The 57,671-nt window shown below is 36.8% G+C and carries 49 protein-coding genes, 1 riboswitch and 1 other annotated feature (1 of these 51 running past the window's edge); of the genes, 34 read left to right on the forward strand and 15 right to left on the reverse strand.

All coding sequences use genetic code 11. From position 1 onward, the window contains the following. The first annotated feature begins 138 nt into the window (after positions 1–138). Positions 139–402 (forward strand) — a binding site (T-box leader). 115 nt (positions 403–517) lie between these two features. After that, on the forward strand, positions 518–1,375 hold the full coding sequence (locus tag ACTXGU_RS07135) for an SAM hydrolase/SAM-dependent halogenase family protein (protein ID WP_443480812.1): 858 nt from the start codon (positions 518–520) through the stop codon (positions 1,373–1,375). Positions 1,376–1,434: 59 nt separating this feature from the next. Here the strand turns inward: ACTXGU_RS07135 and ACTXGU_RS07140 are convergent, their stop codons facing one another. Further along, positions 1,435–2,100, reverse strand: a complete 666-nt coding sequence (locus ACTXGU_RS07140; RefSeq protein WP_443480813.1) for an SIMPL domain-containing protein — start codon at positions 2,098–2,100, stop codon at positions 1,435–1,437. A gap of 181 nt (positions 2,101–2,281) precedes the next feature. Next, the gene (locus ACTXGU_RS07145) at positions 2,282–3,709 is read right to left on the reverse strand and encodes an NAD(P)-binding domain-containing protein (protein ID WP_443480814.1); all 1,428 of its coding nucleotides are present in this window, start codon (positions 3,707–3,709) and stop codon (positions 2,282–2,284) included. 774 nt (positions 3,710–4,483) lie between these two features. On the opposite strand from ACTXGU_RS07145, the gene ACTXGU_RS07150 reads away from it, so the two are divergent. Next, positions 4,484–4,915 carry a hypothetical protein gene (locus ACTXGU_RS07150; RefSeq protein ID WP_443480993.1) on the forward strand — a complete coding sequence of 144 codons (432 nt, stop codon included), beginning with the start codon at positions 4,484–4,486 and terminating at the stop codon, positions 4,913–4,915. Then, on the forward strand, positions 4,903–5,187 hold the full coding sequence (locus tag ACTXGU_RS07155) for a YxcD family protein (RefSeq protein ID WP_443480815.1): 285 nt from the start codon (positions 4,903–4,905) through the stop codon (positions 5,185–5,187). Before ACTXGU_RS07150 ends, ACTXGU_RS07155 begins: the two co-directional genes overlap by 13 nt. Positions 5,188–5,336: 149 nt before the next feature. Here the strand turns inward: ACTXGU_RS07155 and hmpA are convergent, their stop codons facing one another. Further along, the gene (gene hmpA, locus ACTXGU_RS07160; RefSeq protein WP_443480816.1) at positions 5,337–6,563 is read right to left on the reverse strand and encodes an NO-inducible flavohemoprotein; all 1,227 of its coding nucleotides are present in this window, start codon (positions 6,561–6,563) and stop codon (positions 5,337–5,339) included. Between the two features lie 183 nt (positions 6,564–6,746). On the opposite strand from hmpA, the gene ACTXGU_RS07165 reads away from it, so the two are divergent. Continuing rightward, entirely contained in the window at positions 6,747–7,184 is a 438-nt protein-coding gene (locus ACTXGU_RS07165) for an RrF2 family transcriptional regulator (protein WP_443480817.1), read from the forward strand. A gap of 254 nt (positions 7,185–7,438) precedes the next feature. On the opposite strand, the gene ACTXGU_RS07170 is transcribed toward ACTXGU_RS07165, so the two are convergent. After that, entirely contained in the window at positions 7,439–8,476 is a 1,038-nt protein-coding gene (locus ACTXGU_RS07170; protein WP_443480818.1) for a PTS transporter subunit IIC, read from the reverse strand. A gap of 284 nt (positions 8,477–8,760) precedes the next feature. Between ACTXGU_RS07170 and ACTXGU_RS07175 the strand changes: the two genes are divergently transcribed. Further along, positions 8,761–9,165 carry a VOC family protein gene (locus ACTXGU_RS07175; RefSeq protein ID WP_443480819.1) on the forward strand — a complete coding sequence of 135 codons (405 nt, stop codon included), beginning with the start codon at positions 8,761–8,763 and terminating at the stop codon, positions 9,163–9,165. A gap of 729 nt (positions 9,166–9,894) precedes the next feature. Then, positions 9,895–11,103, forward strand: a complete 1,209-nt coding sequence (locus ACTXGU_RS07180) for an ATP-binding protein (RefSeq protein WP_443480820.1) — start codon at positions 9,895–9,897, stop codon at positions 11,101–11,103. A 103-nt stretch (positions 11,104–11,206) separates the two neighbouring features. Here ACTXGU_RS07180 and ACTXGU_RS07185 read toward each other — a convergent pair whose 3' ends face one another. The 4 genes from ACTXGU_RS07185 to ACTXGU_RS07200 all read right to left on the reverse strand — a co-directional run bounded on the left by ACTXGU_RS07185 (position 11,207) and on the right by ACTXGU_RS07200 (position 15,030). Then, entirely contained in the window at positions 11,207–12,214 is a 1,008-nt protein-coding gene (locus ACTXGU_RS07185; protein ID WP_443480821.1) for a FecCD family ABC transporter permease, read from the reverse strand. Continuing rightward, the gene (locus tag ACTXGU_RS07190) at positions 12,214–13,221 is read right to left on the reverse strand and encodes a FecCD family ABC transporter permease (RefSeq protein ID WP_443480822.1); all 1,008 of its coding nucleotides are present in this window, start codon (positions 13,219–13,221) and stop codon (positions 12,214–12,216) included. The genes ACTXGU_RS07185 and ACTXGU_RS07190 overlap by 1 nt, the downstream gene beginning before the upstream one ends. A gap of 92 nt (positions 13,222–13,313) precedes the next feature. Then, positions 13,314–14,234, reverse strand: coding sequence for an iron-hydroxamate ABC transporter substrate-binding protein (locus tag ACTXGU_RS07195; RefSeq protein WP_443480823.1), 921 nt, complete (start codon positions 14,232–14,234; stop codon positions 13,314–13,316). Further along, complete coding sequence (locus tag ACTXGU_RS07200) at positions 14,185–15,030, reverse strand: ABC transporter ATP-binding protein (RefSeq protein WP_443480824.1); 846 nt, start codon at positions 15,028–15,030, stop codon at positions 14,185–14,187. Before ACTXGU_RS07200 ends, ACTXGU_RS07195 begins: the two co-directional genes overlap by 50 nt. 384 nt (positions 15,031–15,414) lie before the next feature. Between ACTXGU_RS07200 and ACTXGU_RS07205 the strand changes: the two genes are divergently transcribed. The 13 genes from ACTXGU_RS07205 (at position 15,415) to ACTXGU_RS07265 (ending at position 28,490) form a co-directional block, all read left to right on the forward strand. Further along, positions 15,415–16,467: an NAD(P)/FAD-dependent oxidoreductase gene (locus ACTXGU_RS07205; protein WP_443480994.1), complete on the forward strand. Its 1,053-nt coding sequence runs from the start codon at positions 15,415–15,417 to the stop codon at positions 16,465–16,467. A gap of 423 nt (positions 16,468–16,890) precedes the next feature. Next, entirely contained in the window at positions 16,891–17,841 is a 951-nt protein-coding gene (locus tag ACTXGU_RS07210) for an ABC transporter substrate-binding protein (RefSeq protein ID WP_443480825.1), read from the forward strand. Positions 17,842–18,469: 628 nt separating this feature from the next. Then, positions 18,470–19,480, forward strand: coding sequence for a FecCD family ABC transporter permease (locus ACTXGU_RS07215; protein WP_443480826.1), 1,011 nt, complete (start codon positions 18,470–18,472; stop codon positions 19,478–19,480). Between the two features lie 3 nt (positions 19,481–19,483). Continuing rightward, complete coding sequence (locus ACTXGU_RS07220) at positions 19,484–20,494, forward strand: FecCD family ABC transporter permease (RefSeq protein ID WP_443480827.1); 1,011 nt, start codon at positions 19,484–19,486, stop codon at positions 20,492–20,494. Positions 20,495–20,925: 431 nt separating this feature from the next. After that, the gene (locus ACTXGU_RS07225) at positions 20,926–22,098 is read left to right on the forward strand and encodes an ABC transporter substrate-binding protein (protein WP_443480828.1); all 1,173 of its coding nucleotides are present in this window, start codon (positions 20,926–20,928) and stop codon (positions 22,096–22,098) included. A 120-nt stretch (positions 22,099–22,218) separates the two neighbouring features. Continuing rightward, positions 22,219–23,094 (forward strand): branched-chain amino acid ABC transporter permease, encoded by an 876-nt coding sequence (locus ACTXGU_RS07230; protein ID WP_443480829.1) that lies wholly within the window; start codon positions 22,219–22,221, stop codon positions 23,092–23,094. Positions 23,095–23,105: 11 nt separating this feature from the next. Then, on the forward strand, positions 23,106–24,047 hold the full coding sequence (locus ACTXGU_RS07235) for a branched-chain amino acid ABC transporter permease (RefSeq protein ID WP_443480830.1): 942 nt from the start codon (positions 23,106–23,108) through the stop codon (positions 24,045–24,047). Then, positions 24,034–24,816: an ABC transporter ATP-binding protein gene (locus ACTXGU_RS07240; RefSeq protein ID WP_443480831.1), complete on the forward strand. Its 783-nt coding sequence runs from the start codon at positions 24,034–24,036 to the stop codon at positions 24,814–24,816. The genes ACTXGU_RS07235 and ACTXGU_RS07240 overlap by 14 nt, the downstream gene beginning before the upstream one ends. After that, entirely contained in the window at positions 24,817–25,524 is a 708-nt protein-coding gene (locus ACTXGU_RS07245) for an ABC transporter ATP-binding protein (RefSeq protein ID WP_443480832.1), read from the forward strand. Between the two features lie 362 nt (positions 25,525–25,886). Continuing rightward, positions 25,887–26,105, forward strand: a complete 219-nt coding sequence (locus tag ACTXGU_RS07250) for a hypothetical protein (protein ID WP_443480833.1) — start codon at positions 25,887–25,889, stop codon at positions 26,103–26,105. 15 nt (positions 26,106–26,120) lie between these two features. Then, positions 26,121–26,432 (forward strand): spore coat protein, encoded by a 312-nt coding sequence (locus ACTXGU_RS07255; protein WP_443480834.1) that lies wholly within the window; start codon positions 26,121–26,123, stop codon positions 26,430–26,432. A gap of 399 nt (positions 26,433–26,831) precedes the next feature. Continuing rightward, positions 26,832–27,179: an MGMT family protein gene (locus ACTXGU_RS07260; RefSeq protein ID WP_443480835.1), complete on the forward strand. Its 348-nt coding sequence runs from the start codon at positions 26,832–26,834 to the stop codon at positions 27,177–27,179. A gap of 24 nt (positions 27,180–27,203) precedes the next feature. Further along, positions 27,204–28,490 (forward strand): Zn-dependent hydrolase, encoded by a 1,287-nt coding sequence (locus ACTXGU_RS07265; protein ID WP_443480995.1) that lies wholly within the window; start codon positions 27,204–27,206, stop codon positions 28,488–28,490. Positions 28,491–28,578: 88 nt separating this feature from the next. On the opposite strand, the gene ACTXGU_RS07270 is transcribed toward ACTXGU_RS07265, so the two are convergent. Both ACTXGU_RS07270 and ACTXGU_RS07275 read right to left on the reverse strand, forming a co-directional pair. Continuing rightward, on the reverse strand, positions 28,579–29,529 hold the full coding sequence (locus tag ACTXGU_RS07270) for an L-lactate dehydrogenase (protein WP_443480836.1): 951 nt from the start codon (positions 29,527–29,529) through the stop codon (positions 28,579–28,581). 32 nt (positions 29,530–29,561) lie between these two features. Further along, positions 29,562–31,178, reverse strand: a complete 1,617-nt coding sequence (locus tag ACTXGU_RS07275; protein ID WP_443480837.1) for a lactate permease LctP family transporter — start codon at positions 31,176–31,178, stop codon at positions 29,562–29,564. Between the two features lie 552 nt (positions 31,179–31,730). Then, a riboswitch (TPP riboswitch) is annotated at positions 31,731–31,828 on the forward strand. A 103-nt stretch (positions 31,829–31,931) separates the two neighbouring features. Here ACTXGU_RS07275 and tenA point away from each other — a divergent pair. From tenA to fni, 6 genes are all read left to right on the forward strand, one after another. Next, entirely contained in the window at positions 31,932–32,624 is a 693-nt protein-coding gene (gene tenA / locus ACTXGU_RS07280; protein WP_443480838.1) for a thiaminase II, read from the forward strand. Further along, positions 32,621–33,217, forward strand: a complete 597-nt coding sequence (locus ACTXGU_RS07285; protein ID WP_443480839.1) for an ECF transporter S component — start codon at positions 32,621–32,623, stop codon at positions 33,215–33,217. Before tenA ends, ACTXGU_RS07285 begins: the two co-directional genes overlap by 4 nt. Further along, positions 33,195–34,814 (forward strand): ABC transporter ATP-binding protein, encoded by a 1,620-nt coding sequence (locus ACTXGU_RS07290; protein ID WP_443480840.1) that lies wholly within the window; start codon positions 33,195–33,197, stop codon positions 34,812–34,814. Before ACTXGU_RS07285 ends, ACTXGU_RS07290 begins: the two co-directional genes overlap by 23 nt. Next, positions 34,777–35,514 carry an energy-coupling factor transporter transmembrane component T family protein gene (locus tag ACTXGU_RS07295; protein WP_443480841.1) on the forward strand — a complete coding sequence of 246 codons (738 nt, stop codon included), beginning with the start codon at positions 34,777–34,779 and terminating at the stop codon, positions 35,512–35,514. Before ACTXGU_RS07290 ends, ACTXGU_RS07295 begins: the two co-directional genes overlap by 38 nt. Before the next feature lie 404 nt (positions 35,515–35,918). Continuing rightward, on the forward strand, positions 35,919–37,241 hold the full coding sequence (locus tag ACTXGU_RS07300; RefSeq protein ID WP_443480842.1) for an MATE family efflux transporter: 1,323 nt from the start codon (positions 35,919–35,921) through the stop codon (positions 37,239–37,241). 340 nt (positions 37,242–37,581) lie between these two features. Continuing rightward, positions 37,582–38,610, forward strand: a complete 1,029-nt coding sequence (gene fni, locus ACTXGU_RS07305) for a type 2 isopentenyl-diphosphate Delta-isomerase (RefSeq protein WP_443480843.1) — start codon at positions 37,582–37,584, stop codon at positions 38,608–38,610. A 180-nt stretch (positions 38,611–38,790) separates the two neighbouring features. Here the strand turns inward: fni and ACTXGU_RS07310 are convergent, their stop codons facing one another. The 4 genes from ACTXGU_RS07310 to ACTXGU_RS07325 all read right to left on the reverse strand — a co-directional run bounded on the left by ACTXGU_RS07310 (position 38,791) and on the right by ACTXGU_RS07325 (position 43,679). Beyond that, positions 38,791–39,798 (reverse strand): FecCD family ABC transporter permease, encoded by a 1,008-nt coding sequence (locus ACTXGU_RS07310; RefSeq protein ID WP_443480844.1) that lies wholly within the window; start codon positions 39,796–39,798, stop codon positions 38,791–38,793. Between the two features lie 167 nt (positions 39,799–39,965). Next, complete coding sequence (locus ACTXGU_RS07315) at positions 39,966–40,964, reverse strand: FecCD family ABC transporter permease (protein ID WP_443480845.1); 999 nt, start codon at positions 40,962–40,964, stop codon at positions 39,966–39,968. 200 nt (positions 40,965–41,164) lie between these two features. Further along, complete coding sequence (locus tag ACTXGU_RS07320; RefSeq protein ID WP_443480846.1) at positions 41,165–42,115, reverse strand: ABC transporter substrate-binding protein; 951 nt, start codon at positions 42,113–42,115, stop codon at positions 41,165–41,167. Between the two features lie 199 nt (positions 42,116–42,314). Continuing rightward, a complete protein-coding gene (locus tag ACTXGU_RS07325) occupies positions 42,315–43,679 on the reverse strand; it encodes an MATE family efflux transporter (RefSeq protein ID WP_443480847.1) in 1,365 nt (454 codons plus the stop codon). A 353-nt stretch (positions 43,680–44,032) separates the two neighbouring features. Here ACTXGU_RS07325 and ACTXGU_RS07330 point away from each other — a divergent pair, with 353 nt between their 5' ends. Continuing rightward, positions 44,033–45,232, forward strand: a complete 1,200-nt coding sequence (locus ACTXGU_RS07330; RefSeq protein WP_443480848.1) for an MFS transporter — start codon at positions 44,033–44,035, stop codon at positions 45,230–45,232. Here ACTXGU_RS07330 and ACTXGU_RS07335 read toward each other — a convergent pair. Next, the gene (locus ACTXGU_RS07335) at positions 45,224–45,544 is read right to left on the reverse strand and encodes a hypothetical protein (RefSeq protein ID WP_443480849.1); all 321 of its coding nucleotides are present in this window, start codon (positions 45,542–45,544) and stop codon (positions 45,224–45,226) included. The two genes, ACTXGU_RS07330 and ACTXGU_RS07335, sit on opposite strands and share 9 nt — an antisense overlap. 1,060 nt (positions 45,545–46,604) lie before the next feature. Between ACTXGU_RS07335 and ACTXGU_RS07340 the strand changes: the two genes are divergently transcribed. The 8 genes from ACTXGU_RS07340 to ACTXGU_RS07375 all read left to right on the forward strand — a co-directional run. After that, complete coding sequence (locus ACTXGU_RS07340; protein WP_443480850.1) at positions 46,605–47,621, forward strand: PTS transporter subunit IIC; 1,017 nt, start codon at positions 46,605–46,607, stop codon at positions 47,619–47,621. 219 nt (positions 47,622–47,840) lie between these two features. Continuing rightward, the gene (locus ACTXGU_RS07345) at positions 47,841–49,325 is read left to right on the forward strand and encodes a helix-turn-helix domain-containing protein (RefSeq protein WP_443480851.1); all 1,485 of its coding nucleotides are present in this window, start codon (positions 47,841–47,843) and stop codon (positions 49,323–49,325) included. Positions 49,326–49,646: 321 nt separating this feature from the next. Beyond that, complete coding sequence (locus ACTXGU_RS07350) at positions 49,647–51,233, forward strand: BCCT family transporter (protein WP_443480852.1); 1,587 nt, start codon at positions 49,647–49,649, stop codon at positions 51,231–51,233. 11 nt (positions 51,234–51,244) lie between these two features. Continuing rightward, on the forward strand, positions 51,245–52,783 hold the full coding sequence (locus ACTXGU_RS07355; RefSeq protein ID WP_443480853.1) for an HAL/PAL/TAL family ammonia-lyase: 1,539 nt from the start codon (positions 51,245–51,247) through the stop codon (positions 52,781–52,783). Positions 52,784–52,930: 147 nt separating this feature from the next. Further along, positions 52,931–54,397 (forward strand): response regulator transcription factor, encoded by a 1,467-nt coding sequence (locus ACTXGU_RS07360; RefSeq protein ID WP_443480854.1) that lies wholly within the window; start codon positions 52,931–52,933, stop codon positions 54,395–54,397. Positions 54,398–54,547: 150 nt separating this feature from the next. Beyond that, complete coding sequence (gene hutU / locus ACTXGU_RS07365; RefSeq protein WP_443480855.1) at positions 54,548–56,209, forward strand: urocanate hydratase; 1,662 nt, start codon at positions 54,548–54,550, stop codon at positions 56,207–56,209. Between the two features lie 15 nt (positions 56,210–56,224). Beyond that, positions 56,225–57,505 carry an imidazolonepropionase gene (gene hutI, locus ACTXGU_RS07370; RefSeq protein ID WP_443480856.1) on the forward strand — a complete coding sequence of 427 codons (1,281 nt, stop codon included), beginning with the start codon at positions 56,225–56,227 and terminating at the stop codon, positions 57,503–57,505. Continuing rightward, positions 57,495–57,671: the 5' portion of a Zn-dependent hydrolase gene (locus ACTXGU_RS07375; RefSeq protein WP_443480857.1), read on the forward strand. It continues 1,086 nt past the right edge of the window; the window shows 177 of its 1,263 coding nt (coding positions 1–177); it begins with the start codon at positions 57,495–57,497; its stop codon lies off the right edge, out of view. Before hutI ends, ACTXGU_RS07375 begins: the two co-directional genes overlap by 11 nt.

A 57,671-nucleotide genomic window follows, 5' to 3' on the forward strand; every position in this document is an offset into this window, starting at 1 on the left:
GTGTTTCTACAAAACTTCTTTTTTTATTGACATAGAAAGAAAGACAGAGAGAATTAGTATTTGAAAAATCAGACAATTTTATATTGACACAATTATTAGTGCGTGGCATGATTAATGCAAAGATTTTTGGGAAAAATAAAAATGACGAAGAAAAGAAGAGTACACTCGAAATGAAACTTAACAGAGAGCCTGGATTGGTGAAAGCAGGCAGTGGATAGTAGAGTTGGAAGATGGTCTTGGAGTCGAGTGGTTGAATAAAGGGGTGTACCTTTTTTAGATCGCTACGGAAGCACCCGTTATTCGTGCAACAGTATGACGAGAAACAGCTTAAGTACTGGTAGAGGCATAAGCAGTGATGCTTATGTGAATTAAAGGTGGTAACGCGTATAATACGCCCTTTTACGAGTTTGATTATGGAAATTCGTAAGAGGGCGTTTTTTATTTATGGATAATAATGGTTAAACTATTGAGAATAGTATAAGATACAGCTTTAATTTTAAAGGAGTGTTTTTTTAAAATGAGTAACTATTTAGTATTGCAAACGGATTTTGGCCTTTCTGATGGAGCAGTGAGTGCTATGCATGGTGTTGCTTATACAGTAAGCAATGGGATAGTAGTCCAAGATTTAACACATGATATTCCGCCATATGATATTTGGGCAGCTTCGTATCGTTTGCTGCAGACGGTTTCCTATTGGCCAAAAGGAACAGTTTTTGTTTCGGTAGTGGACCCAGGAGTTGGCAGTGATCGCCGTAGCATCGTCTGTAAAACAAAATCTGGTCATTATATTATTACTCCCGATAATGGCACATTAACGCATATAGAACATTATCAAGGAATTGAGGAAGTAAGGGTGATAAATGAAGTAGTAAGCCGTCTGCCTCATTCTGAAGAAAGTCATACTTTCCATGGACGCGACATATATGCCTATAACGGTGCTAGATTAGCTTGCAAGGAAGTAAGTTTTACAGAATTAGGAGAAGTTGTTCCATGTGAAACAGTTGAAAAGTTGAAGATTGAGGATTCAGTAGCCAAAAATGGCATCATTGCCGGGAATATTGATGTATTAGATATACGATTTGGATCGCTTTGGACTAATATTCCTCTTGCGTTAGTAAAAGAAAATCAAATTGATCATGGAGATTATTTACAAGTATCCATATTTCATGGAACAAAAAAGGTTTATCAAAATATTGTTAAATTTTCTAAATCTTTCGCTGATGTGAATATTGGCGAACCGTTAGTATACGTAAACTCACTCGTAAACATCGGGGTTGCAGTCAATCAAGATTCCTTTTCTCGTTTATACAATATCGGAACAGGAATTGATTGGAAAATAGAGATTAGAAAAGCAGCAAAGGTTATTTTTGAATAGGTAATGTCAAAAGTTTTAAAAATGCATGCGGCATCATCACCACATGCATTTTTATTTTTTTACGAAAAGTAATAAAACTCCGCTTCTAATTTTGCTTCTATCGTTATCTGTCCTGGTTCAATAGTTGTAGATACCCCCCCTACAAGTTCCGAACTCGCGACCGTTTTATAAGGGCGGGGAACTGGTTCGGTTGATTTTTCGATGATTTTAACAGGGACGGGATCAAGGTTGACTCGCATGGATTTTGCCAATGTTTTTGCTTTTGATATCGCATCTTCAAGTGCTGTTTTTAACGCTTGTTTATAATAAATATCTTTATTTTTAACAGTAAATTTAATATCTGATACCCTATTTGCCCCATTTTGCACAGCCGTGTCAATCACTTCACCCGTTTGGTCCATGTTTTCAATTGTAACAGAAAGCATATGTGTTACCTGATACCCTTTAAATTGCTGTTTGCCATCTACATAGTCGTATTGAGGATAAATAGTATAGTCTATTGTTTGAATATCTTTCTGAGCAATGCCTAGCTGCAACAAAGATTGAATGACTTGTTGGATAATGCGTGCGTTTTCTTGTTGGGCAAGCTTAAGCTCTACATTCATTGTTACTACACCTAATTGAACCACAGCTATATTCGGTTCCAAGGAAAGAATGCTATTTCCAAACAATGTCATACTTCGTTTCATTGGGTTATTTGTTTCTCTAACAGGAGGATAATACATGTTTTTTCCTCACTTCCGTAATAAAATCACTACTATTTATTTCATGAGAAATTTCTGTGGATTATGTCTTTTTTTCTAAAAAAAGAACATGCTACAGTGATGTAATGTTACATGTTTTAATATGGTGGAACACAAAAAAACAAGACAAGTCAACGAGACTTGTCTTGTTCCCTATTTCTGTTTATGATTTTACTTCTTTCTTCGGCCATTCCCCAATAAATTCAGGAACATTATATTCAAAGAAGTCTTTTAAGTTTTGGTCGCGGTCGTCAAGGAATAGCTCATCCGCAACTGCTGATACAATTTTTGGTACTCCGTAGCGCATGCCGGAAAGGGCAGAAGCGGCTAGACCACAGCTGATTAAAGCAGAATAGTTAAAGGCGAATAGGCCGTGCAGAAGCTTTTTCCCTTCTTCTTTTCGACTTAAGAAAGCGAAGCCGGGACTTAAATATGGATGAGCATCAAGCATTGGATTTGATACCTCTTCAGGAGCTTCATAATAATCCGACCAGCGAGCAATATACTTTTCGACACGCTTTAGCTCAGGACGCAATCCTGGGTCTGTAAGCAATCCTGTGCTGATGATAAGAAAATCAAAAGTGAATTTTCCTTGTGGTGTAGTTACGACTGCACCATCGATTGTAGCTTCAACATCGAGCCATGGCGCACCTAAATGTAGATTAAATCCAGGCCATGAAGCTGCCCGATTAAACGTGTCATTTGTTGGTGGCTGATTATGTTTGAAAAAATGGGACATTGCTGCATACTTATCTGCATCAGACAATGCTGGAAAACGTTCAATCATTCCCGAAGCTTCCATTTGACGGATAGGATTGATACGTGGCATTTCTGTACGGCGAACAAATACATGTGCTTCGCCTACACCTTCTGATAGAGCGAAATTTGCATTATCATATGCCGACGCTCCGCCACCCAAAACAGCAACTTTTTTCCCTTTTAATTTTTCAAAATCAATAAATTCAGAGGTGTGCGCATACAGGCTGCGTGGTAATTTATCGGAAATCATTGGCGGTACATGCCATTCTCCGCCGCCTTGAATGCCAGTAGCTAAAATTACTTTGCGCGCAAGTATTGTATCAGATGGAGCCCCTGCTCCACCAATATGTAAACGATGAACTCCTTCTTCTGTTGGTTCAATGTCGTTTAGCTTGACTTCATTTATTACCGGCAGTTGAAGCACTTTACGATACCAGCGTAAATAGTTCATCCAATCGCCACGAGGGATTTTATCAACCTCTTCCCAACCTTCTGAACCAACTTGTGCTTCCCACCATGAACGGAATGTTAAAGAAGGGACACCAAGATCAATCGATGTTAATTGCTTAGGAGTACGCAATGTTACCATTCGTGCATATGTTTCCCAAGGTCCTTCTAATCCTTCCGTATTTTCATCTATGATAAGAATATTGGATACTCGCTCCTTTAATAGACCAAAAGCGATGCCAAGACCGCTTTGTCCACCACCGACAATGACGACATCGTATACATGGCCTTCAGGATGATGAAGAGGACGAACCCAATCTGGACCTCCAAAGTTAAGGTAGGCTAGATCATTTTTTACTCTTTCGTTTAATGCTTCTAAGCTCATAAAAATTCATTCCTTTCTTATGTTATTAATAAAATTCACCTTCATCTGTAATCATTGTTTGAAAAAATGAAAGTTATGTCTTAATTAATGAAGTAAAATAAATAGGTGGTAAAACTTATGTGAGGTTTTATAACATGACTTCCTTTCCCACATATTATCATTATTTTCGATTTTAGTGTATTGTTTAAACTATCTAAATTTTCACTTAATGATTGGTTATAAGCACTAGTTGCCTTTTTCAATCTGTTTTTAAGTTCGTTAGTTGACGTTAGCCTATTGTTATTATACAATGTTCTTGTACAATTATTTATATACTCCAAAGGGGAGTAGCTAACAGTTATGTCGTCAATACGTGATGGATCAATCACCGGCTTAACTGGCAACAAATATGTTGTTTGCGAGACCTTTGCCAATTAGGTAAAGGGATAAATATGTCTATTAATAACCTTTACCAATTAGTTGGTGAAGGTTTTTTGTTTTTATAAAGGAGGAGAAAAACAGAAGAACATTAAAATGATTTAGTAATAATTAAAAATGCTGTTTTCTCAAAGTTTTTTGTTTTTTACGTGAAAAAATGGGAGCAGAAGTACTCAGCAGACTGAATACACGTAGACTCCTGTGGGAATGCGAGAAAGACGAGACCCCACAGGAGCGTATGCGACGAGGAGGCTTGACGCTCGCCCACGGAAAGCGAAGTGTATTCGGGCTGCGAGTTTAAAAGCAACAATCTATACGAAAACAGCCTTAAAAAAACATAATGGAGGAATAGTAATGATGAAAAAATTATTTGCAGCATTTTTAACAGTAACACTTTTATTTTCACCTATTGGGAGTATGATTCAAGATCAAACAACAACAGTAGAAGCAAAATCATATAAGTCCGGGAAAAAGAGTTTTAATCAGTCTAATTCTAACACTAATACGAATTCATTTTTCCAAAAAAAGAAAACAAATAATACAAATACTACTACAAAAAACAATACGAAAAAAGGTTTCTTTTCTGGCGGATTCATGAGAGGCTTAATGGTTGGTGGAATTGCAGGATTATTATTTGGCAGTTTATTTGCCAATATGGGAGTATTAGGTTCAATATTAGGCTTCATTATTAACATGATTGCCATCGTGTTTGTTATTGGAGTAATCCGCAAAATCTTCTCATATTATAAAAATAAAAAAAGACAGGAAGCCAATGGATGGAGACATTAATTCCTGAACAAGACATCATCAATGCCATTTGTGTATATATTTCTCGGAAAAAGCAAGTGAGTCCGCAAGAAGTGGAAGTAGAATTAATGTACGATGATGATTATGGTTTTTCTGCAGAAGCATATGTCCATGACCGCAAGCAAATTTTAGTTACACAAAATATAATAGAAGCTTTGCGATTATGGATGGATGAGTATTTGCATATAGATCCGTATATTGGAATAAAGCTTGTGTTGGATGAGGAAGAGGGAATTATTGCTGTAACTCGTTAAATAGAAATAGGCTGGTCGACAATCTTTGTCAATCAGCCTATTTTAATTCATTTAGTTTCCGATTTCCGTCGAGTTTTTTCACTAGCGCTATGAACAGATGTATAATAAAATAAAACTAATAATTTTGTAAAAAAGAATTAGTGAGTTGATTAACTTTCGTTTTCTAAATTTACGGAAGGACCAAAAAATTCGTAATGAATATGGGAATCGTTAATACCTAATTCTTTTAAACTGGAAAGAATGCTGCGTAAAAATGGAACAGGTCCACATACAAAGTAGTTAGCATCTTTTTTTGTTATACTTGTTTGTAATAAGTCCGTATCAATAAACCCTTGCTTTTTGAAATGGTTATTTTGTTTATCTTCAGCAGTAGGGTTATCGTATACAAAAGATAAGTGGAAGTTCGTTAATTCTTTTTCCAATGTTGTTAATTCTTCTTTAAATGCCTGAACACTGCCGTTTCTTGAAGCGTGAATAAATTCTATTTCTTGATTTGGCTGTTTTTCAGCAATAGCATTTAGCATACTCATAAATGGAGTAATTCCTACACCACCGCTTATAAACACAACTTTTGAATGTTCGATCTTGTCGTTAAGAGTAAATTCACCGGCAGGAGCCGTAACTTCCAGTATATCTCCTATATTAATATTGTCATGAAGATAGTTCGATACTATCCCATTAGGCTGAGTTGCTTCTGCTTCTCTTTTTACAGAAATTCGGAAATGTTTTTTATTTGGTGCAGCAGACAGGCTATACTGACGGTTAAATAAATATTTCTCTCCAGGAATAGAAAGTCGGATTGAAATATATTGGCCAGGTTTAAATGAAGGTAAAGCAGTATTGTCTTCTGCTTCTAAATAAAAGGACGTAATACAATCACTTTCTTTTACTTTATCCATTACTTTAAAGTTTTTATAGTCGCTCCATCCATCTTTTTGGTCGGTGGCTTCTGTATACATTTCTTTTTCAATCGAAATAAAAACATCTGCAATGACACCATAAGCTTCAGTCCAAGCGTTAATGATTTCTTCTGTAGCGGCTTCTCCGAGAACTTCTTTTATTGATTGCAGAAGAAATTGTCCTACAATTGGATAATGTTCCGGTTTCACTGCTAAACTGCGGTGTTTATGGGCGATTTGTTTTATAACAGGAATAATGGTTTCAAGCTTATCTATATACTTAGCTGCTGCAAGTATCGTGTTTGCAAGGGCGGTTTGTTGTCTTCCTTGTTTTTGATTCGTATGATTAAAGATATTTAATAATTCTGGATGTGCTTCAAACATATTTTTGTAAAAAATAGTTGTAATTTGTGCTCCGTGCACTTCTAATACTGGAACGGTAGATTTAATAATTTCTATTGTTTTCTGTGATAGCATAATGAAAAGCCTCCTTTTTTATAGTAGTATATTAAATATATATTCTTAATACTAGAACGAATAAACAACAAAAGCAATATTTGAAATACATCTTTTAGAGTCTTATGTTAAAAAATTAACAAAGTGTTCACATTTACACTATGAAAAACGTAATAATTCTACATATGGATAGGAAGGATAAATATGAGACTAACTAGTTATACAGATTATTCACTTCGGGTATTAATCTATTTAGCAAATAATAATCAAGAGAAACTAGTCAATATAAAAGATATTGCGGAAATTTACGATATTTCCAAAAACCATTTAATGAAAATTATTTATAATTTAGGGAAAATGGGATATATCGAAACAATAAGAGGCAGAAATGGAGGAATGCGTTTAGCAATGAATCCAGCTGATATCAATATAGGAGAATTGGTGCGTAAAACCGAAGAAGATTTTCATATTGTAGAATGTTTTGAGGATCAAAACAAGTGTATTATTACGCCTGTATGTTCGTTAAAGCACATACTATATGAAGCGCTTCAGCAATTTTTAAAAGTTCTCGATCAATATACATTAGAAGACATTATACAAAACAATGTTCTACTAAAACAATATTTAGCATTAAAAGCTTAGGTTGTTATCTCAAAGTTTGTGTTGTTTTTTACGTAAATAAAAATGGGAGAAGAAGTACTCAGCAGACTGAATACACGTAGACTCCTGTGGGAATGCGAGAAAGACGAGACTTAAGCAGAGCGTATGCGACGAGGAGGCTCGACGCTCGCCCACGGAAAGCGAAGTGTATTCAGGCTGCGATTTTAAAAGCAACAATCTATACGAAAACAGCCAAAGCTTAAAAAAGCTGACTTTCAAAGTCAGCTTTTTTAAAATCAATCAAAATGCAGTTTATAATCGTCTGCTTTAATCATCTTTAGTTTTTTCGAAAATACATAAATAAGTACAACGTTTAAGATAAAAGGAAGAATAAAGAAAGTGCTTATCATAATAAGGATATTTTCGGTTGTCCAGCCGCCTTCAGCTAGGTGCATATAGTTTAGCGGCCCGACTAAACCAGATAATCCAAAACCGGCGCTGTATGGTGTACCTTGAATATTTAATAAACCTGCTAATGCTCCCAAACATGCTGCTGTAATAACCATAGGGATAATAATTTTTGGCTTCATGAAGAAGTTGCGCATTTGGATTTTTGGAGAACCAAGTACATGTGCTAATGCTGTTCCAAGTGCGTTGGCTTTATAACTGGCTATAGCTAGCCCGATGCCTGCTGCCACAATTCCTAGATTGGCAGCGCCAGATCCGATGCCTGATAGTGAAATTACGGTAGCAACTCCAACAGTTGAAATTGGCGATAAAATAATGATGCAGAATACAACAGAAATAATCATACCCATCACAACAGGCTGCAACGATGTGATGTTTGCAATACCTACTCCAATTATACCAGTAGTAGATTTGATATAAGGTAAGATTACGTAGCCAATCATTCCAGGAACTAAGATACTTAAAGTCGGCAGCAAAAGAATAGAATACTCCTTAAATCGATTCCCGATAAATTGCACAAATAGTACAGCTAAAGCTGCTGTAATCCCAGTATTAATAACAATTCCAATGCCATTTAACGCAAATAAACCGTCGGCAGTTTTCTGAATAGCCCCACTTCCGACCATTGCAGCAATCCCTACACTTGCTGTTTGAATAGATGGCAGCTTAAAAGTAACACCGACCATTACCCCAATCATAACCGGCAATAAGCTCATCACAATGGTTGTAATATCTAAAACATGTTGTAGAACTGGAAAAGAAGGTATTAATAACTTTAATAATTCACCTAATAATGCATTTGGTATTAACGAAACGACAATCCCTATACTCATGCCTGTCAATAATTTATGAAAAAATTCTTTCATGGTAAAAGTCCCCAATCGCTTTGATATTGGAGTTAATTATAGAAAAGATTCCGATAAGCGTCAATGAATTTTTTTTAACACTTCAACGCGAAGACGCAAAAACGTGTTGAAGAAGAATAATAAATTTCGGGAAAAGTAATCAATTAATGATAGTATAAAAGTAATAAAGTAGTTTGCTTTTTGCTGAAAATGGGCAAGTTTAAGAGGGGAGCTGTACATCCCGATTATTCTGGTTATTTGGAGAATCCAAAAAAACAGATAGAAAGATGAATGGAGGGAACAGTATGGAAAAATCAAGACAGAGGATTACACCGTTTTTCACGTTTAGTGGAAATGCAGAAGAGGCGATGAATTATTATATTTCTATTTTTCCAGATTCTAAATTGGTTTCTCTAACTCGTATTTCAAAGGAAGATCGAGGAGAAGAAGGGAAGCTTCTTAATGGAACATTTGAACTAATGGGACAGCAGTTTATGGTGCTGGATATGGAAAAAGAATATTGTCCAGCATTTACTTGGGCAGTATCATCATTAATTGAATGTAAAGATCAAAAAGAATTTGATCATTTATTTACGAATCTATCGGAAGAGGGAGTCGTGATGATGGGACCCGAACCAATTCTTCATTTTCGTCAAGTAGCATGGGTGACGGATAAGTTTGGAGTCACTTGGCAATTAATTTGGGAATAAGAGTGATAGGTAGCAGCGGAATCATTCTGATTACTATTCATTAAGGTTGAGCCTGTCTTAGAGGGCTCATTTTTTGTTTTTATTAAAGGCTGTGTTGTTTAATATTGACACTCTGTTGATTGGAGTGGAAAGCGTGAGACTCTTGCTGGGAAAGCGAGGCAGAGGGAAACCCCACAGGCGCACAGCGAGGCCGCTGAAGAAGTATTTTAATTATAAAAATTATAGGTAAAACCCTTATATTTAGTAGGATAAAAATGGTATAGAGAGTTTGAAAACGACCATCATGTTGGTTAGGAGAGGCGTCCGTACGACTCCTGCGGGATTAGCGAGACAGGCGAGACCCCACAGGAGCAAAGCGACGAGGAGGCTCGGCGCTCGCCCCGCGGAAAGCGTGTGGTAAGCCTTGGAAAACCGAACGAAAACCTCTGAGTGCTTGGATTTTCACTATCTATATTTCATAGCATCCACTTTTTCAGTGACCTCCGCACAGTGCCGAGGAGGCTCCCAGACCTCCTGCGGAAAGCGAACACCTAAGGGCAAGTTTAACAGAGCATTATTAAATAAAGAGAAGGTTTAATGCAAGATAAGTTTGGAAATACAATAAGAGAATAATGGCATTAACAAGATGTAATTTGCAGTATTTGAAAAAAGATACTAATTGTTACCTTCTTTTGATAGAATTGTTAATAAATAAATAAATACATATTCAATTAAAAAGGTGTTTGCAAAATGAAGCAATTTAATGAAATGACTCAAAAATTATACTACTATATTATGGCGGTTATTATCTTTCTAATGATTGCTGGAATTTTTTCCACATGCTATGGTTTGGAAAAATTACGAATCGGAAACTATTTACATATTGTACTAGTATTTCTTTTTTCCATCCTGCTTTTAATTTATCCTAAATTTGAAACAACTCTTTTGAGAATAATCATTATGATAGTAGGTTCTACTTACTTTTATGCATTATTTTTTATATACCCGGAAGTATGGTCAGGTTTTATTTTCATCTGCTTTATTCCAGCTATTTCGATATTATTTTTTGATGCAAAGTTATTTTATTTTTCGTTAATTCTAAATGGTATTTTATATACAATGACGCATAGTTATATTTATTTAATGGAAGATGATCCGGTGTATAACTATATGGAAATAAATATTTTTGGTAATATTATTAATTTTATCGGAAGTCAGGCAATTTTATTTTTTATTTTTCAGTTTACTTTGGCGCGAATTAAAAAACAGCAATTATATTATGAGCAATTACAACAATCAGAGCGATTGCTTACAACGGGACAGCTTGCTGCAGCAGTCGCACATGAAATAAGAAATCCATTGACAGTAGTTAAAGGTTTTTTGCAGTTTTACAAAAAAGATACGTCACTTCATGCTGATACGAAAAGAAACTTTTCTTTAATGATTGATGAATTAAATACAGCTGAACAAGTAATATCTCAATTTCTAATGGTTGCGAAACCAGATAGAGATAAAAGAATGAGAAAAATAGATGTTGCTGCTGCGCTTAAAAGTGTAACAGATTTAGTGAAATCATATGGATTATTACGAGATAATCAGATTTATTTAAACATTCAAGCAGACTGCTTTATCATGATGAATTTAATAGAATTTAAACAGTTAATGATTAACTTAATAAAAAATGCAATAGAGGCATCCAACTATGGTCAATCAGTCGAAATACAGGCGGTAAAGCAAAAAAACAGTGTGGAAATTAGAGTAATTGATGAAGGGGAAGGGATGACAGAAGAAGAGGTTCAATCACTAGGTACCCCTTTTTATTCACTAAAAAGTAAAGGGACCGGATTAGGAATGATGATATGCTTTAATATAATAAAAAAATATTATGGGGAAATAAATATAATAAGCGCCAAAAGAGAAGGGACAACGGTTATCATTCGCTTTCCGCTTAAAGGATAATTGCCTTCATTAATAATATGAAGAAAAACTCCCAATCATATTGGGAGTTTATTCAGTTATAAAATTATTTTATCAATCTCTATTTTAGTAGTAATTGCTTAATTTATTTTTTTAATAACAAGAAAATAAAATATGGGCCCCCAATTAAAGCAACCATAATGCCTACAGGTATACCGTTCGGATCGATAATATTTCTGCCGATTGTATCTGCAAGTAAAAGCAGCATGCCGCCAATTAGCATAGCAACTGGAAGAAATACCTGATTTCTCGGACCTACTAATGCTTTAGCGATATGAGGAGCCATTAGTCCGATAAAAACAATGCTTCCGGCGGCTGAAACAGCTGCTGCAGCAAGTGCAATGGCAGCTATAAAGAGGATGCTTCTTTCTTTGCTAATTGATACACCAAGACCAACTGTGACAGGCTCACTGAGCCCGAGAAGATCTAGACGGTATGCTTTAAACATCGTAAAAGGGATAAGAATAATTAGCCATGGCAGTATGGCATATATAAATATCCAATCATCTCCCCAAATATTACCTGCTAACCAGGTCGCAATAAAATCAACTTTCGCACGGTCTGCAGAAGAAATAAGTACAATTATGAAGCCAGACAATGCCATGGAAAATCCTACGCCGACTAATACGAGCCTTGTTGGCTGGAACCCAAATGTCCGATCATAGGAAAAGAAATAGATAAAACCAAATGTTATGATAGCACCAATAAAAGCAAAAAACGGAATCAAATAGGTAAAGCTTCCAGCCTCTATTGGAAAGTATAAGAAGAAAACAGCAATAGCTACCCCTGCCCCTGAGTTAATGCCAATAATTCCAGGGTCAGCAAGATCATTTCGGGTTATCCCTTGTAAAATAGCACCTGATAAAGCGAGGGCTATACCAGATAAAAATGTAATAATAATTCTAGGCAGTCGAATGGAATATAATACAAACTCTTCTTTAAATGATCCGCTTCCCAAAAATGATGGCATTAATCGATTATAAGATAATGAAGAGGCTCCTAAGCCTAAACTAATAAAAATAGTAGCAACAATGGCTAGTATTAAAATCAATAATGTAATGCGCTGTTTCTTAAGTAAAGATGGATGAATCATCAGTATGCTTGCCCTCCTTTTTTTACTATAAATAAGAAGAAAGGCAATCCTAACATGGCAACAATTGCTACGACAGGTGTTTCATAAGGTGCGTGAATCGTTCTTCCTAACGTATCCGCAATTAACATAAATATTGCTCCACATATTGCGGACATCGGGATAACAAAACGGTAATCGGGTCCAATAATAGCTCGGACGATATGTGGAATCATTAACCCAATAAATGCCATGTTTCCAACCAGTGCAACAGCGGAACCGGCTAAAATGGTAATCACAATAAAAAGAATCGTTTTTATATACTTTGTTTTTTGTCCTAAACCGACAGCCACATCTTCGCTTAAGCTTAATATAGTAAGTTGTCTTGATAAAAAAATAGAAATAAATATTCCAATTAAAACAAATGGAATGACAAGCTTGAGCTGCCCCCAAGTTGTGCCAATTAGCCCACCAGCGGTCCACAAGGATACATTTTTTGATATTTTAAAATAAATGCTAATCCCTTCTGCAAGAGCAGTTAAAAATGCTGAAATTGCTGACCCAGCCAATATAAGCTTTACGGGAGTAAATCCAGTTCGTTTTATTAATCCGACCCCAAATACCAACAATGTTCCAATGGCAGATCCAATAAAACAAGCAATCATGATAGTGAAATAATTAGCGGATGGAATAAAGGCAAGAGTTAAAGCAAGGGCAAAATTTCCTCCTGCTGTTAATCCGAGCAAACCTGGATCAGCGAGTGGATTTTTTGTCATTCCTTGCATAATAGCACCAGAAACACCTAATGCGGCTCCGACGGTTATTCCTGCTACTTCCCTTGGTAAACGAATTTCACGAAGCAAGGTTATTTTATCGTTTTTTATATCAGAGGTAAGTGCTAGCCAAACATCTTTTACTGCTGTATCTGCGGCACCTAAAATCATCGCAATAAAAAAAACAGCCAAAAGTAAAATAGATCCTATCGTAAATTTCCAAGTAAGAGACTTATTAAGTTGAGTTTCTTTTGTCATCTATCATCTTTTCTTTCTATAATATAGTAGGTTTTTTCTAACTATGAAAAAAGCAGCATTACTATTAAAAAAATAATGCTGCCTACAAACAATTAGTTTTGCAGAAAATGCTGCTTGAAGAATTCTAGTTGATAATCTAGCGTTAATGGATCATTAAAGTAGAATTCATTTGCGTTTGCCTCATATACATGGTTATTTTTAACCGCTGGAATTTTTTTGTATGTGTCGGTTTTTTGGAATGAGTTATCTTGGTTATTGTATTTGCTCACGATAAGATAGTCGCCGGAAAACTCTGGAAGAACCTCTTGTGATAATGCATAATAACCATCTTTAAGCGCCATCTTTTTTACTTTTTCCGGCATGTTTAATTTCATTTCTTGATAAAGAATTTCTGTACCACGACCCCAGTTATTTCCAAAAACATAAAGTTGTTTGTCGTAGTTTTCAATAACAGAAACGGTAGCATCTTTGCCGATCTTTTCCTTGACTTCTTCTCCGGCACTTTGTGCACGTTTTTTAAAGTCATCTATCCAAGCCTGTGCTTCTTTTTCTTTATTTAATAGTTTACCTATTTCTAAATGCTGTGTTAAATAATCTACTTTTCCGTATGTAAAGATAACGGTTGGAGCAATTTCTTTTAACTTATCTACATTTTTAACATTGTCTAAACCGACAATTAAATCAGGGTTTAATTCAATAATTTTTTCTAGGTTTTCATCCGAAACTTCTTGAACATTTTTTAATTTCTCATCAAAACGCGGATTCATTTTCGTCCAGGAATCTACGCCAACAACGTTCACGCCTAAAGACATCACATTTCCTGCAAAGGATGATAATACGACCACTCTTTTTGGATCTGCCGGAACGTCAACAGGACCATTTTCTGATTGGTATGTAATGGTTTTAGACTCTTCCTTTTTTGAATCGCTGCTTGTTTTTTCTGATGTTTTGTTACCGCATGCGCTAATAACTAACGCTAAGATTAGAATAAATGGGACTAACAGTTTTTTCATAGTTGTTTTCTCCTTTAATTAGATGGTAGGTTAGACACATTGGTTTGTTTGTTCTTGGATCTCTGCCGATTTCAGCATCAATTTGAAATACTTCTTTGAGAACCTCATGGGTAATGACTTCTTCGCAACTGCCAGCTTTCACGACTTCCCCGTCTTTAAGCGCCACAATATAATCGGCAAATCGTGCTGCCTGATTAAGGTCGTGCAGCACCATCACAATCGTTCTTTCCTGTTCTATGTTCAGTTTTTGTAATAGTTCAAGCACTTCAAGCTGGTGAGCCATATCTAAATAGGTGGTAGGCTCATCTAGAAAAATAATATCTGTTTCTTGAGCAAGTGCCATTGCAATCCAAACACGTTGTCTTTGACCGCCAGACAAAGCGTCGACAGGGCGATGTTTAAATTCTTTTGTACCGGTGACTTCAAGCGCCCAGTCAATTGCTTCTATATCCTTTGTCGTTAATTTCCCAAACCCTTTTTGATGTGGGAATCTTCCATAGGAAACTAATTCTCCAACAGTCAACCCCATTACCGCTTCTGGAGTTTGAGGAAGAATAGCCATCTTTTTGGCCAAACTCTTCGTGTTTACTTTTGAAATATTTTCCCCGTCCAAAATAACGGATCCGGATTGATGGGAAATAATACGAGTAATCGCTTTTAATAAGGTTGATTTTCCACATCCGTTTGAACCAATAATTGTCGTGATTTTTTTATCCGGTATTTCTACACAAAGGTCTTTGACAATCAGTTTTTCCCCATAGCCAATGCTTATATCTTCGGTATATAGTCGAACCATTATATTCCTCCTCGTTTTTTATTATGGAAAAAGATGTTTTCTCAAAATTTGTTGTTTTTTACACAAAAAATTGGAGAAGAAGTACTTAGCAGACTGAATACACGTAGACTCCTGTGGGAATGCGAGAAAGACGAGAACCCGCAGGAGCGTATGCGACGAGGAGGCTCGACGCTCGCCCACGGAAAGCGAAGTGTATTCAGTCTGTGATTTTAAAAGCAACAATCTTTACGAAAGCAGTAATTGAGAATGATAATCATTAATGTCTAGTTAAATAGTAATATCCTTTGAATTATCTGTCAATACATGATTGTAAAAAATGATAAAAAGAGATACTATTTATTGAGAATGATAATCAATAACTTTATTATTGAGGAGTGAACGATGATGAAAAGTGCAGAATTATTCGATGTAACGATTATTGGTGGAGGACCTGCTGGGCTTTACTCTGCTTTTTATAGTGGACTTAGAGAAATGAGAACGAAGATCATTGAATATTTGCCACAATTAGGCGGCAAACTGCATTTATATCCAGAAAAAATGATTTGGGATGTAGGTGGCCATGCCCCGCTTCCAGGTGAGAAATTAAGGGAGCAGCTTGTAGAGCAAGGGCTTACTTTTCAACCTGAGGTAATATTAAATACAAAAATTAAGTCCATTTCAAAAAATGAAGAGGGAATTTTTATGCTTGAAACAGAAGCCGGTGAATACCACTACTCCAAAACGGTTATTGTTGCTGTTGGAAGTGGCATCATAACACCACAGAAATTAACGATTGAAGGAGCAGAAAGATTTGAGGTATCAAACTTACATTATACAGTAAAATCGTATCGGCACTTTAAAGATAAAGTAGTTTTAATTTCCGGAGGCGGGAACTCAAGCTTAGATTGGGCGCTAGAATTAGAACCTATTGCGAAAAAAGTATATTTAACTTGTCGGAAAGATGCGATGAAAGGTCATGAAGCAAACGCAACGGAACTATTAAAAAGCTCAGTTGAATGTTTATTTCATACATCTATTACAAAATTAATCGCAATGGATAATGGAAAAGAAATTGCATCAGTTGAGCTGACAAATCATCAAACAAATGAAAGAAGTACTTTAACAGTTGATGAAGTTGTCATCAATCACGGTTACGAAATGGATTCATCATTATTGAAAAATAGTAAATTAGACATTCAAATGCTGGAAGATTTTTATATTGCAGGGAATGCAATGAGCGAAACGTCGATACCTGGAATATATGCAGCTGGTGATATTTTAAAACATGAAGGAAAAGTTCAGTTAATTGCTGGGGCCTTTCAAGATGCTGCAAATGCAGTAAATAAAGCAAAACGGTTTATTGAGCCAGAAGCAGATAAAAGTGCTATGGTTTCTAGTCATAATGATGTTTTTCATGAACGGAATCGGAAAATAATTAGAAAAATGGTCCATAAATAATAGTTTACTTTTTTTAAATAAAGGCTGTGTTAAAGCTAATTGTTGATTTTTATACTTTGTTAATTAGAGCGGAAATCAACAGGCAAGTTAACAGAGACCCCACGCTAATAAAAATTCGCACCATGGCACATGGAAAGAAGCAGTCTCCACATTTATAGCACAGAGCAGCGTGAATACACGAAGACTCCTGCGGGAAAGCGAGACAGACGAGACCCTGCAGGAGCGTAGCGACGAAGCGGCTCGGCGCTCGCCCGCGGAAAGCGTAAGTGTATGCGCGCTGCGGAACTTCTTTTCAGAGTGGCTTAATTAAAAAAGTTTTTTTTATTACTATACTTGTTGTTTTACTTTTACATTGTTAGAATATGTTTATATTTAATGAAAATGATATTCGTTATTAATTACTTTACATAAAGGGGAAAGAAAATGAAAAATAGAAATAAAATAACGGCATTTAGCATCATGTTAGTTATTATCATCTCTTCTTTTTTGGCAGCGTGTGGAAAAACAGAATCATCCAACTCTGATAATAAAGAGAAAAGCAGCGAGGAAACTAGAGTAATCAAACATGAATTAGGAGAAACACCAATTGTCGGCGAGCCGAAAAAAATTGTGGCTCTTGAATTTTCATTTGTAGACGGATTATGGGAGCTTGGTGTAGCGCCTGTAGGAATCGCACATGAAAACGATGATGATGTAGAAGGTTTATTAGGACAAAAAATTAAGTATACTTCTGTTGGAACAAGACAACAGCCAAATCTAGAAGCAATAAGTGCGTTACAGCCTGATTTGATTATTGGAGACTTAAACCGTCATAAAGATATTTATGATGAACTATCAAAAATTGCACCAACTATTATCCTAAAAAGCAGAAATACTTCTTATGAAGAAAACTTAGATTCTTTTAAAACGATTGCAAAAACATTAAATAAAGAAGCAGAAGGCGAAAAGCGTCTTGCAAAACATGCAGAAATCATTGATCAAGTGAAAAAGGAAGTTCCTTCCGATGAAAATAGAAAGATATTGATCGGAGTGTTTAGAGCAGATTCACTAAGTGCCCATGGATCAACATCATTTGGTGGAGAATTATTAGAAAAAATCGGCGTGAAAAATGCTATTCAAGATGCAAAGGAGCCTACATTCAATATTAATTTAGAGCAAATGGTTGAATGGAATCCGGATGTTATCTTTATGGCAGAAGCAGATAAAGCATTGTTGGAAGAGTGGAAAAAGAATCCGCTTTGGAATGAAATTGCTGCGGTAAAAAATAATCAAGTTTATGAAGTAGACAGAGCACTCTGGACTCGATATCGCGGCTTAAAGTCAGCAGAAAAAATTGTCGAGGAGGCAACAGATATATTGTATAATAGCAATTGATGGTCATATTAACCATTTTTAAGAGGCCTATACAATATATTTTACATTTAATTTTGAACTATACAGAGAATGAAAAGTTCAAATAAATCTGTCTCGCTGCATGTAAATGAGCGCCATTTCAAAGCCCTTCATTCAGATCAAAATATGTTGGATTTTTAAGCACATTTAGGTCATGGTAGCATCCGAGGAAGCTGAGGACCGAAGAAAAATTTGCGTTTATAAATACCTTGAGAGTCAGACTAAAATCTGGCTCTCTTATTTATTATTGGCTCTGTTAAACGATAGTGTTAATTATAAGAAGGGAATCTGTGAGACTCCTGCGGAAAGGGAGTGGATTCCCTGACCTTTTGGAAATCAACAATGGAATTTAACAGAGTCTTATTATTAAAGCTATTTTCTAAAAGTTTGTTGTTTTTGAATAAAATAATAAACATGGCTGAAGCACGGAGCAGCCTGAATTCACGTAGACTCCTGCGGGAAAAGCGAGAAAGACGAGACCCCACAGGAGCATAGCGACGAGGAGGCTCGGCACTCGTCCGCGGAAAGCGAAGTGTATTCAGGCTGCGGGTTAAATTTCAACAATCTATACGAAAAGAGTTATTAAATGATAGCCAAGGGAGGTTAATTTTTGAATCAGACTATTCTTAATAAGACGAAATGGAACCTTTTTAGCCTCTATTTATTATTGTTTGTACTTTTGTTTATTGGAATATGTATCAGCGTTTTTATCGGTACGACTTCCATTTCCATATCTACGCTGTTGCAGCAATGGTTGGATCAGGAAAAATCAAAAGAATTGCTCGTTTTTGAAACAATCCGCTTACCAAGGGCGATGCTTGGTGTTATTATTGGGACGAATTTAGCGATTGCAGGTGCTTTAATGCAGGCGTTGACAAGAAATCCTCTTGCGTCTCCTCAAGTTTTTGGAATAAATGCAGGTGCTTCTTTTGTTGTGGTGTTTTCTATTATTTTTCTTCCGAAAATTAATGCTGCAAATCTCGTTTATTTTGCCTTTTTAGGATCCGTTGTAGGCGGTTTTATCGTTTATTCTTTTGCTGCCTCAAAAGAAATGTCCAATATGAAGATTGCCTTAGTAGGAATGGCAGTGCATTTGTTATTATCGTCTTTTACACAAGGAATGCTTATCTTTAATGAGCAAATCTCTAATGTCCTTTTTTGGTTATCAGGAGCGATAAGCGGTGCTACATGGAGTGATGTCAAAATCATATTGCCATGGTCTATTTTCGGCATTGTTTCCTCTATGCTACTAGCAAAATCATTAACGATTTTCCGTTTAGGTGAGGAAACTGCTATTGGGTTAGGGTTGAAAATTCAGGTAATCAAACTAATCACCGCCATCATGGTTGTTATTTTGGCAGGTTCATCCGTTGCGGTGGCTGGATCAGTAGGCTTTATCGGATTGATGATTCCCCATATTGCCAGAAAGATGGTTGGTGGAGATTATCGAAGGGTGATTCCTATTTCCGCATTATGTGGAGCGATTTTATTAACATATGCTGACGTATTGTCACGCTTTATTGCGTATCCTTATGAATCTCCAGTCGGCATTATTACTGCTATTATAGGTGCTCCGTTTTTTCTTTATCTTGCAAGAAATAAGACGAAAAAAGGAGTGTGAACTATGTATAATCAGATGACTAAACGTAAAGTTGCCATTCCTTATATGGTACGTATTGGCATATTGCTATTGCTGCTTATTTCTGCCGCCTATTTGATGATAGGAGTCGGCAGTATTTACATTAATCCTGTAGATACCGCTCTTTATTTTGCAGGAGAAAATCAAGGTGCAGCATTTATTGTAGAAAATTATCGTTTGCCTAGAATAATAATTGCGATGTTAGCTGGCAGCGGTTTTGCTGTTTCTGGTGTTATTTTGCAAAGCGTGATCAGAAATCCTCTCGCTTCACCGGATATCGTCGGAATTACAAAAGGCGCTGGTTTATTTGCTGTCATTATCATTATTTTTATTCCGAGTGTAACTACTTCTATTCTTCCTGTCTTTTCTTTTATTGGGGCTGCCTTTATATGCATCCTTTTGCTAATTATATCGAATAAAATTGGGGCAGAATCCAGTACTATTGCATTAGTAGGGATTGCACTAGGCGCTATATGCCAGGCTATTACAGAATATTTTCTTGTGAAATACCCGTTGCAGGCAAACGACTCACTCGTTTGGTTGGCAGGCAGCATTTGGGGGAAAAGCTGGGAAGAAGTTTACGGACTATTTCCATGGATTATTGTTCTTCTTCCCGTCTCCTTTTTATTATATAAGCAGTTAGACATCTTAAGTTTTGACGAAACAGTTTCAACTGGGCTGGGATTAAAAGTGAAACAGACTAGGTATCATCTGTTAATAATATCGGTAGCATTGGCAGGAGCTTGTGTGGCCGCAATCGGCTCCATTGGATTTATCGGGCTCATTGCTCCACATATAGCCAAGCGGATATTTGGATCAAGCCACCTTTATCTTATACCTGGATCTGCAATAATAGGTGCCCTGCTTTTAGTAGTTGCAGATGGGATAGGAAGAGGGTTGAATCCGCCAGTAGAAATCCCGGCAGGCATCATAACAGCGATTATAGGGGTACCTTACTTTTTATTTCTTATTCGCCACGGTAAAAAGAGAAGTTAATCGTAAAACCAAGTTCACAATTAGAACTTGGTTTTTGTAATGTTGGATATAACAAGAAACGTTAGAAGTCCTTACATTTCGTGAAGTGTAAATGACGGAAAACTATTATATTCACATAAAATTCACAATTACAAAAATTAAAAAGGTTTTAGTATTTTAAAATAATGTTTATTGTTTGATAGCCGCTGAAAACAAGCTGTTTTTCTGGATTGAATAAGAATGTATAGCGGAAAATTGGTTGGTTTTTAACATTTATTTGTTTTATTATAATAATTTTCAGACTTGTTTAATTTGTGAAAAATTGGACTAGACAAATACGAAAGTTTTGTTTTAAAATAGCAAATGTACTTTTAGAAAGGACTATAGTTTGTTCTGAATTGGTGTTATTTTCAGAATACTTAAAAAGATAAATAGAAGAAGGGGAACTGAAAATGAAGAAACAACTAAAAGTTTTATTAACGTCTTCTGTACTTGCGGCAGGTATTTTATCTGGTTGTAGTGCGGGAGGAGCAAACAAGTCATCTGAAGATGAAATTAAGTTAGGAGTAAACTTAGAATTATCTGGAGCGGTTGCTTCTTATGGACAATCACTTGAAGATGGAATTGATCTTGCGATTGACGAAATCAATGAAGCTGGCGGTATTGACGGTAAACAAATCAAACCTGTAAAAGTCGATAATAAATCCGATCTTACGGAAGCTACAAATGGAGCGCTTAAATTAATTACACAAGATAAAGTATCAGCAATTATTGGCGCGGCAACAAGTGGTGATACAGTGGCACAAGTGCAAATTGCAAATGAAAATAAAACAGTTATCTTATCTCCGTCCGCAACTGCACCTAATGTTACGGTAAACAAGGACGGTTCTGTAAATGAGTATGCATTCCGTACTTCATTCATTGATCCTTTCCAAGGAACGATTGCAGCAAACTTTGCATCGAAAGAATTAAAAATTAAAAATGCAGCGATTTTTGCTGATAGTGCAAGTGATTATGCAAAAGGATTGGCAGCTTCTTTTAAAGAAACGTTTAAAGCAAATGGCGGGAATATTGTTTCTGAAGAAGCTTATGTAGCAAAAGATACAGATTTCAGCTCTACTTTAACTCGAATTAAAGCGAAGAAACCAGATTTTATTTTTATCCCTGGTTATTATGAAGAAGTGGGCTTAATCATTAAACAAGCTCGTGAATTAGGCATTACTGTACCGTTTATGGGTGCAGATGGTTGGGATTCACCGAAATTAGTTGATCTTGCTGGGAAAGACGCATTAAATAATACGTATATTACAAACCACTATTCTTCTGAAGATCCAGATGAAAAAATTCAAAAGTTTGTAAGTACGTTTAAAGAAAAGAATAAAGATAAAAATCCTGATGCATTTAATGCACTAGGCTACGATTCTGTTTATTTATTAAAAGATGCAATTGAAAGAGCTGGAAGCACTGATTCGGAAAAAGTAAAAAATGCTTTAGCAGAAACAAAAGATCTTCCTTTAATTACTGGTGTTGTTTCAATTGATAAAAACCATAATCCAATCAAATCAGCAACTATCTTAGAATACAAAGACGGAAAACAGGTGTTTAAATCAAAAATTAATCCGTAAAGTAATTTTAAATCAGAACGTAATGGGGGGAGAATATCCTCCCTATTTTCCATTTTATCCGCAATAAAAGGAATTTTTTTCTGATGGGAATGTTCGTTTAAAAAAGGAGTGAGAAACAAAATGGAATGGCTACAGCAGCTTGTAAACGGTATATCTTTAGGAAGCATCTATGCCTTAATAGCACTAGGATATACAATGGTTTACGGAATTATAAAATTAATTAACTTTGCTCATGGCGATGTGTTTATGGTTGGTGCATTTATCGGATTTTATGCTATTACAGGATGGGGGCTAGGATTTTTCCCTGCTTTAATTTTAGCAATGGTGGCATCTGCATTGTTTGGAATGCTGATTGAACGAATTGCATATAAGAGACTTCGCAACGCAACAAGAATTGCAGCACTTATTACGGCGATTGGAGTTTCTCTGCTTATTGAATATGGAGTGATTTATGTTCGCGGAGCACAGTTAGAAACATATCCAAGCGTTTTGCCAACTAAAACATTTGATGTTTTTGGAGCGCAGATTAGCAGCAAATCATTATTGATTTTAGGCGTATCTGTATTGTTAATGATCATCCTGCAATTTATTGTCCATAAAACAAAAACAGGGAAAGCGATGAGAGCGGTATCTCAAGATATGGATGCAGCTAGATTAATGGGGATCAATGTAGACCGTACTATTTCAGCAACTTTTGCGATTGGTTCTGCATTAGCAGGTGCTGCAGGAGTTATATTTGGCGCTTATTATACAAAAATTGAACCATTGATGGGTGTTATTCCAGGGTTAAAAGCATTTGTTGCCGCAGTATTAGGCGGTATTGGCATTATTCCTGGCGCGATGGTAGGCGGCTTATTATTAGGTGTAGTTGAAACAATTGTCAGTGCATTAGGCTACTCTTTATGGAGAGATGCTGCCGCATTTATTATTCTCATCTTAATTCTTATTTTTAAACCAGCTGGTATATTCGGCAAGAATACAAAAGAGAAAGTGTAGGTGAAGAGAAAATGAAAAAGTCAAAAAGTTTTTGGGTGTTTTTATTCCTCTCTGCGCTTCTTTACGGTGTTATCCAATTTTTTATGAATTCAGGAATAATAGATCCACTATACGGTAATATGATTATTTTAATGGCTATTAATATTATGCTGGCTGTGAGTCTTCACTTAGTAATCGGAATAACTGGCCAATTTTCGATTGGACATGCTGGATTTTTGGCAGTTGGTGCATATGTATCAGCAATCGCGACGATGAAGCTTTCGCTGCCGTTTCCAGTCGCAATTATTGCAGGGGGAATTGTAGCAGCATTGGCAGGACTGTTAGTAGGGATTCCAACACTGCGTTTACGAGGAGACTATTTAGCGATTGCTACGTTAGGTTTTGCAGAAATTATTCGGATTTTCTTTTTAAATATCGATTATGTCGGCGGAGCTGCTGGTATGCAGGTATCACGCCTGGCAACATGGACTTCTACATTTATCTGTTTATTTATTACGATCTTAGTGATCGTGAACTTTACGAATTCCCGTCATGGTCGTGCCGCCATTTCTGTAAGAGAAAATGAGATAGCTGCTGATGCGATGGGCATCAATACTACCTATTATAAAGTAGTTGCATTTGCGCTGGGCTCATTTTTTGCCGGAATAGCAGGAGCGCTGCAAGCACATAATTTTTATATTATTCAACCGACCAATTTTGGCTTCTTAAAATCGTTTGACATTCTTATTTATGTCGTTTTAGGTGGATTGGGAAGCATTTCGGGCTCTATTATCGCGGCTGTATTTTTAACGATTATTTCTACTTTCCTTCAAGAATACCCAGAAACAAGAATGATTATTTATAGCTTAGTTTTAGTAATTGTCATGTTATACCGTCCTAAAGGGTTGATGGGAACAATAGAAATTACCGATTTCTTTAAACGAAAAGGAGGTAGTTCTAATGGCAAAAAATAATCCATTGCTTCATGTTAAAGGAGCAGGTATTCAATTCGGCGGATTAAAAGCAGTTTCCGAAATAAATATGGAGCTTCATGAAGGCGAGTTAATCGGATTAATCGGTCCAAATGGTGCTGGAAAAACAACTACCTTCAATCTGCTTACAGGTGTATATACGCCAACTGAGGGAGATATTTTTTTCAAAGGAAAGCGTCTAAATGGATTAAAGCCATACCAGGTTACACGAAGAGGAATAAGCAGAACGTTCCAAAACATTCGTTTATTTAATGAATTATCAGTATTAGATAATGTAAAAGTTGCGTATCATTCTTTGGCAAAACATTCGATATTAAGCAGCATCCTTCGTCTTCCATCCCATTTTGCCGGGGAAAAAGAGATGGAAGAAAAGTCGCTTGAGTTTTTAAAGATTTTTCAACTAGATAAATATAAAGATGAAAAAGCAAAAAACTTGCCGTATGGACAGCAGCGCCGCTTAGAAATTGCCAGAGCGTTGGCGGCAGGACCGAAGCTGCTTTTGTTGGATGAGCCTGCAGCAGGAATGAATCCGCAAGAAACGCATGAATTAATGGAGTTAATTGCTTTTATTCGCAAACAGTTTAATTTAACGATTCTTTTAATAGAACATGATATGCTACTTGTGATGGGAATATGCGAACGAATTTATGTATTAGATCATGGACAATTAATAGCAGAAGGAACTCCTGAAGTGATCCGTAATCATCCAAAGGTTATTGAAGCTTATTTAGGAGAGGAGGTTGCGGAGTAAATGTTAAAAGTAGAGGATATTAATGTATACTATGGCAATATCCAGGCATTAAAAGGAGTAACGATGGAAGTGAAAGAAGGCGAGATTGTTACCCTTATCGGTGCAAATGGTGCCGGAAAAAGCACGCTATTAAAAACATTATCTGGTTTATTAAAGCCAAAGTCAGGTACGATTCATTATTTAGGAAAATCCATTGCTGGGAAGGCTGCCCAATCGATTGTGAAAGCAGGAATTTCCCATGTGCCTGAAGGCCGCAGAGTTTTTGCTAATATGACGGTGGAAGAAAACTTAGAATTAGGGGCATATTTAAGGAAAGACGCTGCGGAAATTCGCAAAGATTTAAATCGTGTATATGAAATATTTCCTAGGCTGTTAGAGCGTAAAAAACAAGCTTCTGGAACTCTTTCTGGAGGGGAGCAGCAAATGCTTGCAATGGGCCGGGCAATCATGGCACGACCAAAGCTGTTGTTATTGGATGAGCCTTCAATGGGACTAGCTCCATTGTTTGTTAAAACGATTTTTAAAGTTATTGAAGAAATCAATAAAAATGGCACAACGGTTTTATTAGTAGAACAAAATGCCAATATGGCCTTATCCATTGCCGATAGAGCATATGTAATCGAAACAGGACGTGTTGTATTATCTGGAACAGCGGAAGAATTACAAGCAAGTGAAGAGTTAAAGCTTGCATACTTGGGCGGACATTAATAGAGAGGGGTTGTCACATTTAGGTGGCAGCCTTTTTTGTTTATAGAAGGCTGTTTTCGTATAGATTGTTGCTTTTAAACTCGCAGACTGAATACACTTCGCTTTCCGTGGGCGAGCGTCGAGCCTCCTCGTCGCATACGCTCCTGTGGGGTCTCGTCTTTCTCGCATACCCACAGGAGTCTACGTGTATTCAGTCTGCTGAGTACTTCTTCTCCCATTTTTTACGTAAAAAACAACAAACTTTGAGAAAACAGCCGTATAGTAAGAAGCGTTTTCTTATAACACTCCAAATTATTACCAATTATGATGCTGGATGGATGATTCGTTTTTGGAACAAACTAAACGGAAAAGGAGGGAGCAAAATGGTTCAACCGTTGACAGCGAAAGAGCTTGAATATTTGGCAGATTGTATGTCAAATGAAGATTTATTAATTAAACAGGCAATAGTTGCTCTTACACATGTACAAAATCCGGCAGTTCAGCAATTATTTACACAAGCAACGAAGCAGCATCAACAGCATTATCAGCAGCTTTTAACAACGATGCAGCAGCATGTCTCTATCGCCCCAAAAATGCAATAAGGAGAGAAAAACGATATGAATAAACAAACACCAACTATTGGAGATCAAGATATTGTGTACTCTTTTTTATCTGATTTAAAACGTTCTGCCAGAGAATATACAACCGCTACAACTGAATCCAATTGCCCAGAAGTACGTCAAGTATTTGAGCGGCTTCTTCAAGATACTTTAAAGATTCAAGATCGAACATATCAACTGATGTCACAGCAAGGCTGGTATAATACATCATCCCCTGTATTAAGTGCAGAAATTAATAAACAAATTAATACGTATACACAAACGCAGATGCAAACGAATCAAATGCTTCAGCAAAATGTAGGCATGTAAATAGTAGGAAAGATAAAACAGCAAATAATCTTCTGTTATTATGTTGAAATAATAAAACAGGGGAGAGTTGCTGTTTTTTATACATCAAGGCTTTTTTCATATAGATTGTTGTTATGTAACCCGCAGCCTGATTACACTTCACTTTCCGCGGACGAGTGCCGAGCCTCCTCGTCGCTATGCTCCTGTGGGGTCTCGTCTTTCTCGCTTTTTCCGCAGGAGTCTACGTGTATTCAGGCTGCTCAGTGCTTCAATCATGTTTGTTATTTTATTCTAAAACAACAAACTTTGAGAAAACAGCCTACATCAAAAATGAAACCAATCTTTGCTGAAAATTTTGACAACCCTCTGAAATGAAGTTATTTTAAAGAAAAGAAAATTTAAACAGTCAGGAAAGAGATAATGAAATCATTTACTTCTAATGTAATAAGAGTTATTCAATCTATTCCAGCGGGGAAGGTAATGACATACGGACAAATTGCTAAAATAGCTGGAAGCAGCCGTGGTGCAAGACAGGTTGTCCGGATTTTGCATGCGATGAGCAGTAAATATGAGCTTCCTTGGCATAGAGTGATTAATGCAAGTGGAAAAATCTCCATTCAAAATGAAGAAGCAAAAATGTTGCAAAAGCAATTGTTAGAAGAAGAAGGAATTGTTTTTGAAAAAAACGAACAGATTTCTTTGCAAACATACATATATGATCCAGTAGAACTTATGGAAGAATCGCAACTACATAACGATCCTAATTAAATGGAGGGGAAAAATTTGCAAAATGTGTTTTCGAAAGAAAGATTATTAAAAGATATCGGCAAGTGCCAACCATTTTCAGGAATAGATCCAGAGGAACTGGCAGAAAAGTTAGCAGCATTAGTGGAAATTGGTAAAACAGATAAAGGCGGAGTCACACGTTTCCCGTATACAGATGAAGAGAAAAAGGCAAAACATCTTTTTAAAAATTGGATGGAAGAAATAGGACTTCAAGTAAGGGAAGATGCAGTTGGCAATATATTTGGACGGTTGGAAGGAGAGGAGCCTGATTTGCCAGTCGTCTTAACAGGCTCTCATTTAGACAGTGTACCGAATGGAGGGGCATTTGATGGTCCTCTTGGGTGTTTAAGTAGTTTATTCGCAATAAAGTCTATTATCGACAACGGTCAAAGCATAAAAAGATCAATCGAACTTGTTGTATTTGTAGATGAAGAAGGCTCTCGATTTAAAAACGGCATCTTTGGCAGCCGTGTCATGATGGGAGAAGTTGAGGTTAGTGAACTTACAGACTTTCAAGATGAGAACGGTGAAGTTTTGTATAACACCATGAAAAATAGTGGGTACGATCCGGATAAATTAGATAGCGCTCATCGCCCAAGCAACGACATTTATGCATTTTTAGAGGTGCATATTGAACAAGGAAAAAAATTAGAGACAGAACAGAAAAATATAGGAGTAGTAAGCGGGATTGCAGGGCCAGCGATTATTTTATTTACTTTCATTGGACAAACAGATCATGCAGGAAATACACCGATGGAATCTCGAAAAGATACGGTAGCAGCCGCTGCTGAATTTATTTTAGAGGTGGAAAAGGCGCCAAGAAAATTCAGTAAAACCGCCGTTGCAACAGTTGGCAAAATGCATGTTTATCCAAATGGCACAAATGTCATAGCAGGAAAAACAGAAATTGTTTTGGATGCAAGAGATGTGGACGAACAAGCAAGAGAAGAAATGCTTGTTTATTTAAAGGAGACAGCAGAGAAAATAGCTAAAAGCAGACAGCTTACCGTTGAAATTCAGGACGGGCTTAAAATCTCTCCAGTTATCATCCCAGATAAAATAAAAACAATCATTAGCAATGCAGCAGAAGTAAGTAGATTAACAACCATGTCTCTTCCGAGTGGAGCTGCCCATGACGCAATGACCCTTGGGAAATACGTACCATCCGGGATGATTTTTGTACCTAGTTTAAACGGGAAAAGCCACTCACCGGAAGAATGGACATCTTTGCCTGATTGCGTAAATGGAGTACAAGTATTAAAAGAATCACTAACAGTACTAGCAAATGAATAAATAGAGCCTAAAACGAAAAAGACTGTAGGCAAACTCCCCTAAATGGGGGGTGCTACAGTCTGAAATGAATCTAAATAAATGTTCGTTCTTATTCATGTACCGGAGTCATTATTCCTTTTAACACCTTTACAGAATGATCAAATTTTTCTTGTTCTTCTTTGTTTAATTCAATTTGAACGATTTCACGAATTCCATCGCGGTTAATAACAGCTGGAACACCAATGTATACATCCTTATGTCCATATTCTCCATTTAAATAAGCAGATACTGGTAAAATAGAGTTTTCGTTATTTAAGATTGCTTTTGTAATGCGAACAAGTGACATGCCAATTCCATAATAGGTTGCCCCTTTTCTTTCAATAATATGGTATGCTGCATCACGAACATTTACAAAAATTTCATCTAAGTCTTCTTGTCTGAATAGAGGGTTTTTGCTTAATAATGTTTCAATGCTTTCTAAACCAATAGTCGCACGGCTCCATACCGGCAATTCTGTGTCGCCATGTTCCCCAATAATGGAAGCGTGTACGTTTCTAGTATCCACATCAAAGTATTCACCAAGCATATAACGAAGTCTTGCACTATCTAAAGTTGTTCCAGAACCGATTACTTTTTCTTTTGGCAAGCCAGATTCTTTCCAAGTAACATAAGTTAAAATATCAACTGGATTTGTAGCGATTAAGAAAATGCCGTTAAATCCACTATCCATCACATTTTTAATGATTTGTTTAAAGATTGCTGTGTTTTTGGCTACTAAATCTAGACGAGTTTCACCTGGTTTTTGCGGCAATCCTGCAGTGATAACAACTAAGTCAGCAAGGCCACAGTCTTCATATTGACCATTCCAAACTTTTACTGGTGATGGAGCGAATGGAATACCGTGGTTCAAGTCCATTGCTTCTCCTTCTGCTCTTTTTTCATTTACGTCTATTAACACTAATTCCTCTGCTACTCCTTGGTTAATAAAAGAATAAGCGTAGCTGCAGCCAACTGCCCCAGTACCAATTAATACAACACGATTAATAGCTTGTTTTTTCATAATAAATCTCTCCTTATTTTAAAATTAATATATTAGAATAACAACCAACTGACGAAACCAAGAATGACAAGTAAACATAAGCTGTATTTAATTGTCACTTTAAATAAGTCACTTTCTTTTCCCGCTAATCCAACTGCAGCAGCTGCAACAGCGATAGATTGAGGGGAAATCATTTTAGCCATTGTGCCTCCTAGAACATTGACTGCAACCATCGTTTCAGGTGCAATACCAATTTGTGTAGCTGTTACAGATTGAAGTGGAGCAAATAAAGAACCACTGTTTACAACAGAACCTGTTAAGAATACACCTAACCAACCTAATACCGGTGCAAATATTGGAAATATAGCACCAGTTGATGCAAAGGCTAACCCAAGTGTGGAAGACATACCAGAGTAAGTACAAATATAAGCAAATGCAAGTACACTACAAATAGTTAACACAGGTGATAATAATTCTTTTGCTGTTTCTTTGGCAGTTTCCACTAACAATATTTTACTACAACGGAATAAGATGCTTGCAACTATTATGGTTATAATAATGGCTGTTGTTGTAGATGAAAATAAATCTAGTTTAAACACAGCGGCATATGGTGTTGCTTCTGGTACAATCGGTGAAAGCTTTATCACATTATTATTTAAAAACGGAATTGGAAGCAGGAATACTAGTTTTTCCAAAGGTCCGCCAGCAATAAATAAGTTTTTGACAAAAGATAAATTGAATAATGTCACACAAATTGTTAAAAAGATAAATGGCAGCCAAGCAAAAGCGATTGTTCCAAGTGAATATTTATTGGTGCTTTCCACTTCTTTTTCTTTATTAATGCGGAATATTTCTTTTGGTTTCCATTTCTGCAAGAATAGAGCAAGTGCAATCAAACTAACGATTGCTGCAAAAATATCAGCCAACTCAGCTCCTATAAAATAAAGTACAACTGCTTGTGTTACAGCAAAGGAAATACCAGAAACTAAAATCGCTGGGAATGTTTGTCTAATTCCTTTAAGTCCGTCAATGATAAAAATTAATAAAAAGGCTACTATTATACTGATAAATGGTGTAATAAGAGCTGTATATCTGCCTACAACAAGTCCATCTAAACCAGTTAGAAGGGCTGGAACAGTTACGGGAATACCCATTGCTCCATATGCTCCGCCGGCAATATTTGCGATTAAGCAAAGGCTGGCTGCATAGATAGGTTTAAATCCAAGTCCAACTAATATAGCTGCTGTGATTGCAACAGGTGCGCCGAATCCTGCAGCTCCCTCTAGAAATGCTCCAAATGAAAATGCTACAATAAGAACTTGCAAGCGTTGATCTGCTGTTATAAAAGAAATACTATTTTCAATAATGGCAAACTTACCTGTTTTTACTGTTATTTTATAGAGAAAAATAGCAGCAAATACTATTGATGCAACTGGCCATATACCAGCTAATGCTCCATATACCGCAGACATTAACACTAATACAGCGGGCATTTTATAAATAAAGATTGCAACGATTCCAGCAACAATAATGCTGTACAGTCCTGCAATATAACCTTTTAATTTAAATACAGTCAGCATTAAAATAAAGAATATAATTGGAATAGCTGCGACTACTGCTGAGATCCATAAATTATTTAAAGGATCATAAAGTTGATTCCAAACAGTCATGTGAATTCCATCTCCTTTGAAAAATTAAATTGTTACTTTGATACTGTTAGTATAATCGATAGTTTGTGAAATGAATCACAAAAATGTGTCTGTTTTGTGAATTGAACAAATAAAACGCTTTCTTAAAATTGATGTGTTCACATTTTCGCCACATTGTTAAATGTTCAAAAAAGGAAGTTAGGGCGAAAAGGGTTGAGGTGTGGAAGTCACGAACTGAAGCATAGGCGGTGCTATGATTACGAGGATTTTTTACATAACCTCTACCATGTATGATCAATCAATAGATAGAAAAGAGGCATCATCGTTAGCTTCTTCAAAATATAATGATTTATACAGTGTTCAAAAAAACTGATGGTTATGAGTAAGTACATATATATAAAGAATGCAGTGAACAAATATTTCAAACCTATCCAAGTCAATGTTTCCGCGAAAGGAGAAAGAATCCCGTGTTATTTACGATAATTCCGCGAAACAACGGATTCATTCTAACTGGTAATAAAATTAGATTGACACGGAAGAAGTATATTAGGTAAAGTAAGGGTAATTAAATAGGAAATCCACTAGGGGAGCCATTTGGCTGAGACAATTTTTTTGGACCCTTGGAACCTGATCTAGTTCACACTAGCGTAGGAAAGTGGAGTCGGCAAATTAAGATTAAATGTACATTTATTAGATAAAAAGCCACTCCATTACAGGGGTGGCTTTTTTGTTGGATAAAAACTCAAATAAGAACAATACGAGGAGGAAAAAACATTGAAGTTTTCACAACAATTACGCAAGGAAGCAGATAGCATTTTTCATGCTATATTTGAACATCCATTTGTTCAAGGAATCGCAAAAGGAGATTTAAAGGCAGAGCAGCTTATTCATTATGTAAAACAAGATTTTGAATACTTAAATTCCTTTATTCAAATTTATGGAACAGCTATTTCCAAATGTGACAACAGAGAAGATATGGAAATGTTTAATGAACAAATTTCCTTTATTTTAAAGAGTGAAATTCACCCACATAATAATTTTTGCCAAGTAGCAGGCGTTTCATATGAAGATTTGCAAGGTTTTCCACTGTCGCCATCTTCTCATCACTATATTCGCCATATGCTTACTGTTGCACAGCACGGTTCAATTGCTGATATTATCGCGGTGTTATTGCCATGCCCTTGGACGTATTTAGAGATTGGAAAAAAACTGTTGAAAGAAGTGAACCCAGAACCATCTCATCCATTTTACGACTGGATCCATTTTTATGGAGGAAGAGATAGTATGGATACTCTTACAGATAAGTTTTGTGCTCGTTTAGATGAATTAGTGGAACATGCAAGTGAGGAAGAAAAGGAAAAAATGAAAGAATATTATTTATTAAGCTGTCAGCTTGAATATAAGTTTTGGGATATGGCCTATACATTAGAAGATTGGCCGGTAAAAATGGGGGTTGCTAACGTATGAATTGGAAAATAAAAGAGGTTGTCTTATTAGTAGTATTATCTGTTGCTTGTGGTGTTGTATATCTTGGATGGTCGACATTATGGCTTCCTATTTCGGGACTTGTTGGACCGGTGGGCGCTGAGTTTATGTTTGGAATATGGGTCATTGCCAGTCCAATTATTGCTTATATCATTAGAAAGCCTGGAGCTGCGCTGATTGCGGAAGTAGCTGCTGCAGCTGTTGAGCTTTTTACAGGCAGCCATTTTGGTTTAGGGGCATTATTAATTGGTATTTTCCAAGGAATAGGATCAGAAATAGCTTTTGCGATTTTCCGTTATAAAAAATACAATGCACTTGTTCTAATGCTTTCTGGTGCATTCGCAGGGATTGTCAGTATGGTTTATGCAGTAATAGCATATGGATTTAACTATTATACAACAGGGGTTTTAATTGCTACACTTGTCATTCGAATTGTTAGCGGTATGCTCTTAGGTGGTTTATTAGGAAAAGTAATTGTCGATGTTATCGCGAAAACAGGTGCTTTGAATCAGTTTGCGATTAAACAGCAACAACGCAATAAGGATGATCAAAATGACTTCGTTGTTAGGATGTAATCACCTTTCTGTTCGCTTTTTTAACCAAAAAGAGAAAGTCTTGGAAAAAATAACTGTTTCTTTTCAAGAAGGAGAAAAGGTATTAATTCTCGGTCCCAGCGGAAGCGGGAAATCTACCTTGCTGTCTGTGTTTGCCGGCATTATTCCAGAGCATATTGAAGCAGAAGTTAGTGGAGAAGTGACTAGAAAACAAAATATCGGCGTCATGTTTCAAGATCCAGACGCTCAATTTTGTATGCATCGTGTAGACGAAGAAATAGCGTTTAGTTTAGAAAATAGAAACGTTCCAAGAGAAGAAATGGACGATATTATTGTGAATATGTTGGAGCTTGTCGGGTTAGATATTGACCCGACTACGCTTATTTCTACATTATCTGGTGGAATGAAGCAGCGTTTAGCATTAGCCTGTTTGTTGGCGTTAAAGCCAGATGTTTTATTTTTTGACGAGCCAACCGCACAGCTGGATCCGTTAAGCCGGATGGAAATATTTACATTGTTGAAAGAGACAGCAGAAAAAACGAAGCAAACGATGATTTTTGTCGAACATGTATTAGATGGCTGCATAGAGTGGATGGATCGTGTTATTTTGTTGAATTCAAATGGACAGATCATTGCTGATGGAAAACCTGCCGATATTCTCATAAATTACGAAGCGCAAATGGATGAAGCAGGGATATGGAAACCGAAAATTTTTCCTCATACATGGCAGGATATTATCCAAGATGAACAACATCCTATTTCGAAAAAGCTGATTGAGCAGCTGGAAACAAGGCAAAATAAATCAAGTTGCAAAAAAGAAGAAACAGCTCCCGTTATTGAAATAAAAGATTTGGCTATTCAATACGGAAAAAAGCCGGTGCTTCAACATATCGATACAACCATTCATAAAGGTGAGTGGGTTTCTATCATTGGGAAAAACGGCAGTGGAAAAAGCACCTTTTTAAAAGCAATCGCTCAATTATTGAAAAGAAAAAGCGGAGACATCCGGATACATGGCAAAGAACTAAAACGATGGTCTGATAAAGAGCTTTATAAAACGGTAGGATTTGTTTTCCAAAATCCTGAGTTGCAGTTTATTAATCAGACTGTATTTGAAGAAGTCGCTTTTTCTGGGAGGCAGCAGAAGTGGAGTGAAGAAGAGATCTTCACACAAGCAACGAGTATATTAACAGAATTCGGGTTAAAAAAGCATCGTGATTTTCATCCATTTACATTAAGCTTTGGACAAAAAAGACGGTTGAGTGTTGCAACGATGCTGCTTTTAGATCAGGATATTCTGCTACTAGATGAGCCAACGTTTGGCCAGGATAGAAAATCAGCGCAGCAGCTGCTTGATCTATTAAAAAGGAGACAAGAAGAAGGAACGACCATTGTGATGGTAACGCATGATATGGATATAGTAGACCGTTATTCTGATAGAGTTATCTTGTTTGAAAATGGGGGAATTACTTATAATGGCGATCCATTTTCCTTCTTTCAAACTGCGACTTCTATGAAAAACTCCAGTATTCTTCCACCTCTTCCATACAAATTTTTAATGGAACGAAAGGGGGAGAAACATGTTAACGGGCAATCAATCTTATCTATCCACCCTTAACCCAACGATAAAATTAGCAACGCATCTTATCCTTATGTGTTTGTTAATGGCGATAACAAATCCGTTAACGACACTGGCGATTTGGATTTTTACGCTTATTATCGGAATTAGTATTGGCGGCTGGAGGGCTCCATATTTAGTAAAAGTGTTATTGCCTTATACGATCTTTTTTGTGCTTACCTTTTGGATGATAGCAGCGTTTGGCAAAGGGGACCATGTCCTAATGGAATGGGCATGGTTTCGCATCACAGAAGAGAGTGTAAGGAACGGACTAACAATCGCGCTGCGTATGTTTGGATTTGTCACAATCAGTTTATTATTTACTTCAACAACAGATTTAAATTTATTTGTCATGAGTCTTATCCAACAATGCAAATTATCGCCAAAATGGGCGTATGGCTTTTTAGCTGGATTTCGCTGCATTCCGATGTTTCAAGCAGAACTAGCGCAAATAAAGGACGCCCATCGAATTAGAGGATATAAGCATCATGGCAGCTGGAGAGCGTTTATGCGGTATATGGTTCCACTGTTATTACAGGCGATTCGCAAATCAGAAAGAATGGCAATTGCGATGGAAGCACGAGGATTTACAGGAACAAGGGAACGAACCTATTACCGATCCCCAACGGTTTCTAAACGAGACTATGTTTATTTTGGTGCAGTATTGATGATAGCAGCTCTTATAATATATATAGTATAAAGTTAAGTTGCATGAAAATTAGAGGATGTAAAAAGCAGTTTATCCCTTTATCCGAGGATAGACTGCTTTTTTTCATTAGGCTATTTTCTCAAAATTAGTTGTTTTTTACATGAAAAATTGAAGAAGAATTACTCAGCAGACTGAATACACGTAGACTCCTGTGGGAATGCGAGAAAGACGAGACCCCACAGGAGCGTATGCGACGAGGAGGCTCGACGCTCGCCCACGGAAAGCGAAGTGTATTCAGTCTGCGAATTTAAAAGCAACAATCTATACGAAAACAGCCTTTCATCAAGAAAGAATATTAAATCGTAATAATTACAATTTACAAACGGTAGAATATATATTACGATAATCAAGATAAAAATAAATGTTTATCATTAAAAAGAGAGATAGGTGGAAAAATGACTCACCGTTATTATTTATCTTTAGCATTACCGCTGATTTTTGCTACTATTACCGTTCCGCTGCTAGGTGCAGTGGACACTGCCGTTGTTGGACAGCTCCCTAATCCTGCTTATATAGGTGGTGTAGCAGTAGGAACCGTCATTTTTAATACGATGTATTGGCTATTTGGCTTTCTTCGTGTCAGCACTTCTGGGTTTGCAGCACAGTCTTTAGGGGCAAAGGATCCTTTTCAAAGTGCAATGGCGTTTATTCGTCCGCTTTGCTTAGCAATTATTATTGGACTGTTTTTTATCATCCTGCAAAAACCTATTTTGCAAGCTTCTTTACATCTTCTTGGGGTACAGGGAAAAATAAAGGAACTTTGTGCTGTTTATTACCATATTAGAGTATGGGGAGCTCCTTTTGCGCTAATGAATTATGTTGTAATTGGCTGGTTATTAGGGATGGCTCACATAAAACAAACAGTGACCATTCAATTATTAATGAATATCTTTAATATCATCATGGCAGTTGTACTTGTTTTGGTGTTTCATTTAAATGTGGCTGGAGTAGCATTTGCAACGCTTTCAGCAGAAATAGTGGCATTTGGCATAGGCGTTTTTATTTTAACAAAAAATAAGAAATTACGTTTAAATTATTCTTGGAAAGAATTAGCATCTCATTTATCCGATCGAGAACCTTTAAAAAAAATGTTTATCGTCAATCGGGACTTATTTATTCGCACCATTTGTCTTTTAGCTGTGTTTAATATTTTTACAGCAAAAGGGGCTGCATATGGTGAATTAGTATTGGCTGCAAATGCTATTTTAATACAAATTCATTATATAATGGCGTATCTTTATGATGGTTTGGCCAATGCTGCTAGCATCTTAACTGGGAAAGCTGTTGGAGAGCGGAATAAAGATTTATATCAAGCTACAGTCAAAAAAGCCTATCAATGGTCTATTCTTTTCTCCATTACGATAGCTATTTCTTTTTTTATTGGAAGAGAAGCAATCATTCCTCTTTTTACTGTAGTGGATGAAGTAATTAATCTCGTACATCAATATGAATGGTGGCTTGTACTTTTTCCTCTTTGTGCTTGTTTAGGTCTTGTTCTTTACGGTGTCTTTACAGGAGCAACGGAAGCAGGTTTAGTAAGAAATAGTATGATTGGATCTATCCTGATCTTTTTAGCTGTACTTTTTCCTGCAACGTACTTTTGGGGAAATCATGGCTTATGGTTTGCGTTTATTATGTTTAGTCTATTTCGCTCTATCTTATTGGTTTTGTATATGCCGAAGCTTTCACAAAGACTTGCTTTTATGAAAGAGGAATAATATTATAATATATTTTCCATACTTATTAAAAACTGTTCATATAAGTTCATGTTCAAAAAGGAGGATAACTAGAGCGGAGAAGTTCGAAGTAACGAAGAGATTTGCAAGCTTTTGTTCCCGGTCTTTTTGAACACCACCTATAAAAAATGGGAGAAGCAGTACTCAGCAGACTGAATACACGTAGACTCCTGTGGGAATGCGAGAAAGACGAGACCCCACAGGAGTGTATGCGACGAGGAGGCTCGACGCTCGCCCACGGAAAGCAAAGTGTATTTAGGCTGCGCGTTTAAAAGCAACAATCTTTACGGAAACAGCCAAAAAATAAAAGGATGACAAGCGATTGAAAGATAAGAATATTGAGCAAAGAAAGTCAGAGCATATTGAAATATGTTTATATAACAATGTTAACAGCAGCGGAATCACTAATGGTTTGGAGAACTATTATTTTATTCATCAAGCTTTGCCAGAAATAGATTTTCAGGAGATTGATATTAGTACAGACTTCTTAGGAAAAAGGCAGCGCACACCTTTTTTAATCAGCAGTATGACAGGCGGCACGAAAAAAGCCTATGAAATAAATAAAAATTTAGCTGCAGCAGCAGAAGAAAATGGCTGGGCACTGGCATTAGGATCAACAAGATCTGCGTTGGAAAAAGAGGATATGGCATATACTTTTCAATTAAGAAAATATGCACCAACCACTCCGATTATAGCGAATTTAGGTGCGGTTCAGCTCAATTATGGATACGGGATAGAGGAATGTCAAAAAATTATTGAGCTGACAGAAGCAGATGCTCTAGTACTGCATTTAAATTCGCTGCAGGAAGTAATCCAAACAGAAGGAAATACTAATTTTAAACAATTATTGTTGAAAATTAAGAAAGTTTGTTCAAACATACAAGTCCCTGTCGGCATAAAAGAAGTAGGCTGGGGAATCAATGGCCAGCTGGCTAAGCGCTTAATGGATTGCGGCATCCAATTTGTAGATGTAGCTGGGGCTGGAGGAACCTCATGGACAGAAGTGGAAAAGCACCGCTCAACAGACTCGTTAAAAATACTCGCAGCACAAGCATTTGCCGATTGGGGAATACCAACTGCGGAATGTATTATTGATTGCAGAAAAGAAAATGAGTCAGGCGTACTTATTGCAAGCGGCGGTCTGCATACAGGCGTAGATGCAGCAAAGGCGCTTGCGTTGGGTGCGAATATGGTCGGATTTGGAAGAACGATATTAAAAGATGCGGTTGATTCCAAAGAGAAACTGCTTCAAACGTTTAATAGAATCGAATTTGAGTTGAAATTAGCGATGTTTGGTATAGGAGCAGAATCGTTAAAAAATATACACAGGTCTTCATTGAAGAAAAAATAAATGGGATGGCTTTCGTAAAAGAAAGCTATCCCATTTTTAAATATTAGAATTATATGTCTTAAGTTAGATAAGTGTCTAGCTTCAGCGCCTAGCCCCTGTGAAAGATAACCTCTTGTCTCTAAAAGTAAAATACACTTTTTGAGACAAGAGAACATTTTTCTTCGGGGCTGGTCAAGGCGCTTACGCTTTTCTTGTTTTACTATGCCGCCACATTAGAAATAAAAAGTACGGTGCACCAATTATCGATGTTATTAATCCAGCAGGTATTTCAATTGGTGGAAACAGTCCTCGGCCAAGAGAATCTGCAATCAGCACCATTAAAGCGCCGATAAGCAAAGATGTTGGGATAGAATAAATATGCTTGGAACCGACGAGTTGTCGTGCGATATGGGGGCTGATTAAGCCGACAAAACCAATCATTCCTGCAGCTGCTATACTTGCACCAGTTAAAAGGACGGCTGACAGAAGCAAAAGAATCTTCATCCATTCAACTCTTAGACCCAGCCCAACAGCTGTCTGCTCCCCAAGCAACAATAAGTCGAGGGATTTCGACAAGAACAGTACAAATAACACAATAACAATAACCCAGGGCAAAATAAACAGCACTTGTTCCCATGTTCTTCCGAATAAACTGCCATTAAGCCATAAAAGAGAGCTTTGCACATTCGTTTTTATTGCTAATAAGCTTAGCTGAACGGCAGCGCTGCAAAAAGCACTTATAGATACCCCAACAAGAGCAAGTCTAGTTAAGTCTAATCCATTTTTATAGGCAATCACATAAACAGCAAGCGCAGCTAATAACCCGCCAATAAATGCCGCCATTCCAGTATAGGCAATATTTAAGCTCGGAAAGAGAAGAAAAAGACTTACAGCACCAACACTTGCACCCCCGGATATCCCTAATGTATCAGGAGCAGCAAGGGGGTTTTGCAAGACGGTTTGCGCAATAGCCCCAGCGATGGCTAAACCGCCGCCAACAAATAAAGCTAACACAATTCTTGGCATTCGATAGTGAAGGATAATATAGGATTCATTATCACTGCCTAGTCCGAAAAGAGCCAGTATAACAGATGAAGGGCTGATAGGAACAGCTCCTAATCCAATATTCATAATGGATATCAGCAGAAGCAGTATAAACAAAATAACAATAATAAAGATTGGATGAACAGTTTTTAATAAGTTTTGCATTAGGCTTTTTGTCCTTTTTTAGAAGATAATAAAGTATCAAATTTTAGAAGTTAGATAAGTGTCTAGCGCAAGCAGCCAGCCCTTGTGAAAAATAACCCTTTGCCTCTAAAAGTAAAAAGCACTTTTTGAGTCAAATGAACATTTTTCTTCAGGGCTGATCAAGGCGTTTACGCTTTTCTATTTTTCCTTGCTAAATAAATGAAATACGGTGTACCAATTAAAGCCGTCACAATTCCAACTGGTGTTTCAGATGGAAAAGAAATAAACCGGGAAAGCACATCGGCAATTAACAGCAGGTTTGCACCAAATAAAGCACTTAGAGGCAGTATTTTTCGATAATCTACTCCAACTAAAAAACGGACGACATGTGGAACGATTAAGCCGATAAAACCAATTGGCCCTACTGTTGCTACGGTAGATCCTGCCAATAAAACGACTAAAATAATCACCAATACCTTTATCAAAATAATACGTTGTCCAAGCCCTTTTGCAACATCATCTCCTAAAACTAATAGAGACAGGGAGCTTGCTAATAGAAAGCTAGAAAGAAGGGCGATAAAACTAATTGGAAACAGCAATTGTACATCTGCCCAAGTTGTACCTGCAATCATGCCTGCAAGCCAAATCAGGATATTATTGATCGAATCCTCGTTAAATAATAATAATGATTGAGTGCCTGAAGAGAATAGTGCTTGAATAGCGATGCCTACTAACGCAATCTTTACTTCTATTGCTCCTCCTTTAAAAATAAAACTCATCATAAAAATAAGAGAAGCCGCCACTAAACCACCTAAAAAACCACTTCCAATCAGTGCGTAGCCTGTTACAGCAGGAAATAAAACGGTCATTAATACAATCACAAACGATGCACCGGCGTTAATGCCTAACACGCTGGGAGAAGCTAATGGATTTCTTGTGATGCCTTGCATCATTGCTCCTGCAACAGATAAATTTGCGCCAACTAATATCGTGATCAGTAATCTTGGAAGTCTAATATCATGCAGAATAATGGAGAGCTCTGATTCGTCAGGAGAAAAAAGATGATCGAAAATTGAATGAATTGTATAAGAGTAAGCTCCTAATTTTAAAGAAAAATAGGAGGCTATTACTAAAATAATCAAACCAATGAAGCTGATGAAAAATACATTTTTATTAACATTATGCAATCGTGATACACCTCAAATAAGAATGGTTAAGCAGTTGTTCAAAAAGTCCGGGAATCATAGCTGTCGAATCTCTTCGCCTGAGTCGTCACTCCAGTCCTCACGTAGCACTACCTACGCTCCGGGCTTCGTGACTTCCGCGCCTCGACCTTCTCCGCTCTGATTTTCCTCCTTTTTGAACACGCACTTTAAGCGAATTTGGCTTACTTATTATGCACAAAAATATGTTTAAATTCTTCCATTCTATCATTTATTGCCGTAAGACTGCGTCTTCTTGACCAGTCATTGTGGTTTACTTCATATACGTTTCCAGCTTGAACAGCTTGGAGCTTGTTCCATAATTTATCATTTTTTAGTGATTCTTTAATGGATGGCTCGTCCTCATTTATAGAAATAATTAAGGTTTCAGGGTTTATAGTTAATAATTGTTCAACGGTCATCTCTTTCGACGTTTCCTTTTCATCAACAAACGCATAGGGAAGACCAATAGTAGTAAAAAAGCTTGGTGTGAAAAAAGAACTAGTTTGTACTTCGAAAATTCCTTCGCTAAACCCGGCGATCAGCACATCCTTATCTGCTGATTTTATATTATCTTTTAATTGCTGTACATTATTTTCGTGTTCTTCGATTAATTTCTTTCCTTGCTCCTCTTTCCCTAATGCTGTTCCAATCGATTTCGTATTTTTTAGGACAGTGGAATAATCTGCGGCATCATCTTTTAATGCTACAGTTGGTGCTATATTGGATAATTCTTTATAAATGCTTGCATGTCTATCGCTATCTGCAATAATTAAGTCAGGATTTAAGGTGCGAATTACTTCTAAATTTGGCTGTGCTCGTGTTCCGACAGAAGTATACCCTTTAATCTTATCATAAATATTTTTTGCAATTCGCTCTGGGCGGTCATCATCTGCTACGCCTACAGGAATAACATCAAATGGAACAACAGTTTCTGTTAAGCCAAGCTCTAATGTAACCACTCGTTTTGGATTTTCTGGAACATCTGCTGTTCCGAGCTCATGGCTAACGGCTGTTGTTTTTTTGCTTTTTGTTGTATTATCCTTATCATCTTCTGCATTTCCGCAAGCAGATAGGATGAAGATAAAACAAAGAAGTATACTATAAGACCATTTTCTTTTTAATACAGCTTTCATTTGCATTCCCCACTTTTTCTATATTCTCATTAACAACAATGATAATCATTTTCATATAGGGAAGTCAACAGAATTTTAGGACTTTAATAACTTGTGTTAAATGAATATTCGAAATTTTGACGAATTTTTTACACGAAGTAGTAAGATATGAATAGTAAAAAACCATGGAGAATTTATTCACCATGGTCTTAGTCTTTCATTAAATATGTTCTTTTACAGTGTGTTTCACGCGAATTCTTTCCCAAGGTTTTGAAAGCCATCTCTTGCAAGCGAAGCAGCCTCTAAACCATTCATCCATTCCTTGTGCAATCCAAACTCCTAACAAGCCTAGGCCCAATTGAACACCTAATGCATAACTAAGCGCAACAGATATTCCCCACATAGAAATGATGCCAATAACGATAGGGAAACGAACATCACCAGCCGATTTTAAGGAACTCATTAACACAATATTCATTGCTCTACCAGGTTCCGTAAGAGCTACTGCCCATAATATAGGTAAACCAATTGCGATAATTTCGTAATTATTGGTAAACAGTTTTAATATGGGAGCACCAATCAGTGCCATTGCTAATGAAACAACTGCAGAAGCAACCATCGCAATTTTTAATGTTTTCACTCCTCGTTTCAAAGCTCGTTCATATTGTTTCCCGCCAATATAACGAGCAACTAAAAGCTGCGTTCCTTCTGCAATCGCTAAGGTAAATAAAAAACAAACCATCGAAATATTGGTGATATACACTCTGGCAGCTAACGAAGCATCTCCTAAAGAAGCAACAATAGCAGTAATTACTAATTGGGAAAATTGATACGATAAATTTTCACCCGCAGACGGGATTCCAATAAAAAGCATATCTCGAACATCTTGTTTATTGGCTTTAATAATGTCACTTACTTTAAAAGCTAACGCAATTCGACGATATACTAAGTATAAAAGGACAAGTACTGCAAAAGCACGAGCAATAACAATCGTCCAAGAAACTCCGATTACTCCAAATATCGGAAGACCAAATATCCCAAAAATACTAATAGAATAACCGATTACACTTAATATATTCATAAGTATACTAACTATCATGGATTCTTTTGTAAAACCGTGGCTGCGTAATATAGCGCTTAATGCAAGAGAGAGAGATTCTAAGAAGAGGGAAGCACCGCATATGCGGATAAACGTAAGACCGTAATTTAACACTTCACCTTTTATATCAAATAAACGTAATAATGGGTCGCCGAAGATAAGAACGAGACAGGAAACAATAACACCAAACCAAACGTTAAGACCAACCGCTGAACGAGCGAACCGTCTTGCTTTACTAAACTCATTCGCCCCAAGTCTTTGACCAATAAGAATCATGGCGGCAATTGAAGTAACGTTAAACACGAGAATAAAGATGCCTAATAATTGGTTTGCGACACCTACTCCAGCAGCTGCTTCATCAGAATAATGACTGAGCATCAAAGTGGCAATTACTCCCATTCCCAAGTGTAAAGCTAATTCAATAAAAAGTGGCCATGAGATCTGAAAAAGTGACTGTTCCTGCAATTTATTTGTTGATGCGTTCAACCTTAAAATCCCCCTTTGCTTATTAATAATATATTGAAAACATAAGATACATTTTATTCATATTTAACGGAAAGTAAAGAGAAAAATAATAAATTTTTATAGAAATTTTTTCATTTGTTTGAAAGCGTTTTATTTATAGAGGATTTGCCAAAATAAACCGACAGCAAGCGGTTGAAATTACAATTTTCTAAAAACAGCGAAAGCTTTTTTTTCTTTAAATAGCATGTGCTGTTAGCTAGTGGGAAAAGATAGAAATCTATATTGAAAAAATGTAATGATGATTGTCATGACACGTGTTAATATAAAAGATATATTTGAAATCTTATGAATGAAACGAATTTAGGAGGACTTTTATGGAAAAGGATGTTTCAAATCGGAAACTGCTTGGTGTAGCAGGGCTAGGATGGATGTTCGATGCAATGGATGTCGGCATGCTATCTTTTATTATTGCAGCACTTCAAGCTGACTGGGGTTTATCTGTTAAAGAGATGGGATGGATCGGAAGCATTAACTCCATCGGAATGGCTGTCGGCGCTCTTCTGTTTGGAATCATGGCAGATAGAGTTGGCAGAAAGAATGTATTCATTATCACCTTGTTATTATTTTCTATTTGCAGCGGTATATCTGCCTTTACAACAAGCTTAACAGTATTTTTATGTTTACGGTTTTTAATTGGCATGGGATTAGGAGGAGAATTGCCTGTTGCCTCTACATTAGTATCGGAAAGCGTGCCGAAGGAAAAACGCGGAAGAGTAGTCGTTCTATTGGAAAGCTTTTGGGCATTTGGATGGTTATTAGCGGCAGTTATCTCTTACTTTATTATTCCTAAATACGGATGGGAAATGGCCTTATTAATTAGCGTACTGCCTGCATTTTATGCTCTTTATTTACGCTGGAACTTACCTGATTCTCCACAATATACAACAATAGAGAAAAAGAAAAGATTGTCTGCTTTGGCCAGTTTGAAAGCAATATGGTCAAAAGAGAATGCCAAAAAAACAACGATGTTATGGATTCTATGGTTTTGTGTCGTATTTTCCTACTATGGCATGTTCCTGTGGCTGCCTAGTGTAATGGTGATTAAAGGATTTAGCTTAATTAAAAGCTTTGGATATGTACTCATTATGACTTTCGCACAGTTGCCTGGTTATGCACTGGCTGCATATTTAATTGAAAAAGTTGGCCGGAAATTTGTGTTGGTTGTTTTTCTAATCGGAACGGCAATTAGTGCCTTTTTATTTGGAACAGCAGAATCAACATGGCTGCTGATGACTTCAGGCATTTTCCTTTCCTTTTTCAATCTAGGAGCATGGGGAGCTTTATATGCATACACTCCTGAACAGTATGCAACAAATGTCAGGGGAACTGGTGCAGGGATGGCAGCTTCCTTTGGACGGATCGGCGGTGTGCTTGGACCTCTATTAGTTCCGTTTTTAGTAGAGCAGCAAATATCGATAGCTTCTATATTTACATTATTTTGTATTGCTATATTTATCGGAGCAGCTGCTGTTCTCTTTTTAGGAAAAGAAACAAAAAACACAGCGTTATCTTAATAACTCAAACTTCGCACCTTCAAATTCGTTTGCAAATCTTGATAGGACTCGGTTTAAAACAATAAAAAGGGAGGCTTGTTTTTTATTGTTGAGGTTACTTTCCACTACGGGTTGCTTCGCTTTCCGCGGGGTGGGAGCTGAGCCTCCTCGGCTTTGCCTTAACGGGGTCTCAGCCTTCCCATATTTCCCGCAGGAGTCTTCGCACCCTCCGTTACAAGCAACTTGTTTTAAAATAAGTTCTTGTTTTCGAATTTCATTACAAGGTATTATTGCTAAACAATAGTAGCGTTGATTTTTTTTGTTATCATTCAACGTTGTTCTACCAAAATGTGCCGCTTGAGTCTATTTCTATAAAGTGGGTGTTTTTACCAGTTAAGCTACAGCAACTAATTGAGCAAACGGCTTGATTGAAGTGGAAGGTGCGAGACTCCTGTGGGATTAGCGGGTTAGATGAGACCCCGCAGGCGCAAGCGCCGAGGAGGCTCATCACACGCCCCACGGAAAGCGAGCATCCTGAAACGGAAAGCAAGCCCCTATTTGTAAGGAATAATGTTTGCAAAAAAACACCCTAAAAGACTATTCAATCACTCTTTTCTAATTGCTCTAAACCAAGTTATGCCAATACATGAAGAGGAATTTATAACTGCGAAGTTTGAGTTAATAAGAAAAGCGTTTCTTAGCAGCCTGCATACACGTAGACTCCTGTGGGAATGCGAGAAAGTCGAGACCCCACAGGAGCAAAGCGACGAGGAGGCTCTACGCTCGCTAAACGGACGAAGTGTATGCAGGCTGCGCGTTTAAAAGCAACAATCTATACGAAAACAGCCTTGACGAAAAGTAAGTATTTTCTTCCTAATTTTACAAACCATAATGAGGGAAAAAACCCATTTTTATTTAAAAAATATAGAATATAGGATGCGAATTTCTTGACAAAAAATATTCTTCACTATGAATAAATTCTTTTTAATTTCCTACAGAAAGATAGTAGAAGGAGGTAGGAAGTTAGCAATTTTTATTGAAAGATATCGTATTTCTTATCATATTGTTTATATTTAAAAGCGAATTTATAATTTGGAATTAAAAAAAATATTTACATATTCAGAATATTGATGATAATATTACTACACAATAACAATTAGGAGGGGCATAACATGAAAACGAACACAATTTTATTAGTCAATAATACCCTCATAGTATGCTCTTTGGATTAAATAAACCCTACTTAATTTATAGGGAATTGTTTAGTCCAGTTTTTGTTGTTTACAAAACAAGGCGCTAAACAAGCAGTAAAAAACAGTGCCTATCCGATTGTAACCGGACAGGCTCTTTTTATGGGATTAGAGCCATTAATTTAATAGAGGAGAAGAGTAAAATGGATAAGAAAAGTTTTATGGATTATGTGTATAAAGCCTCAACTGGAATGTCAAATGCAGTATTAGTGACATTGGGAATGGGCTTGCTGTTAGAATCAATTGGAAAAGCTTTAGGATGGGATATCCTAATTCATATAGGGTCAGTTGCAAAAGTATTGCTTGCTCCAGCGTTTGGTGCAGGAATTGCTTATCAATTAGGCGGAAATACACTAGTAATTTTCAGTGCGATGATTTGTAGTAGCATCGGAGGAAATGCCGTTCAATTAACGGAAGCAGGTTTAACGATTGTACCTGGACAACCAATAAGTGCTGTATTAGCAGCTGTTATCGCAACAATTGTTGGTAAATACATTAATGGAAAAACAATTTTGGATATGATTGCTATTCCAGCTGGATCAATTTTAGTCGGTGGTTTTGCAGGTGTCGGGTTAGCGTATGTAACGACGCCATTATTAACTTGGATAAGCGAGCAAATTACTCATTCTGTACAAGGTTATCCGTTAATTGCACCAATGGTTATTTCATTAGCATGGAGTATTTTATTAATGACGCCAGCATCTTCTGCTGCGTTAGCGATTGCATTACAACTAGATCCTGTTTCAAGTGCGGCAGCATTAATTGGTTGTACCGTTCAATTTGTAGGGTTTACGGCTATGTCTATTAGACAAAATGATTTAGGCGGATTTTTAGCGCAGTCTATTATTACACCAAAAGTTCAATTCCCGAACTTAGTAAAAAATCCATTATTAATTATTCCACCTTTTGTAGCGGCTGTTATTTGTGCTCCAATTGCAACTTTAGGATTTCATTTTACAGCAACATATGAATTAGCAGGCCTTGGTTTGAACTCATTAATAGCACCTATTAGTATTCTAGCATTACAAGGTATCGATGGATTTTTAATTTATATGGCATTTGGTGTTGTATTGCCAATTGTGATTACATTGCCATTATACTATTTAATTTTAAAACTTGGCTGGGCAAAAACTGGCGACTTAGCGATGAAAGTTCAGTAAGTATTTTATGAAAGCTTAGGGTCATTATTTATGATCTTAAGTTTTTTTTATGTTTTTCTGTGCTTTCCGTTTAAGAGTTTTCATTCATCATTTAAGGAGAATGATAAGTTGCCTTTTAGTACGATTTTTCCAAATATTAATGAATAATACCGCGTGTTAGATATTTTTGTACCAAGGTACCTTTAAAATTACATACATACCATATAGACAGTAGGGTTGGTGAACCATTTGAAATTGTTAATAGCTGAACGTGACAGCAATGAGAGAACGGCAATCGAGTGGCTTATTTCTGTCTACTCACTTCCGATAAATAAGGTATTCACTGTAAGTACTTTAAGGGAAACAATGACCATATTAGAAAAAGAAGTGCCGGATATTCTGTATATAGAATTAGATATGATTCCAAACGAAGAGTGGACTTCAATTACAAAATACGTAAAATATTTCAATCCCAATGTTATTGCTGTCACAGCAGAGGCAACATTCGAACGAGCCAAACAAGCGATTGAATGGAGAAGTGTTGAATTGTTAGTAAAGCCGTTAGATCCTGTGAAAATTAAACACTGTTTACAAACAGCCCTTTCAGTTGCTAATAATCAAAAAACTAACAATAAACCATTAGCTCATGCTAATGAGACTTATTCCTATCATTCTTTATTCTTACAAGAAGAGCAATCTGCTGTGAATGTTGTATTAATGGTGCTTCAGACAGAAAACGTGCAGAAACTTCCAGAGTTAATCAGATTTTTGAATTACTATCCTTTCAGAAAACAACCGGTCATTCTACCATTAATAGATATGGTTGTTTGTCTGTTTCAATCTCCGATTCAGGATATTAAAGAAGAGGCATCAAAAATATTACGAGAATGGGAAGTTGACAGTATTGAGCCGGTAGCGGCAGTGATTGTTCCTTCCGATGCAGGTCACAAAACAATACATGAGATGTATCAAACTGCCCAAAGATTATTGGAGGTTACGTTTTTTATTGGTTATCGACAAGTCATTCTACCCGAATCCACATACGAACGTTGGCAGGAAATAGATCCATTTCTGACTCCAAAGGAGCAGCAGGAATGGATTGAAATGTTAGAACAATTTGATAAGCAAAAATTGAAAGAATGGATGTACAATGAATTTTTATATGTTAAAACACCATTCCCAAATCCAGAAAAACTTAGAACTAGGCTGACGAGTATTTTAGCTCAAATCAGAAGGTTCATGAAAACGAATCAATTAGATCAGCAAGAAACAGAAGAATATTACACAAAAATTTTTACTGATATATTGTACAATCGAGTGTTGTACAGAATTGTACAAGAAATGCTGCTGTTTCTTTACGAACTGATTGATCGTGCAAAACAGGCAGATCAATTATTAAAAAAAGATGTTATTGAAAAGGGAGTTAGCTATATCGAAACTTATTATGGTGATCATAATTTAACACTTGAGAAAGTAGCAAAAGTCGTAAAGAGAAATCCAGCATATTATAGCCATTTATTGATGAAAAAGTATGGCATATCTTTTAGTCAATTAGTGACAAATACAAGAATAAAAGAGGCAAGAAGACTTTTGTCTACAACAGAATTATCCATTAAAGAAATTTCATACCAAGTAGGTTTCTATAATCCAAACTACTTTTCCCGAATTTTTAAAGAATCCATTGGAATGACACCTCGTGACTATCGAAATAATAACCAGGATTAAAACTTGAAAATTATTTAGAAATCTAAAATAAATGCAGAAATCTAAAAAAAACATACTTTGTTCATTTTTTTATTGTCAGAAAATATTACACAATTCGAAAATATTTATTAATTTCCGGAAAGAATGTGTCTATTGTTAGCTATTTCAATATCTTATACTTTTCATTAATTAAAGAAAAGTACAAGCATAGGGAACTATCACTTCACAAAATGCATTACAAAGACTGCATTTTCCATTTGTTTCACTATGCATCTTTCAAAAAGAAATTTTAAAAGTGTGATTTTCTTTATTGTGTTAAAGCGAAAAGTGGGAGGGATATTGATGACATTAGCTACAAAGAAAGACAAAAGTATAAAAACAGTAACAGACAAAAACCAGAAAACACGCAAAGGTGTATTCTGGCCAGCTATTCTAGTTGTAGGGGGTGGGGCAGTTCTTGGAATAGTTAATAATAAGCTATTAACGGATATTTCTATGAATGGATTTGTAGGTTCATTGCGGGGGCTTGGATGGCTCTATCAAATTATATCCATTGTTGCATTAATAATTGTAGCTGTTGTAACGTTTTCAAAGTTAGGGAATATACGTTTAGGTGGAGAAAAAGCAAAAGCCAAATATTCATTTGGAACTTGGTTTGCCATGGCATTAACTGGCGGGATTGCAACAGGTGTCATCACATACGGAGTTAATGAACCAATTATTTACTTTAATAATATTTATGGGGAAATGGAAAAGACGGGAGTGGAACCTGGAACTCCTCTTGCAGCAATCTTTGCGATGGGACGCACTTTTTACAACTGGTCATTTATTCCATATGCAATGTATTCTTTAAGTGGTTTAATTGTTGCATATATGTATTTTAATCGAAAAAAATCATTGTCGGTAACAGCAACTTTAATTCCATTGTTTGGAGATAGAATTACTAAAGGGTTTTGGTCAAATGTAATCGATACTTTATCTGTGTTAGCAATTGCACTAGGATTGGCATCTTCTCTTGGAGCAGGACTGGCGTTGGTTGGATCTGGAATTGAAACAACATACGGTATTCAACAAGGACCTCTTGTGTGGCTTGCTTTAACATTCATCATCACGCTCGTTTTTACTATTTCGTCTTTAAAAGGATTGGATAAAGGGATTCGTTTTATGGCAGATGCCAATGCAAAAGTCTTTTATATTCTGCTTGCTATCCTTTTAATTATCGGACCATTCTTGTATATTGCACGCACATCTACTGCAGGTCTAGGTTACTGGCTACAAAATTTCTGGCAATGGGGTCTTGATCCAATTGATGTGGGTGGAGAAGCTTTAGTAATGTGGTGGACACTGTATGACTGGGCGATTTGGATTGCTTACGCACCGTTAATGGGTATCTTTTTAGCTGCAATTTCATATGGCCGTACGCTTCGTCAATTTATGATTGTTAACTGGATTATGCCTTCTGTATTCAGTATTATTTGGTTTAGTGTTTGGGGAGGAACGGCTTTGCACTGGCAACAGAACAAAGTGGTTGATCTAGCAAAGACAATTACAGATAGCGGAGCAGTAGCAGGATTATGGGCTTTCTTAGGGAATCTGCCTATGGGGATAATTATTATACCAATTGTAATGCTAACATTAATCCTTTCTTTTTCTACGGCTGCTGACTCAATGGTTCGGACAATTTCTATATTATGTACCTCAAATATTAATCATGATAAAGAACCTTCTACTTGGAAAAAACTAGTTTGGGCGCTTTCAATAGGGATTATTGCATTCGTTATGGTTGCTTCTGCTGGCGGAGCACAGGGCGTTGATGGGGTTAAATATCTAGCAGCTCTTGGTGGAACGGCTGTTTTGTTCATCTTTGTGCTGCAAGTTATATCCGCTATTAAAATGTTTTTTATTGATAAAATAGAAAAAGGAGAGTAGGGGGGAAAGTAGTGCTAATAAAAGAAATAAAAAAAGTGACCCTTGGTGGTTCTCTAACAATAGAGGAGTTTATAGCTGTTGCTCGTTTTGGAGCTGATATCGAATTTTCTGTTGACTACTGTAATCGGGTAAAAAAATCTCGCCAACTTGTTGAAAACTGGATAAAAGAAGACAGAGTAATATATGGAGTCAATACTGGCTTCGGTGCTCTGTCTCAGGAATTTATATCTTCAGAAGAAACAGCTCAATTACAAAAAAATATTCTCTTATCCCATGCTACTTCTGTAGGAGAACCGTTAGCAGAAGAAGACGTACGTGCCACAATGCTTATGGTTTTGCAAAATTTAGGTCAAGGATATTCAGGAGTTAGACTGGAAACTTTGGAAATGTATCGCCAATTTTTGAATCTGCGTTTAACTCCGTGGTCTCCACGTGAAGGATCAGTCGGTTATTTAAGTCCGGAAGCCCATATGGCTCTTGTGTTGATTGGTGAAGGAAAAGCATATGTAAATGGGGAGCTTATGCAGGCGAGCGAGGCTTTAGATAAAGTTGGGATAGCACCTATTGTTCTTTCAGCAAAAGAAGGTTTAGCACTTATTAGTGGAACAACAACTTCAACTGGGATTGGAGCTTTAGCATTATACGATATGTTAAAGGCAGTAACAGCAGCAGATATAATCGGTACCATGTCATTAGAAGTGTTGAAAGGAACCATTCGAGCTTTTGACGAGCGTTTGATGAGTGTCCGTCCGCATCAGGAACAAAGAGATACAGCAAAGAATATTAGAAACATGTTAGATGATTCCATGATTGCCAAGAAATATATCAATTACCGCCTGCAGGATGCTTTGTCATTACGTGCTATTCCTCAATTGCATGGAGCTGCTAAAAAAACGCTGCACGATGCCTTAAAAACATTTGAAATAGAAATTAATTCTTGTACGGATAACCCTATTTTGTGGCCGGATGAAGAAGGTATTGGAGCAATTTCGGGATGCAATTGTGATTCATCCTATGTTGGTATAGAGTTAGATTCCATGTGCATTGCAGCCACGGCAATTGGTAAAATGTCAGAGCGACGAAATAATCGTCTTATTAATGGTCAATTTTCTGAATATCCGTCTTTTCTTATTCAAAAGACAGGATTAAATTCTGGATTGATGATTCCGCAATACACGCAAGCAGGTCTTTTAAATGATATGAAGATATTATCTCATCCAGCAACAGTGGACACTATTCCTACTTCTGCCGATCAGGAAGATTATGTCGCAATGGGATATAATGCAGCCAAAAAAGCACGAGAAATAGCAAAAAAACTGGAATATGTATTAGCGATTGAACTGCTGTCTATTTATTCTGCCCATCAGTTTATAGACAATGGTTTGCTGCCAGGTTCCGCCTCTAATGCTGTTTTAGATTTCATTTCTCGTTCTGTGCCAAAAATGGAGGAAGATATATATCTTTATCCTCACATCGAAACATTAAAAGAATTCATTCATTCTGGTGAAATCATAGATTGCGTAGAAAAAGTAATTGGAAAATTACACTAGTAAGGCATTCAAGGCTAGTATTTATAAACATAATATCAATTTACCTTTTTAAAATATCCTAACTTATCGAATAAATAAGTTAGGATTTCCTTTTCTTTAATAAATTTAATGTTATGAAAGAAAATGCCATAAGAAGGAGGGAATTAAATGGAAATTCATTTGGTAGCAAATGATCAATTAGAAGCAAGTGGAATTCGATGGGTAATAGAGTCGCATTTTACAGGTATTCAATTGAAGTTGTGGGATACGATGGTATCTTTTGAAAATGGTGTCGAAAAACAGCAGCCAGACCTCGTTATCTTAGATATGGATGGATGGGAGGATGAAAGTGAAAAGTTTGACAAAATAAGAAAAAGGCTTGGCATGAGATGGATAGGAATTTCATCTGAAAGAATATTTCAAACCGCTTATCGCGCGCTTCGTTTTCGTGCAGAGGACGTTTTGTTCCGTCCCTTTTCCCCAACAGATTTAATTAAACGTATTCAACAGCTGCGTTATCAACTGAAAAATGAAAAGCTTTCCATTTTAAATTATACAGCAGGAGAAGCAGACTTGTTTGATATTGACTACCCGGATCTTTTCTTAAAAGATAGGAAGCATACAAATTCAATAGCAATGGTCGCACTTTTGACACCTTCTTCTGAGACACTTTCGTTAGTATACGACACATTACAACGGTACTCTTTTACTGGGAAGAATCGTATATTTGTTTTTTCTGATTTTATTTTATGCGTACAGGAAAGTAAAGAGGCGGATGTAATGAAAGAAGAGTACTATACTTTTCTTACCCGCTGGAAAGATTTTATAGATGAACCGCTTGCGATTGTAATTAAGATTGCAACAGGAGATGATTCCTTAAAGAATATATACGAGCAAACACGCCAATTAACAAGGAGAATTTTTTTTGAAGGGTATGACATTATTTTAGCGGAAGAAGAACTTTTCTATCGGGAAATGGATCCATTTCTTACTCCTTTAGAACAGCGTCAATGGATTGAAATGCTTGAAAAAAGAGATATAAAGACTATTCGGAGCTGGATAGAAAATGAATTTCTAACTTTTCAGCCTCCATATCCGGATCCGGAAATCATTCGTGTTCGCTTGACGAGTGTTCTGGCACAGATTCGTCGTCACATGAAATCATACAATCTTCAAAGTGCTTACTGGGAAGCAATCTATCATGAAGTTTTTCAGCAAATTGTACACAAACCTGTCATTTATCAAATTGTAAAAGAATTGCTTATATTTGCGACTCGGCTACTTCAGCAAGATCATGAACAGTTACAAGATGGACCACGCTCGCTCGTTGAAAAAGCAAGGGAGTTAATGGAGAACAATTATTGGGATGCTCAATGGAATTTAGCAGCATGCGCTGATGCGCTTCGTGTTAATAAAAGCACTCTTAGCCGCCGATTTGCAGCAGAGTCCAGCCAATCGTTTCGTAATACACTGCACCAAATACGTATTGAAGAGGCGAAAAGGCTATTACAAGAAACAGATTTGTCATTAGAAGAAATTGCACACTTAACAGGTTATTCTCATCAAACTTATTTTAATGCTAAATTTAAATTGCTAGAAAGATGTACGCCTTTAGTTTATCGGTCAAGACTGTGATAGAAAACAAAGAAAGTGAAATAGATTATAAAATAAACAAAAAGATAAATAAATAGTGAAATAATTTATAAAAAAATCATTATATTATAATCCGAATATTAAGTTATTTGTACTAAAATTACTATAACAAAATACAGGAGGTAAAGTTATATGAAGACGATATCTGAAGAGAAAGTAGTGCGTTATCGAGGAACAACTTTAAATACAAAAGGCTGGGAGCAGGAGGCTGTTCTTAGAATGTTAATGAACAACTTAGATCCAGAAGTTGCTGAGCATCCAGAAAAGCTGGTTGTGTATGGTGGAATCGGAAAAGCAGCAAGAAATTGGGAATCGTTTGATCAAATTGTGGCTTCATTAAAAGAGCTAGAAAAAAACGAAACATTACTTATTCAATCAGGAAAACCGGTAGCCATCTTTAAAACACATGAAGCAGCACCGCGTGTTCTTCTGGCGAATTCAAATATTGTTCCTGCATGGGCCAATTGGGATACTTTTCATGAGCTCGACAAAAAGGGGCTGATGATGTATGGGCAAATGACAGCTGGAAGCTGGATTTATATTGGCAGCCAAGGAATTGTACAAGGTACGTATGAAACATTTGCTGAGTGTGCAAAGCAGCATTTTAATGGCAATCTAGCAGGAACGATTACAGTAACAGCAGGATTAGGCGGAATGGGCGGCGCGCAGCCTTTAGCGGTTACGATGGCAGGCGGAGTGGTAATTGGAATTGACGTAGATAGAAGCCGCATCGAAAAGCGTATAGAAACCCGTTATTGTGATGTCCTTTCCGAATCACTTGATGAGGCTATTACTCTAGCAGAAGAAGCTAAAAAAGCAGGAAAGCCGCTTTCGATCGGATTGCTTGGCAATGCTGCTGAAGTGCTGCCTGAAATGATTAAACGAGGTTTTATTCCGGAAATTGTAACAGATCAAACTTCTGCACATGATCCATTAAACGGCTATCTTCCGATTGGATTGTCTATGGAAGAAGGCGCAACACTTCGTGTGCAAAATCCAAAAGAATATATTAAACAATCAAAATCCAGCATGGCTGTACACGTTCAGGCAATGCTGGAGATGCAAAAGCAAGGTGCGGTTGCATTTGATTACGGGAACAATATCCGACAAGTGGCCTTTGATGAAGGAGTAGAAAATGCTTTTGATTTTCCGGGATTTGTTCCAGCTTACATTCGACCTCAGTTTTGTGAAGGAAAAGGACCGTTTCGCTGGGTAGCGTTATCAGGTGATCCAGAAGATATTTATAAGACTGATGAAGTTATCTTAAGAGAGTTTGCTGATAATAAGCACCTTTGCAACTGGATTAAGATGGCAAGAGAAAAAATTGAGTTTCAAGGGCTGCCTGCACGTATTTGCTGGCTTGGGTATGGAGAAAGAGCACGTTTTGGAAAAATTATTAATGACATGGTTGCTTCTGGAGAACTTTCAGCACCAATTGTTATTGGACGCGACCACTTAGATGCAGGTTCTGTAGCTTCACCAAACCGCGAAACAGAAGCAATGAAAGATGGAAGTGATGCAATAGCGGATTGGCCTATTTTAAATGCATTAGTAAATACGGCTGCCGGTGCAAGCTGGGTTTCTGTTCATCATGGGGGCGGCGTAGGAATGGGCTATTCTCTTCATGCTGGAATGGTTGTCGTTGCTGACGGTACGGAAGAAGCAGCTGCACGACTTGAACGGGTTTTAACAACAGATCCTGGTATGGGCGTTGTTCGACATGTAGATGCTGGATACGATTTAGCTATTCAAACTGCTAAAGAAAAAAATATGAATATTCCAACTATAAAATAAAAAGGTTGAGATAATATGACTGAAATTTTATATATTAAACGATCTTCACAAGTAATTACAGTAAATGAAGGCAGTACTAGGCCCAAAAGTGGTCAGGAAATGTCTGAAATTGGTGTAATTGAAAATGGGAGTGTTGTAGTAGAAGGTGAACAAATCACCTTTGTAGGTTCAGATGCTAAAGCTGAGGAATACGTTAGTACTTTAAACGGCCCAGTAACTATTATAAATGCTGAAGGGAAAGTATTAACTCCTGGATTAATTGATCCTCATACTCATATTGTTTTTGCGGGGAGCCGTGAAAAAGAATTAGAAATGCGCCTAAAAGGTGCAAAATATATTGATATTTTAAAAGCAGGTGGCGGTATTTTACAAACTACCACTAAAACGAGAGAAGCTACTGAGGAGCAGTTAATTGAAGAATCGAAGAAGCGTTTGAATCGTTTTCTTCAATATGGAGTAACGACTATTGAAGCAAAAAGTGGATATGGATTGACAGTAGAAGATGAATTAAAACAACTAAGAGCTGCTAAAAGACTAAATGAACAGCATCCTATTGATCTTATTTCTACTTTTATGGGAGCTCATGCAGTACCAGTTGAATACAAAGAAGATCCTGATAAATTTGTGCAACTTGTGGTGGAAGAAATGCTTCCACAAGTTGCACAGGAAAAACTAGCAGAGTTTTGTGATGTGTTTTGTGAAGAAGGTGTATTTACGGTTGAACAGTCTGAATACATTCTCGAAGAAGGAAAAAAACTGGGGTTGGCGCCAAAAATCCATGCGGATGAGATTGTCCAATTTGGCGGTGCAGAACTAGCAGCAAAAGTAGGAGCTGTATCGGCCGATCATTTGTTGCAAGCTTCAGATAATGGAATTCGTCAAATGGCAGAGAAAGGTGTTATTGCTGTTCTACTTCCCGGTACTGCTTTCTTCCTAATGGCAGAACCAGCAAATGCTAGAAAAATGATTGAAGCTGGAGTTCCAGTAGCTCTTTCAACGGATCGAAACCCAGGTTCATCACCTACTGAGTCATTGCCGTTTATTATGAATTTAGCTTGTCTTACAATGAAAATGACTCCAGAAGAAGTTTTAACAGCTTGTACGATTAATGCGGCGTATGCCATTAATAAAGCAAACGAAATTGGAAGTATTGAGATTGGCAAGAAAGCAGACCTTGTTTTATTTGATGCGGTCAATTATCAAACGCTTCAGTATAATTATGCCGTTAATCTTGTTGATACAGTAGTGAAAAATGGAAAAGTGGTTGTAGAAGGTGGGGCTATTATTGACAATTAAAAATCTTTGCATCAATACTGCCCGACTGAAAAATAACATTGAAGAACTTGGACAATTTGGAAAGAATGATAAAGGTGGCCTTGATAGGACTACCTTTACTCCTTCTGAATTAGAAGCAAGAGACTGGCTAAAAAAACAACTGCATGCTTTAAAGCTAGCTGTAAGA

The organism is Niallia sp. 01092, from assembly GCF_052318935.1.
Classification (GTDB): Bacteria; Bacillota; Bacilli; order Bacillales; family Cytobacillaceae; genus Niallia.

Coding starts and splice junctions, on each gene's coding strand:
- ACTXGU_RS07135 (WP_443480812.1), top strand. CDS start 518: ATGAGTAACTATTTAGTATTGCAAACGGATTTTGGCCTTTCTGATGGA.
- ACTXGU_RS07140 (WP_443480813.1), bottom strand. CDS start 2,100: ATGTATTATCCTCCTGTTAGAGAAACAAATAACCCAATGAAACGAAGT.
- ACTXGU_RS07145 (WP_443480814.1), bottom strand. CDS start 3,709: ATGAGCTTAGAAGCATTAAACGAAAGAGTAAAAAATGATCTAGCCTAC.
- ACTXGU_RS07150 (WP_443480993.1), top strand. CDS start 4,484: ATGAAAAAATTATTTGCAGCATTTTTAACAGTAACACTTTTATTTTCA.
- ACTXGU_RS07155 (WP_443480815.1), top strand. CDS start 4,903: ATGGAGACATTAATTCCTGAACAAGACATCATCAATGCCATTTGTGTA.
- hmpA (WP_443480816.1), bottom strand. CDS start 6,563: ATGCTATCACAGAAAACAATAGAAATTATTAAATCTACCGTTCCAGTA.
- ACTXGU_RS07165 (WP_443480817.1), top strand. CDS start 6,747: ATGAGACTAACTAGTTATACAGATTATTCACTTCGGGTATTAATCTAT.
- ACTXGU_RS07170 (WP_443480818.1), bottom strand. CDS start 8,476: ATGAAAGAATTTTTTCATAAATTATTGACAGGCATGAGTATAGGGATT.
- ACTXGU_RS07175 (WP_443480819.1), top strand. CDS start 8,761: ATGGAAAAATCAAGACAGAGGATTACACCGTTTTTCACGTTTAGTGGA.
- ACTXGU_RS07180 (WP_443480820.1), top strand. CDS start 9,895: ATGAAGCAATTTAATGAAATGACTCAAAAATTATACTACTATATTATG.
- ACTXGU_RS07185 (WP_443480821.1), bottom strand. CDS start 12,214: ATGATTCATCCATCTTTACTTAAGAAACAGCGCATTACATTATTGATT.
- ACTXGU_RS07190 (WP_443480822.1), bottom strand. CDS start 13,221: ATGACAAAAGAAACTCAACTTAATAAGTCTCTTACTTGGAAATTTACG.
- ACTXGU_RS07195 (WP_443480823.1), bottom strand. CDS start 14,234: ATGAAAAAACTGTTAGTCCCATTTATTCTAATCTTAGCGTTAGTTATT.
- ACTXGU_RS07200 (WP_443480824.1), bottom strand. CDS start 15,030: ATGGTTCGACTATATACCGAAGATATAAGCATTGGCTATGGGGAAAAA.
- ACTXGU_RS07205 (WP_443480994.1), top strand. CDS start 15,415: ATGAAAAGTGCAGAATTATTCGATGTAACGATTATTGGTGGAGGACCT.
- ACTXGU_RS07210 (WP_443480825.1), top strand. CDS start 16,891: ATGAAAAATAGAAATAAAATAACGGCATTTAGCATCATGTTAGTTATT.
- ACTXGU_RS07220 (WP_443480827.1), top strand. CDS start 19,484: ATGTATAATCAGATGACTAAACGTAAAGTTGCCATTCCTTATATGGTA.
- ACTXGU_RS07225 (WP_443480828.1), top strand. CDS start 20,926: ATGAAGAAACAACTAAAAGTTTTATTAACGTCTTCTGTACTTGCGGCA.
- ACTXGU_RS07230 (WP_443480829.1), top strand. CDS start 22,219: ATGGAATGGCTACAGCAGCTTGTAAACGGTATATCTTTAGGAAGCATC.
- ACTXGU_RS07235 (WP_443480830.1), top strand. CDS start 23,106: ATGAAAAAGTCAAAAAGTTTTTGGGTGTTTTTATTCCTCTCTGCGCTT.
- ACTXGU_RS07240 (WP_443480831.1), top strand. CDS start 24,034: ATGGCAAAAAATAATCCATTGCTTCATGTTAAAGGAGCAGGTATTCAA.
- ACTXGU_RS07245 (WP_443480832.1), top strand. CDS start 24,817: ATGTTAAAAGTAGAGGATATTAATGTATACTATGGCAATATCCAGGCA.
- ACTXGU_RS07250 (WP_443480833.1), top strand. CDS start 25,887: ATGGTTCAACCGTTGACAGCGAAAGAGCTTGAATATTTGGCAGATTGT.
- ACTXGU_RS07255 (WP_443480834.1), top strand. CDS start 26,121: ATGAATAAACAAACACCAACTATTGGAGATCAAGATATTGTGTACTCT.
- ACTXGU_RS07260 (WP_443480835.1), top strand. CDS start 26,832: ATGAAATCATTTACTTCTAATGTAATAAGAGTTATTCAATCTATTCCA.
- ACTXGU_RS07270 (WP_443480836.1), bottom strand. CDS start 29,529: ATGAAAAAACAAGCTATTAATCGTGTTGTATTAATTGGTACTGGGGCA.
- ACTXGU_RS07275 (WP_443480837.1), bottom strand. CDS start 31,178: ATGACTGTTTGGAATCAACTTTATGATCCTTTAAATAATTTATGGATC.
- ACTXGU_RS07285 (WP_443480839.1), top strand. CDS start 32,621: ATGAATTGGAAAATAAAAGAGGTTGTCTTATTAGTAGTATTATCTGTT.
- ACTXGU_RS07290 (WP_443480840.1), top strand. CDS start 33,195: ATGACTTCGTTGTTAGGATGTAATCACCTTTCTGTTCGCTTTTTTAAC.
- ACTXGU_RS07295 (WP_443480841.1), top strand. CDS start 34,777: ATGTTAACGGGCAATCAATCTTATCTATCCACCCTTAACCCAACGATA.
- ACTXGU_RS07300 (WP_443480842.1), top strand. CDS start 35,919: ATGACTCACCGTTATTATTTATCTTTAGCATTACCGCTGATTTTTGCT.
- ACTXGU_RS07310 (WP_443480844.1), bottom strand. CDS start 39,798: ATGCAAAACTTATTAAAAACTGTTCATCCAATCTTTATTATTGTTATT.
- ACTXGU_RS07320 (WP_443480846.1), bottom strand. CDS start 42,115: ATGAAAGCTGTATTAAAAAGAAAATGGTCTTATAGTATACTTCTTTGT.
- ACTXGU_RS07330 (WP_443480848.1), top strand. CDS start 44,033: ATGGAAAAGGATGTTTCAAATCGGAAACTGCTTGGTGTAGCAGGGCTA.
- ACTXGU_RS07340 (WP_443480850.1), top strand. CDS start 46,605: ATGGATAAGAAAAGTTTTATGGATTATGTGTATAAAGCCTCAACTGGA.
- ACTXGU_RS07350 (WP_443480852.1), top strand. CDS start 49,647: ATGACATTAGCTACAAAGAAAGACAAAAGTATAAAAACAGTAACAGAC.
- ACTXGU_RS07360 (WP_443480854.1), top strand. CDS start 52,931: ATGGAAATTCATTTGGTAGCAAATGATCAATTAGAAGCAAGTGGAATT.
- hutU (WP_443480855.1), top strand. CDS start 54,548: ATGAAGACGATATCTGAAGAGAAAGTAGTGCGTTATCGAGGAACAACT.
- hutI (WP_443480856.1), top strand. CDS start 56,225: ATGACTGAAATTTTATATATTAAACGATCTTCACAAGTAATTACAGTA.